The following is a 42,278-nucleotide window of genomic DNA, read 5'->3' on the forward strand; positions in this document are numbered from 1 at the left end:
CGCCGCACGCTTGGCCATCGCGGCCGAAGCCTGACCGATCAATAATGCAATCCCCGTGTCCTGCCTGGAGGAATTTAGGTGTCTACAGGTGGGGGAGTTTGAAGTGTCGTTCGGGGGGCGAACTTGCTGAATGTACGCGTCCGAGGCGAGCAACTGGCTTTCCGAAGCGTCGTCAACGACCAGGCTCTTTCTGGATCGCAGAACGTAGCGCAGCGCGAACTCCGGCAGGTAGGTCGCGGTGGGCAGCAACTCCTCCGCCTGCGTCACCACAACGCGACGGTGAGACATGTCGGCTATCGCTGCGATTGCCGCGACGCGGGGCACGCCGTCGCGCAACAGCACCAGAGTGCCTCTCCCGGCGCCGGCGTGCTCGATGGTGATGCGCATCAAGGCATCGATCAGGGCTTTCGGCTCAATTTCGATGGAGAGTGCCTGCGCTGCCTTGAGCATGGCATTCACATCGAGTTGTTCGACGGCGGAGTAAAAGGTCTCGCTGGAGGAGGCGCCCGTTCGATCCTTTCTGAGCTCGGGATGGCGCTCCTCCATGTGGCGGACCTTGCCTTCGGCACCCCAGCGGGCGTAACAGTCGCGCGCGTTCGCGAGATAGGTTGTCGCGATGGTGCTGAAACCCCGGCTCAGAAAGAACCGAGCCGCCAATTCGTTGGCCATTCCCTCGTGCTGCACGAAGCTGCTTTGGCTGGCTGCCCGGATGGAAGCCTCGTACAGACGCTCTGCATCCAGTTCGCGGCGCTCCAGGCGCGCGATTTCCGCCGCCACGAGGTCCGCGCGGCAGCCGAAATTTTCGCGGCAGGCGTTTGCCCAGGCCGCGAGGTGTCGGTGATGGGTCTTGATTACGTCGAGCGCTACACGCTTCAGGTCGGATTCGAGCGGGCCAGCCAAGGCTGCCGAGGTCAACGCGGAAAAAAAGTGATAGTCGGCGATCTCGATGAAGATTGCGCTGTATGGCAACACGGCGCTGGACTTTTCAACCGCCCGCATGGCCGCCGCATAGTCCTCAGCGAAGAAGCCCGATTGGATCTTCTGGATCCAATATCTGGCCTTTGCGACCGCTAGGCGAGGCCCAGCCTTGTCCAGATGCTCCTCGAACCAATGCACGTCTTGACCCGGTTCAGCGAAAGGAGACTCGCCAGTCTCGCGCCCGCGAAGTTCGCGCACGAGGAGCAAGTGCGCGACGAACGAATCTGCGGCCAAACCGAACTGGGCACGTCTCGCGAACGCAAGCGCGCGTTCACCTTCTTGCTGGACCTCGGCCAGAGGTTCCCCGCAGGCCAGCATATTCGAAATGAGGCTTCTTCTACTGTAGTTGGCAAACGTCAGATCGCCTGAGGCGGTCGCTTCATCCATCGCGCGGCGCAACATGGTCCGCGCCAGGGGGAAATGCCTCGTCCACTGAAGGTTGAAGGTGCCGAAGAAGGTGTGCACCCGTGCCCGGAATCGGCCCAAGCCGCGCTTTTCCACCAGATCGCACCCGAGCCGGCCGAAGCGAAGCGCGAATTCGTAGTCGCCCAGCTCGAGGCCCAGGATGACAATCAGGAGTCCGTACGCGCACGGGGATGCGTCGCAGTTCCCGTGTTGCAGGCTCAGATTCGTCATCCTCAAGAGACTGAGATGGAACAGGTTTCGGTCCGTGAAGCTCGCCGGTGCCTCGAGTTCCGACAGAACATCCATCGTCGCCAGGCAGACTGAGTCAGCCATCACGGGCAGATCGACAAGCTCCTCGACCGTCCGCCCGGCAAGGAGCGCCTGCAAGGCGGCAAGTTCCTGGGAGACGAGTTCCCGAGTCGGACGCGCTGGCCAATCTGTGCCAACGTGTCGCAGGAAATCAAGGCCGGTTTCGATGGCGCGATCGGTGCGATCCAGCGTTGTATAGAGCGGGATGCGAAGGCTGGCGATGGCCGCCTGATCGACCAGGGTTTCCGCGAGCGCCGTGAGATCGACGAGATGCCCTTCTGCGGAAAGGTGATCGCCTGATAGAAACTCGCACTCTGCGCGATTGAGTTTGAGATCGAAAGCCAGGCGGTGCTGGGTCGTCCCGGTGACCTCGGAAAGCGTGTCTATGCCATACGTAAAGTACTCCCGGGCCGCGGCGAAAGCGCTCGTTGACTTTGCGCGCTTGCCGGCTATCAAGTTGAGCGCAGCAACTTCCTCCCGCTCCCCCGGTACCTCGATCGAGGACGCGCCACGGTTGTCTGATTGACGATCTCGAAGATCTGTTCTTCCACTAGGCGGAGGCTTCTGGACTGCGAAGCCAGCGCCCTGCCGATCGCGAGATGCATCGCAGCGCGTCGATCCATGGGAATCAGCGCGTACGCGGCCTCCTGGACGCGATCGTGGGTGAACATGCACTTATCGGACTGGATGGAGATCAGGCCGGCAAGCGAGGCTTCCTCGAGCGCGATGGCGACCTCTGCGTCGTTCAGTGCGGAGCACGCCGCGAGGGCGACGGCAGTCGGTTGGGTGCCAAGGCAGGCGAGTGTCTTCAGGACATTCAAAGATGTCGGCGCAAGCCGGGTCAGTTTGTCCGCCATGAGCTCCGCCACGTTCTGGGTCAGCCCGAGCTGGCGGATCTTCTCGATCTCCCACCTCCAGCACGACGCGGCCCCATCGAAGCTCAGCAGCTGTTCGTCGGCCAGCGCCGTGAGTAGTTGGAGGACGAAGAATGGATTGCCACCGGTCCTTTCGATCAGCAACTCCGCTAGCTGGCTGATCTCGATCTGGTTGGCGCGAAGCATGTCGATCAACAGCTGCACATAGTCGTTCAATACGAGCGGTCCGAGCGTGACCTTCTGCATGCGCATCTTGAGCCTGGAAATCCGATCGAACATGAGAGCCAGGGGATGCTCGTTCGAAACCTCTGTGTCCCGGAACGCACAGACGAGCAGGAGATTGGACAGATCAGGCTCCGAGACTAGACGCTCCAGCAGCTCGAGCGTTGCTTGATCGAGCCAGTGCAGGTCGTCGAGAAACAACGCAAGCGGGCGTTCTGGCCTCGCAAACACGGTGATCATTCGTTTGAAGGCTTGGTAGAAGCGCAGTCGCGCGTCCTGAGGCTTCGCGAGCCGCGCCTTGGGCTGCTCGCCGACGACGAGCACGAGATCCGGGATGAGCTCCAGCATGAGAGAGCCGGTTGGCCCGAGCGCCTCGAGCAACGCTTGCCTCCAACGATCCAGTTCTGCGTCGGAGTCGCCAAGAATCTGGTGGACCAGGCTCGTAATCGCGTGGGCAAGGGTCGCGTAAGGTGTCTTGCGATCGAACTGGTCGAACTTGCCAGCGGCATATAGCCCCTGCGATCGTCCAATGGACTTGTGTAGTTCTGCGACGAGCGCCGATTTGCCTGTTCCAGGCGCGCCCATGACGACGAACAGCTCCGGCGTCCCGAACGTGGCCACGCGTTCGAAGGCCGCGCCCAGGCTCCGTATTTCGGCGCCACGACCGTATAGCTTGTCAGGAATGCGCAAACGGTCAGGGACGTCGCGTCCACCGATCAAGAATGGGCTAATGAACCCGCGGGTCGTCAGCGCATCCAGGCACTCTTGTAGATCGGCCTGAAGTCCTGCGGCGGTCTGATACCTTTCGGAAGGGGATTTGGCCAGCAGGCGAAGAATGATCGAATCGACCTGCGGCGGAAGATTGTTGATCAACTTGCTCGGTGCAGGCGGTGCACGAGCGGTATGGCAGTGAATCCACCCTATCGGGTCCGTGGCCGAAAAAGGAAGTATGCCGGTCAACATCTCGTACAGCGTGATCCCGACGGAGTACAGATCGCCGCGCGAATCCACGGATTGGCCGGTTCTACCCGTCTGTTCCGGCGCCATGTGCGAAAGCGTACCGACGATTGCGCCGGGCCGCAGCGCGATCGACGGCACGGAAGCGTGCATGGCCAACCCGAAGCCGGTGAGGCGAACGCTTCCGTCGCTGCAGACGAGCAGATTCTCAGGCTTGACATTCCGGTGAACCAGGCCCGCCTGATGCGCTCCATGAAGGGCCGCTGCGATTCCCGTGGCGAGGTGGAAAAAGGTGGTTATCGTCAACGGACGGACGAGAAGTCGGTCCAATACCTCACCCCCAGCATCTTCTAGCACCAGCGTCGCGCGACCATTCTGGCGCTCGAACGCCAACGGTCGCACAGCCCATGATGAATCCAGCCGGGTAGCCAGCTTGAATTCGCGCTCAAGCTGCTCGGTCGTATGCCGCTCCGGTTGCGACGACGCCGGAGTCACGGTCAACAGTTGACCGTTGCGCGGGCCATGCCCGCGGCGGAGGACGAACTCCGGACCTTCGCGCAGGGTCACGAATGAGTATTCGGACAGGATGAGGCCCCCGGGTCGCACCGTCATGTCGTTGCGGCATCAGTCTTTTCGCGATTTTCTGCTCGAATCGGCAACCTGCGCGTCCCTCGAAAGAGTGAAAGGCGCGCCGCCAACGGCACGCCCCCGGAACCCCTCCATCCGACGCCTTGACGTTGGACGCCGAAGGTTTGAGACTGCGTCTGGTTCGACATCCATTTCCATGTCTGGAGGCGCCTTGCACTCATCGACCGAGCACATGGTGATCGTCATCGATGACGACGAACGGGTGCGCGAGGCGTTGGCCGGCCTTCTGTCAGCCGCTGAACTCAACGCGACTTTTTTCTCTTCGGCGACCGAATACATCGAAGCGCCGCGACTCGCTTGCCCAGCATGCCTGGTGGTCGATGTCGGGCTGTCCGACATCAACGGGCTGGAGTTGCAGGCTCAGATCGCCGAAAAGTTCCCGCCCCCTATCGTTTTCATAACCGGACGCGGCGACGTGCCCAGTTCAGTTCGCGCCATGAAGGCCGGCGCGATCGATTTTCTGACGAAGCCGTTTAGCGAGAAGGATTTTCTTGCCGCGGTAACCGCGGCGATTGCGAAGGATCGGGAATCACGGAGGATGCGAGCGGAACGCCTTGCACTGGAAGAGAGATCAAACAGCCTTACGCCCAGGGAGCGTGAAGTCATGGCCCTCGTTGCCAGCGGGCTGTTGAACAAGCAGGCGGCAGCTTTGTTGGGAATCAGCGAAATGACTCTGCAGATTCATCGCGGAAAGGTCATGAAGAAGATGAAGGCGAACTCGCTCGCCGAATTGGTCCGCATGGCCGACACGCTGAAGATGCCGATCCATTCACCCGAAAGCTGGCCCCAGGAACGATGATGGTCGAGGCGACGAAGCCCATTGTTGCCGTGATCGACGACGACTTGCGCATTCTCGAGTCTCTCGGGGGTCTGCTGAAGGCCGCCGGACATCCGGTACGGGTCTTTCCTTCCGCCGCAGCATTCTTCGAGGACGAAAACATCGGCTCCGTGGGGTGTTTGATCTCCGATGTCGGCATGCCCGATACCGACGGATTCGAAGTTCTGCGAAAGGTGAAGGCGTGGCGCCCCGATCTACCCGTTATCCTGATCTCGGGACGCATCGAGATCGATCGCCTCCAGGGGGCGGAGGCGGGAAGCCGACGCTTCTTCATGAAGCCCTTCGACAGCCGTGAACTGCTCGCGACGGTCCAACTGGCCTTGGAAGAGTGCAAGAGCTGGCGCTGATTTCAGAGATCACTCAGGACTCGCGTCGTCGGTTCCAACGTTCGGCAGCGTGAAGCGAAAGGTGGTTTCATGCGGCCTTCCCGGGGATGCGGCAAGCCTTCCCCCGTGTGCCTCGACGATGCTTTGGCATATGGATACGGACAGATCGAAATCCATATCTCCGGCGCCCGAAGCGAAAAACGGCCCGAAGAGACGCTCCACTTTTGCCTCATCGAGCCCGGAGTCGGTGTCCTCGATGCTGACCGAGGCGACCGAGCCTTCGTCACGCGTCGTTCTCACCCGCAGGATGCGCTGGCGTCCACTCGCTTGCGGCGTGGCCTCCATTCCATTGAGTATCAGGTTGGCCACTACTTGCTGAAGCTGTATCCGGTCTCCAAGTACCCAAACGGGTTCGGCGCACAAATCCGCTTCGAGCAGCACTTTGTGTCGATGCAGATCCCCGCGAACAAGATCCAGAATGTCTCGGATCGCCTCGTTCAGGTCGATGAGCCTCATTGTGGGTGCAGGCTTTTGCATCAGACGCCGGATGCTTCGCAACACGTCCGCGGCGCGATGCGAATCTTCGACGACACGCCGCGCCGCGGACAGCGCCTGCCCGCAATCGGGCTCGTCCTTTCCCAGCCAGAGCACGCAAGCGTCGGCGTTGGTGACGATGGCAGTGAGCGGCTGATTCATCTCGTCCGCAATCGACGCGGCCAACTCGCTCATCGAAGCAAGTCGGGTCGCTCGCAGGAGGTCGGCGCGCGCGGAGCGCAGGACTTCCTCCAGTCGACGGCGCTCCGAGACGTCACGAAACACAATCACCGCGCCAGTGACAATGCCGTGGTCGTCGATGATCGGCGAGCCGCTGTCGTCGATGGGTATCTCGCGGCCGTCGCGCGTCAACAGCAGCGTATGGTTCGCCAGGCCGACGACGGCGCCCATGCGAAAGACCCTGACTGCGGGATCCTCGACAGTCAAGCGCGTGTGCTCATTCACGATGCGATAGACCCGATCCAGGCGCAAGCCCACCGCCTCGCCCAGCGGCCACCCGGTCAATGTCTCCGCCACCGGATTCATGAACGTCACGTGCGATTGGCCATCCGTGGCGATGACCGCCTCGCCGATGCTGGACAAGGTCGTGACAAACCGACGTTCGCTCGCTCGAAGCCTGCTTTCAGCTGCGTGCTTGTACAGCGCCATCTCGACGGCCGTTCGGAGTTGCAGGTCCTCGAAGGGCTTGAGCAGATAGCCGAAGGGCTCAGTAAGGCTGGCACGCTGGACCGTCCGGTCATCCGCGTAGGCCGTCAGGAAGACCACGGGCACCCGAACCTGCGCACGCATCTGTTCGGCAGCTTCCACGCCATCGATTTCGCCTTCCAAACGGATGTCCATGAGCACCAGGTCGGGTTTCGTCTCCATCGCAAGCCGCAGGACATCCTCTCCGCGACCCGTGAGGCCGACGACGGTATGCCCGATACGTACCAATTGCCCTTCGATGTCCATGGCGACGATCCGATCGTCCTCCACGATCAGTATCTTGGCGGGGGTCATGAGTGAGCCCTTTCCCCATTGGCGGCGTCGAACACGATCGCGAAGGCGGTACCGCCGTCTCGGACGACTTCCGTGCTCGCGTGAAGCTGGAGGGCGAGGTTGCCGACGAGACGCAAGCCAAGAGAATCCGGATAGTCGTCCTCGTACTCGCTTGGAAGTCCGATGCCGTTGTCCCTCACACCCAAGCGGCATGTGCCATTGGCCAGCAGCTTCAACTCGACCACGATGCGACCTGGCCGATTGAGTGGAAATGCATGCTTCAAGGCGTTGGACACGAGTTCGTTGACAATGAGACCCGCCGATATGGCCCGGTCCAGGTCCAACTGCATTTCATCGACATCGGTCACAAGTTCCACCTGCGTCCCGCTCAGAGCGTATGCGCGCCGCAAGTGATTGCAAAGAGTCTGGATGTGTTCGGTCATCGAGATTCGCGAAAAATCACCTGCGCGGTACAGGTTCTCGTGCACGAGTGCCATGGAGCGGACCCGATTCCTGCTATCGGCAAACAACTCGGCAACAGCTGCGTCTTTGATTCTTGAAGCCTGGAGGCTCAGCAGGCTGCTGATCAGCTGCAGGTTGTTCTTGACGCGGTGATGGACCTCCTTGAGGAGTGCCTCCTTTTCGTTGAGGGAGTCGCGCAGTTGCGCCTGGCTTTGCCTCGAAGCAGTGATGTCCATCAACGCACCGACGATCTCTAGACTGCCTTCGTCGCCGGTGACCAATTGAGCCACAACGTACAGATTCTTCGTCGAGCCGTTGGGCATCAGTAGGCGGTATTCGACTTCCCAGCCGCTACCGTCACGATGGCTGGCGGCCTCCTGAGCTGAGGCACGATCATCCGGATGAATCCGCTGAAGGATGGCCTCATAGGTGAGCTTTTCTGTCACATCGAACTCGAAGATCCGGAACATCTCGTCCGACCAGACGATCTCACCAGCGCGAGCATTCCAACTGAAGCTTCCCGTGCGGCTGATCCGTTGCCCCTCAGCAAGGAACGCTTCTCGCTTCTTCAGCGAATCATCGGCACGCTTTCGTTCGACTGCGATGCTTGCGAGATGGGTCAATCGTTCAATGATGCCTTCGTCCCGCGGAGTGATCCGGCGCGCCTGACGTGAGTAGACCTCCAGCGTACCCAGTGCGGCTCGATGCGAAGAAAGCAGCGGAACGGTCCAGGAGGGCCGGAGTCCGGAAAGCGAGACCCTCCGCCCTTCGTCGGTGACGTGCGGCGGCAGGCTGGGAGCAACGCGATGCAGATGCCGCGGTTCATCGGCATCCAGCAGTACTACAGTTGCATTCAGTTCGTCGGTGAGATCTTCGACGAGTCGGCATAGCGTCTCGAGGATCGCCTGAAGGGCTTGACCTGTCGCAATCATCTCAAACAGCTTCTTTTCGCCGGCCAGCAGTGTCTCTGCCCGCTTCAAGTCATCGATGTCGATATTCAAGCCATACCATCGCAACAGATTTCCCTTTTCGTCGATGACCGGCGCCGCACGAAACAGGAACCATCGGTACTCGCCATCGAAGCGTCTGAGGCGGGCTTCCGCCTCTCCGAGCATTCTTGACTCGAGGATTCGGCTCCACTGCCTGAACAGCCCTTGCTGGTCGTCTGGGTGGACCGAGGTAGCCCAGCCATACCCGTCGGCTTGCGCCATGGTCATCCCGCAGTAGCGAAGATAGGCCTGGCTGTAATAGTCGCCGGGGCCGTTCGGCAAGGCACTCCAGGCGAGCGCCGGGATGGTGTCGATCAGCGTGAGAAGTCGGCCTTCGGATCTCTGGACTTCTGACAGCGCTTCTTCCAGCGCGGCCTTGGCCTTGTACTGTTCGGTGACGTCGGTGACCGCGCCTAGAACCTCCTCTTGTCCGGTATCGTCCTTGATTGAATGGGCCAAGTTGCGAATGCGCTTGATCGACCCATCCGGCATGAGCAGTCGGTGCTCGAAATCGAAAGATGCGCCGCCTTGCGCCGCGCGCTCGAACACCTGCTTGAGCAAATCAAGATCGTCCGGGTGCACTCGCTGGAGGACCATTTCGATCGTGGGAGGAACCGAGTGGTCGTAGCCGTAGATGCGAGCAGCTTCTTTTGACCAGAAGACCCTTCCATCGAACAGGCGAAACCCGACGCTTCCGGTGTGGCTGAGTTCCTGGGCGTGCTCCATGTATGCCTTGCTGCGGCGCAACGCGTCTTCGGCACGCTTGCGGTCCTCGATGTCGGTGTTGGTTCCATACCAGTTCAAGACATTGCCGTTTGAATCCAGCAGCGGAACGGCGCGGAAAAGGAGCCATCGGTATTCGCCATCGAAACGTCGCATTCGCGCTTCGGTTTCCACGGGGCGAGGCGAGGCGAGCGTGTCGGCCCAGACACTGTAGTGTGTAGGCGCGTCGAGAGGGTGGAGGGCCGCGGCCCATCCGTCGCCCTGGGCCTGTGCCGTCGTCATTCCAGTGTAGTCCAGCCACCGCTGGCTAAAGAACTCGGCATAGCCATCCGGGCGAGTGGTCCATGCCATCGTAGGAATCGCAGCAATGATCGTGCTGAGTTGCTGTTCCGATTTCCGCACCTTGGCCAACGCCTCTTGAAGTCTCGTCTCGGTCCGTTGCTGTTCGGTGATATCCATTACGGCGCCGACGAACTCGAAGTCTTGCGATTCAAGACCGATGTTTCGCGCCATGATCTGGACGTATTTGACGGTGCCATCGGGCATCAAGAGCCGATGCTTCATATCGAGGTTTGCGCCTTCTGTCGCCGCGCGCGCCACGTGGCTTTGCACATACTCCAGGTCGTCCGGATGGCAACGCCTCAGTATCAAATCGACGGTAGGCGTGATTTCAGGCGGGTAATCCATGAGGCGGTAGCTTTCCTCGGACCATGCGATCTCCCCCGTAGAGACTTTCCATCGCAAACTGCTGGTGAGCGTAAGCCTTTGGGCCTGAGCGAGCAGCATCTCGCTGCGGCGAAGTTCTTGTTCCGCACGCTTGCGATCGAGGTTCTCCTGCTCGAGATCCGCATACAGTTTTGCGTTCTCGAGGGAGACCGCTGCCTGCGATGCCAGCAAGTCCAGAACGGCAATGCGATCGGGCGTGAAAACGCGCGGCAGCAGATTGTTCTCGATATACAGTGCTCCCGTAAGCCTCGCCTGCTTCAGAATCGGCAGGCAAAGAATCGAACGTGGCCGCGCAATCTCGATGTAGCTGTCGCCGCGGTAAGGGCCGGACGCCGTGGCGTCGTCGAGCGCCACGTGTTGTTGCGTGCGGATGACGTAGTTCAGAATGGACTCCGGAAGCTCCAACGGCGTCACCGGACCCTCGCGGAGGGTGACGATGACACGGCCAGAGACGACCGAGGCCTCCGCAACGACGCGTGCGCCTCGGTCGCCGAAGAGGATCAGTAGACCCTTCGCCGCGCCCGCGTGTTCGATCGCGATGGTCATGAGCTTCTCAACCAGTCGGTCGAGCACGATCTCATCCGATACGACGCGGGAGATCTTGACCACTGCCGCGTGGTCGAGTTGGCCCACGGAGGTTACGTTCGACGAGGGCGAGGCTTCTTCCGTATTCAGCGGCGGGCACAGCCGTTCCAATTGGCGTGCCTTACCGGCGGCTCCCCACCGCAGGTAGAGCGAATGCGCCTGCTGCAGATACGTTATTGAAATGAGGGAATAGCCGCGCGCGCCGAAGGACCGAGAGGCCATCTCGAACGCGATGGCTTCGTTCTGGACGAAGCCATTGGTTCTTGCCAGGTAAATCGCCTCCTCATAGAGCTTCTGAGCGTCCAGTTCCTTTCCCTCGATCCGAGCGATCTCGGCGCCGATGAGCGCCGCTCGATCGCCTGAGTTCTCGGGGCAACATCTTGCCCAGATCGAAATCTGCCTGTAGTGTTCATGCAGCGCGTCCAGATGATGCTGCCTGCAGTCAGCAGGCGCATTGTCAATGGCGACCGCGCTGATCAGGGCGCTATAAAAATGAAAGTCGCCCACATGCAGAATGTAGGGCGCCTCCTGAAACTTCCGGCCGGCCTTCTTCGCCGCGTCGACCCCGCCAACCCAATCACCCGCAAAGAAGCATCGCTGAAGCTTGCGCACCCAACAGATGGCGGCGGCAAAGGCCATCTCCCTGCCGCCGTCCTCCAAGTCCATCTCGAAAGAGCCGTTGGTCCGGCCGCGATCCTCGAGGAACACCTCATCCTCAGGATGCCCGCGCAGATCCTGAATCAACCGAAGTTCGCCGAATGAACAACTCATGAACAAGCCGAATCCCGCCTTTCGAGCGAGCTCGAGGCCGAGGACCCCTTCGCGATGCACTTGTTCAAGAGGAGTGCCTGCAAGCAGAAGGTGAGCCACCAGGCTGCCCGAGCAATAGATGCTGTAGGCGACGTTGCCCGTCGCCATTGCTGCATCGAACCCCCGTCGGATCATCGCGCTTCCAATGGCCATGCTCTTCGTCCACGGCACGACGAAGATGCCGAAGTTGGCGAAGGCGCCAGTCTTGAAGCGATCAAGGCCGCGCTTCTCGACGAGGTCGCAGCCGACCTCTCCGAAGCGCAGGGCTCGCTGGTAGTCCTCAAATCGGAAGCCGAGCACGATGTTGAGCGATGCAAAGGCGTATGCCGAACCGTCGCAGTGTCCATGCGTCAGACTGACGTTGACCATGCGTAGCAAAGTGATGTCGACCAAGTTTCTGTAGGACGCAACCATCGCGGTCGGCACCAATTCGACGAGGACGTCCATCGTCGCTCGCCAGTTGGCGTCGGTCATCAGCGGAAGTTCGAACAGTTCCTCGATTGGGCGATCACCGATCGATTGCCACATCTGATCGAATTCGCCCCCGATGTCCGCAGCCGTAGGGTCCGGCACCCAAGTGAGCTCCATGTGGCGCAGGTACTCCAGTCCGACTTCAACTGCGCGGTCGGGCGAGTTCATCGTCGTGAAAATCGCCATGCGCAGCCGCGTCACTGCGGCTCGGTCTACCAAGCCTTCCGCGCGCGGTGCCAATGCAGAGAGCCTGGCTTCCGCTGCGGCTGGAGATCCCGTCAGAAATTCGCATTCCGCCCGCTGAAGTTCGAGATTGAATGCGATGCGGTAGGGCTTGGCCCAAGGATTCTCGCCCAGCATCGTTCGGCCGACGTCCAGATACATCAGTGCGGAAGCGTAAGCCGTCGAGGCCTTTGCACGCCCCGCCGCGATGAGGTTCAGTTCCGCAAGGCGCTCGCGTTCCGGCTGCGCCTCAATCAACGTGACTGCGCGATTCAGTTGATTGACAACCTCAAAGATATTGTGTTCCGTGTTGGTCGACGTCAGGCCTGAGGCAAGAGCTCTGCCTGTTGACAGATGTGCCGCGGGGCGGTCTTCCTTGGGGATAAGTGCATAGGCTGCTTCTTGGACGCGGTCATGCAAGAGTGTGTAGGTTGCGTGACGGCGCAAGACCAACCCTTCACGCACGGCATCCCTCAAGGCCGCGTGTAGTTCGTCCTCTGAAAGATTCAGGATCTTCCCTAGAATGTCCGTGTCCGCGCTGTTGCCAAGGCACGCGAGGCGGCTGAGTGCGGCCTGCGTCGGCCGTGGAAAGTGGCTTAACTTGCCCACCATGAACTCGACCACATTGTCAGTAAAGTTCTGCTCCCTGATGCGGTCCATGTCCCATGTCCAGACCACCTTGCTGGCGTCGAACGCAATCAGGCCTCGGGCAGCCATCGTGCTTATGAACAACTTTGCAAAGAACGGATTGCCGCCGGTCTTCTCGGAGATCAGCTCGGCAAGCGGACGAACATCCGGTTTGCTTGTGCCCATTGCGTCGGAGATGAGGCGCCGGATGTCTTCCGGCACGAGCGTGGCCAGGGGAATACGCTCGACTTCCGCGCCAGCGCAGCGCATCGTCTCCAACGACCGTGCAAGGGGATGTTCGGGGTCGACTTCGTTGTCACGGTAGGCGGCGAGCAGCAAAAGGGGCTGGGCATCAGGTGCGATCGCCAAACGCTCAAGCAATCCGAGAGTCGCTTTGTCGAGCCACTGCAAATCGTCGAGGAACAAGACAAGCGGATGCTCTGGCCGGGCGAAGACGCTCAAAAATCGTCGCAGCACGAGATCGAATCGATTCTGCGAATCCTGTGGCGGGAGTTCCTGGACCGTCGGCTGGTCCCCGATGACATGCACGAGCTCTGGAATCAGATTCAGCATGACCCGGCCGTTCGGGCCGAGCGCTTCCAACAATGACGAACGCCACTGGGCGAGTTCGGCATCGCCTTTGGCGAGCAGCTGACCGACCAGACTCTGGAATGCCTGCGCTAGCGTCGCGAATGGGATGTCCCTCTGAAACTGGTCGAACTTTCCTGCTGCGAACAGGCCGCCCTTGGCGAAGATGGACTTGTGGAACTCGTCGACCAGGGATGACTTTCCCACGCCCGAATACCCGGAAATGACAACGAGTTCCTGTCGACCGGCAGCAGCGACCCGGTCGAAGGCTGCGAGCAATGTCGCGCTTTCCGACTGACGGCCGTAGAGCTTCTCGGGCATCAGCAACTGGTCGGCGATATCTTGGACGCCGATGGTGAAGTGGTCGATGCGCTGGTGCAGTGCCAACTCCGACAAGCAATAACGCAGGTCGCTTTCGACGCCGGCGGCGGTCTGATAGCGGTCCTCGACATTCTTCGCGAGCAACTTCAGGACAATGGCATCAACGTATCTCGAGACCGTAGGTGCTCGCTCACTTGGGGGGTGGGGTTGGCGCGCGATGTGGCAATGAACCCATTCCATGGGATCCGACGCCGTGAAGGGAAGTTGGCCCACCAGCATCTCATACAGCACGACGCCTAGAGAATAGAGATCGCAGCGGGCGTCGATGGAGCGGTTCATTCGCCCCGTCTGCTCCGGTGACATGTACTCGAAGGATCCTGCGATGACATCGGGAGCCACCGGCATCTGACGCTCGGTCGAAGCTCGGGATGCCAGACCGAACCCTGTCAGCCTGACGTGATCCGCACTGTCGACCAGTACGTTGGAGGGACTGACGTCCTTGTGGACAAGCCCGCGGTGATGAACTTCCTTCAGCGCTGCTGCCAGCCCGGCTGCGATGAACAGCGCTCGCCGCACATCGATGGAAGTTCTGAGGGTGGCCTCCAGGGTCTCGCCGCCCGTATCCTCGAGCAGCAGCATCGTCCGATTATCTTTTTTGACGAGCGCGATCGGTCGCACCGCCCAGGCGGAATCGAGCTCACTGGCGAGCGCGTATTCATTTTCGAGCTGGCGCAATTCGGAAGGAGACTGAGTCTCGGATCGGACGTCGACGACCAGCACCTTTGCAGGCCCCGCACCCTGAACCTGCCGACCCCTGAAAAGCCCCAGCTTGCGACCTTCCCGCAGGGACTCCAGACGATATCCAGAAAGATCGGTCATCCGCAGGTTCTCCTTTGACGACCCGGGGGCGATGAAATCTTCTCGATTTGATCATGACCGGCGGGCGTTGCGCAGGCAAGCTGAATGTGCTTTGAGATGGAATTCCGACGGGCGTGACCATCAATCGGCTCAAAGGAGCACTCCGCCAGTGGCCTTGCGGGCGTGGGCGCCAGCCTTGGTGGCGTCTACGCTTGATCCCGGCACATGCTCCGCGGGGCTTTCCCGACGCACAAAGGAACGATCATGCAAGCGCAACGTCAACCGGCTCTCTTCACGGCATCTTCCGCGGCGAGCGGGGTGCTCAGCGCGATGGCGTTGGCCATCGCGCTGATCCTTCCGAGCACCGGTCTCGCTCAGACCGATCAGGCTAGGTTGACCGCGGCAAGGCCGACCGTCGTTCTGGTCCATGGAGCATTTGCCGAATCGTCGAGCTGGAATGGCGTCATCTCACGGCTGTTGACCAAGGGATATCCAGTCGTGGCGGTAGCCAACCCGCTGCGTTCGGTGAAGAGTGACGCGAACTACGTCGCTGGTGTCCTCGACACGATTCCAGGGAGCGTCGTGCTGGTGGGCCACTCCTATGGCGGAAACGTGATCACCAATGCTGCGACCGGCAAAAGCAACGTGAAGGCGTTGGTTTATGTCGCAGGTCTGGCGCCGGACACGGGGGAGAGTGCGGAAACGCTGTCCGGAAAATTCCCCGGAAGCACGCTCGGCCCTACCTTGGCGCCCCCTACACCATTGAGCGATGGCGATAAGGACTTGTATATCCAGCAGTCGAAGTTCCACGACCAGTTCGCGGCCGACCTACCCGCATCGCAGGCCAGGTTGATGGCTGTAGGCCAGAGACCGGTGACCGAAGCCGCGCTCAAGGAAGGTTCGGGCGCGCCGGCCTGGAAGAACATCCCCTCGTGGTTCATTTACGGCAGTCGAGATAAGAATATCCCTCCGGCTGTGCAACCCTACATGGCGAAACGCGCCGGCGCCAAGAGAATCGTGGAGGTGCCCGGCGCCTCGCACGTCGTGATGACATCGCACCCCGATGCTGTGGTGAAGCTGATCGAAGAAGCTGCCGCTCTCGCCAGCGATTGAGGCACGCGCGGACGAAACGCCATGGGCAGGGCCTTCGCCGAGATTGCCTTCACGCCGTCCGTCAAGGCGGCGCAGCGACGATATGGGAGCCGCGGATCCAACCGCGCATATGAAGAAGCACGCGACGCACTGGACGAGATCACCGTTGCCGAGCGGGAATTGATCGAGCGGATCGATGGCTTCTATCAAGCATCGGTCACAGAATCCGGATGGCCCTACGTACAATTTCGGGGCGGCCCTCCGGGCTTCCTCAAGGTCATTGATTCGAAGACCGTAGGCTATGCCGATTTTCGCGGCAATGTGCAATACCTGAGCGTGGGCAACATTGCCGCCGACGATCGTGTGGCGCTCATCATGATCGATTATGGAAGCGGGCAGCGGCTCAAGCTGTGGGGGCGGGCAAGGGTCGTACACAAGGCGGAAGCGCCGGAGCTGCTTGCAAACCTGGTCATGCCGAACTACAGAGCGATCGTTGAACGAGCGATCGTCATCAAGATCGAGGCCCTCGATTGGAACTGTCCGCAGCACATCACGCGCAGATTCACGGAAACCGAGATCCGAAAGCAGGTTGCGCCATTGCTTGCAGAACTGGGGACGATGAGAGGCCGCACTTCGACCACGACGTTATCGAGCAAAGGAACGATCGGCAGCGGACCTGTGCCCCTTCTTGTGACTGGTGTGCGCATCCTGACCGACCGAGTGCGAGCCTACGAGCTGCGGGCGAGGCCGGGCGATGCGCTTCCTTCGATCCAGGCAGGGACGCATCTGCCGCTGCCAGTTGTCGGCCGCGATGGCGTCGAGATCTCCCATCACTATTCGATCGCGTCCGACACGGGTGATCCGACACGCTGGGAGGTAGCTGTTCGGCGTGATGACGATGGTTCAGGGGGATCCCAATTCATCCATGCCCACTACGCGGTTGGAACATTGTTGGGATGTGGACAACCGAGGAACGGATTTGCCCTGCATGACGATCGTCTGCCGTCAGTGCTCATAGGAGGTGGCATCGGCATCACGCCACTCAGGGCCATGGCGTTCACTCTCCAGCGCGAAGGTCGCGAATTCAGTATCCATTTCGCGGCCCGATCTCCGGAAGAGGCACCCTATCTTGCGGAACTGCTTCGAGAGTTTCCTGACCGGGTTCGTACCTATTGGTCGTCGCTTGGGGCGTCGGCCCGACTGGATCTCGAGTCCGTGCTGCGGCAGTCGACGCGCGACGCGATGTTTTATGTCTGTGGACCCACCCAGATGCTTGCGGAGTTTCAACTACTCGCAGAGAGCAAGGCCATCGACCATGAAAGGGTGCACTTCGAACGCTTCACCGCGCCGGCGGAAGTCATGGGCGACAAAGCCTTCGATGTTGAACTCCACCGCAGCGGCACCGTTCTGCAGGTGCCTGTCGGTAGGACCATCCTGGAGGTTCTGCTCGCAGCCGGCGAGCGTCCAAACTTCGACTGCAGGACGGGGACCTGCGGCACATGTGCTACCAGAGTATTGAGTGGCGAGCCCGATCATCGCGACCTGGTTCTTTCCAAGGCCGAACACGATCGCGATCACCTTATGTGTACCTGTGTGTCACGAAGCAAGAGCGATCGATTGCTGCTTGACTTGTAAGGGATCGGAGGTCCCCGTCGGAGCTCCGATCTGCGGGTGTCAGGCGTCGACCTGCTCAATTTGCCCCCGAACGGTCTCGAGTCGCAAGGAATGCACTGTCGGGGAAGACCCATTGTCGTCTTTGTGGACTTGCGCGAGGTCTCTTGTGTGCGGTGTCGGGCTCAGCAATCCTCGTCTTTCGGTGGCGCAGATTGCCTGTGTTCTGCTGTCGACGTTCAACTTGTCGAAGATCCCCTTCAGATGGGATTTCACGGTGCCGACCGCGATATCGAGGCGCTTGGCGATGCTCTTGTTTCCCAGTCCGTCGACCACCAGGCGGAGCACTTCCTCCTCGCGGCTGGTCAAAGGATCCGCCGACAGGCTCTCGGCCAGTCGTTGCGCTACTTGGGCACTGAGATGGCGGACACCGCCATGGACTGCCCGGACGCCGGAAGCCAACTCATCGAGTGCACACCCGAACAGGATGTACCCACGAATGCCGCACTCCGTGGCATGACGGATCTCCCATTCGCGGTCCGAGGAGGCGATGATCATGATTTTCAGGCATTGGCTACCGATGGATCGACGCGATCCCCGCTCGGCCAATCGGATACCGTTCTCGTAGTCGGCGACAACGACATCGGCGGCTCTGTACAGCCGAGCCGGAGGCAATTTGTCGTCTGCGAAAGGATCCTCGTCGATGTTGACAACCTCAAGGTCTCGGTACTTCGAGAAGGTCGCAGCAAGGCCTGCTCGCGTGAAGGGGTCGTCATGCAGCACTAGGATTCGGATGGGGTCAGCGAACGACATGATGGAACTCCAGGATAGAGGTTGGATTTGCTGCAGCTTGCTCTTGAAATCGCCTGGGGAGCGAAGACTGTGCCTCTACGTTAGGCTCTTGTCTCCGGCGGCGAAACACCGGATTGGTTCAGACGCATTCACTCGATAGATGGAACGGCTGGGCCGCTCCCTCCGTGAAACCCGTGCCAGCAGCGCCGCCGGGCGATACGGCTCGCGCGAGCCTCAGCTCAACACGTTGCAAGGAGCGCGTGGATCTGCGCCACCACGGACGCGCCGTCCCCGATCGCTGCGCCGACCCGCTTGACGGAGCCAGAGCGCACGTCGCCAATCGCAAACAATCCAGGCACGCTGGTCTCGAGTGCATGCGGCGCGCGGCCTCTACCTGCTGTCTGCCACGGTGCCGTTTGTTCGCCGGTAAGGATGAAGCCGGAATTGTCCTTTGCGACCGGACAATCGCCGATGCAGTCAACCTCAGGATCGGCGCCGATGAACAGGAAAAGGTTCCGCAAGGCCCTTGTCTCGTTCAGATTCGTTCTTGAATGGACCCAGGTGACGGATTCCAGGCCCGTGTCGGGTTGGCCGTCGAGCGACAGGATTTCGCACGAGGTCAGGAGCTCGATGTTGGAGCAGGCGGCGATGCGATCAATCAGGTACTTCGACATGGACCCTTCCAGACTCCTGGCCCGTACCAGCATCGCGATGTGCTTGACATGGGCGCTGAGGTAAACGGCGGCTTGGCCTGCAGAGTTTCCCGCGCCCGCGAGCGCCACATGTTGTTGGCCGCAGATTCGTGCTTCGATAGGGGACGCCCAATACCACACACCCCGGCCTTCGAAGTCGCAGAGGTGCGGCACCATCGGGCGACGATAGCGAGCGCCAGTCGCGAGGACAGCCGTGCGGGAACGGATGAGGCGGCCATCTGCGAGCGTCAGGGACAGAAGGTGCCCCTCGCCTGAGTTGGATTCATGAAGGCTTGCCACCCGCGCTGGAATCACTATTTCGGCGCCGAATTTCTGCGCCTGCACGAATGCACGTGAGGCGAGCGCCGCGCCCGATACGCCAGTTGGAAATCCAAGGTAGTTTTCGATTCGCGCACTCGCGCCAGCCTGGCCGCCATAGGAGCGGGAATCGACGACGATGACCCTGAGGCCTTCGGATGCGGCGTACACCGCGGTCGCCAATCCCGCCGGACCGGCGCCCACGATCGCACAGTCGTAGATTTCCTGACGCTCCAACGTATCGATCATGCCCAAGTGACGCGCCAACTCCGCTTCCGAAGGGCTGCGAAGCACCGCGCCGTCCATGCACACCACCAGAGCTTCTTGAGGCCCGATCTCGTACTGCGCGAGGAAGGGACAGGGTCGCTGCTCGATCGCAGGATCGAACTGATAGTGCGGCTGGCCGTTACGGGCCAGGAACGTCTGAAGCCGAACAACGGAGGGCGAAGTCGCACGACCGGCAATGACAACACCGCCCATGCCCGCGTCGAGCAGCGCAACACGCCGCAGGATAAGTGCTCGCATGATTCTCTCGCCCAGATCCGCTTCCTCGATGACAAGCGCTCGAAGTGAGTGAGGTTCGATGACGAAGGTTTCCACCGCCGTGTTGGCTATCGCATCGATCAGCGCCGGCTTGCCCGAGAGTTCGCTTACTTCCGCGACGAACTCGCCGACGCCCTGGCAGGCCATCAGGTGGGAGCGGCGCAAACTGTCTCGCTGCCACACGGACACGATGCCGCTCGTGATGACGACCAGGCCCGGGCCCACCATGCCTGCGACGAACAGTGCCTCACCACTCTGAAATGCCCTGGCTCTGCCGAATCGAATGAGGCGGCTTGATTCGTCGCGCGACAGGATCGGAAATACCTGGAACTGTCGCGGGCTGACCGCCGATGAAGTGAAGCTTCCTGGCATGACGAGAGACTCCTTGGCTGTGCGTCTTGATTCTGCCGAGTCTGATTTTTCGAAACTTGCAGCGACACGCCAATAGGTCGCAGCGGTAGCTCTGCCACAAGCCCTTGTGACATTCCTTGCGCAGCAAGGTATGCCCCTTCGGTATGAAGCGGTGCACGCCCTCATGCGGCATGTTGGAGCGCGTGCGGATCGATACGCTAAATGCCAGCTGGTCGTGAGTCTCGGGTGCAGTGTTGAAACTGGTGACCCGGCGGCGACGGCCGGTGCAAGCGCTGATTCATTTCATTCATCTCAAGGATTCACATGACTGCACCATCACCCTCCGAGACTTCGGCTTCCCAGATCCGCTACCTCAAGGCCAAGATTGATGGCGTAGATATCTTCTATCGAGAGGCCGGCCCGCGGGACGCGCCTGTCCTCCTGCTTTTGCACGGGTTTCCGACTTCCTCGCAGATGTTTCGCAATCTCATTCCCCTGATGTCGGAAGAGTACCGGGTGATTGCACCCGACTACCCGGGTTACGGACAGAGCGACATGCCAGACCGGAACGAGTTCTCCTACACCTTTGAGAACTACGCGAACATCGTCGACAAGTTGACACGACAGATCGGCGCTGATCGTTACGCGATCTATGTCATGGACTACGGCGCGCCAGTGGGCTTCCGCCTGGCCGTCATGAACCCGGACCGCGTCACCGCCTTCGTGGTGCAAAACGGAAACGCCTATGAAGAGGGCTTCGGACATCCGTTCTGGGACGGCATCATGGCGTACTGGAAGACGGGGGATGCGAAAGAGAGGGAGGCCATCCGCTGGTTGACCACGCTCAAGGCGACCTATTGGCAGTACACCAACGGCTACAAGGACCTGTCGTTGATCAGTCCTGACGCGTGGACCCTCGACCAAGCCTTGCTGGATCGGCCCGGCAATGCCGACATTCAACTCGACGTCTTCTACGACTACCGCACCAACGTGCCCTTGTACCCGTCATGGCACGAGTACTTCGCTGCGCACAAGCCGCCAATGCTGATCACCTGGGGGGCGAAGGACGAGATATTTCCAGCTGCGGGAGCAGCGCCCTACAAACGCCATCTGCCGGACGCTGAGATTCACATGCTCGATACGGGCCACTTCGCGCTGGAAGATCACGGAGCGCATATTGGGGCGTTGATGCGCGAGTTCCTGGGCCGGGTCGTGCCACGCTCGAAGAAGGTCGAGCCGTACTAGGCGAAGTACCGTTCTTGTCTCAGGAGAACAAGCATGGCCAACAAGATGCTTGCCGGCAAGGTAGCGCTTGTAACGGGAGCTTCTCGGGGCTTGGGAGTGGCAATCGCCCACGCCCTCGCGAGCGAGGGCGCAGATGTCGCAATCAGCTACAACGCCTCAGCCGAGAAAGCCTCGGCCGTGGTGGAGTCGCTGAAAGAGCTCGGCGTGAAGGTCGCTGCCTTTCAAGCCGACCAGGGCGACGCAAAGCAAGCGGCGCGCCTTATCTATCAGGTCTACGAACGTTTTGGGCGGCTCGACATCTTGGTCAACAACGCCGCGGTCGCCGTACAGGGAAAAACCATCGACGACCCTACGGTCGATACTGAGGCCCTCGACAGGCAGTGGGTCGTCAACGTGGGCGGCGTGATTGCCGGAATTCGGGTGGCCGCGAAACTTATGAGTGAAGGTGGACGAATCATCACCATCGGTTCAGGCGTAGGTCGGCGTGTCGGCTTTCCAGGGACCGCCGACTACGCCGGCACGAAAGCCGCCATAGTTGGCTATTCCAAGGGAGCAGCACGCGATCTCGGACCCCGTGGAATCACGGTGAATGTGGTTCAAGCCGGGATCATGGAGACGGACATGGCCAGCGGGATTGGAGACTTCCTTCCTACGCTGTTGCAATCCCATGCCATCCCTCGACTTGCACTTCTGCAAGAAGTGGCGGCAGGGGTAGTGTTCCTTGCGAGCCCACTGGCGTCGTATGTGACCGGCTCAGTCTTGGACGTAGAAGGCGGGTATGGCGCTTAGTAAAAGCGTCGTGTTGACAAGATGAGGACGCCCGAATCAATTTATCACGAGGAAATATAAATGTTCGTATCAAGCCAAGTCACAAGTGGCGCCTTGTCAAGGAGAGACGTTCTTGCGACTGGGTCATTCATGCTGGCCGCAGCGTCGATTCCGTCTGTCGCTTCGGCGGCGAAATCGACCAGGTCATCTCCTCCAAACCATTCCATCAACCATCGCGAAGGAGCGAACACCATGGGCACAGTCACAACCAAGGACGGTACCGAGATTTACTACAAGGATTGGGGTACCGGCCAGCCAATCGTATTCAGTCACGGATGGCCTCTAAGCGCAGACGCATTCGAAGACCAGATGTTCTTTCTGGCTTCTCGCGGATACAGATGCATTGCCGCCGACCGCAGAGGCCATGGCCGCTCGAGCCAACCTTGGGGCGGAAACGACCTGGATACCTATGCCGACGACTTGGCGGAGGTCGTCAAAAAGCTGGATCTCAAGAAGGCGATCCATGTCGGTCACTCGACGGGCGGCGGCGAAGTAGCGCGCTACATCGGCCGCCACGGGACGGGCCGCGTCTCGAAGGCGGTGCTGATCGGCGCCATCCCGCCGTTGATGCTGAAGACGCCGGCGAACCCGGGCGGCTTGCCGATCGAGGTCTTCGACCAGATTCGCACTGGCGTCGTGGTCGACAGGTCGCAGTTCTGGAAGGATCTCAGCCTGCCGTTCTACAGCTACAACAGGCCGGGCGCAAAGGTTTCCCAAGGCGTGCGGGATTCGTTCTGGATGCAAGGGATGATGGCGGGATTCCCTGCTTCGTACTTCTGCATCAAGGCGTTCTCCGAGACGGATCTCACCGAAGATCTGAAGAAAATCGATGTACCGACCTTGGTGCTCCATGGCGACGATGATCAGATTGTTCCGATCGCAGACTCGGCGCTGATCTCATCCAAGATCATCAAGAACGCGACGCTCAAAGTCTACGAAGGCGCCCCTCACGGCATGTGCACGACCCTGAAGGATCGCGTGAATGAGGAACTGCTCGCGTTTATCAAGAGTTGATCACCAAGGCCGACTTCGTCGAAGAGGACTTCAGAAGTCGGCCGCCTCCTCCCTCTGAAGTCTACCAATTGGAGAGCATGATGAGCAAGCTTGTCGGCAAGATCGCCCTGGTCACCGGGGGTAGCAGTGGAATCGGCTTGGCGACGGCCAGGCGCTTCGTCGAAGAAGGGGCGTTTGTCTTCGTTACCGGACGCCGCCAACCAGAGTTGGACGCGGCCGTTGAGGGCATCGGCTCGAATGTGATGGGCATCCGAGGTGACGTTTCGGACCTGGCCGATCTGGACCGAATCTACGCGACCGTTCAAAAGCGGCAAGGACGTCTCGACGTTCTGTTTGCCAATGCCGGAGGGGGCGGATTGATGCCCCTGGGACAGATAACGGAGGAACATTTCGACGAAACCTTCGACATCAATGTGCGTGGCCTCCTTTTCACCGTACAGAAGGCGCTCCCGTTGATGCCGTCGGGTTCGTCGATCATCCTCAACGCGTCGACGGCTGCAAGCCAGGGAACTCCGGCCTTCAGCGTTTACAGTGCTACGAAGGCCGCAGTCCGCAGCTTCGCACGCTGCTGGGCCCTCGACCTAAAGGAGAAAGGCATTCGCGTCAATGCCATGAGTCCCGGCGTGGTGCCAACGCCAGCCTACTACACCCTTGGCCTTACGAACGAACAAGTCCAGGGTTTCATCGATGTGCAGGTGCAGACCACTCCGTTGGGTCGCGTGGGAACGCCTGAAGAGGTCGCGAAGGCCGTCGTGTTTCTCGCCTCGGACGACAGCAGCTTCGTCAACGCGGCTGAGTTGTTTGTCGACGGCGGCATGGCGCAGGTCTAGGAGAATGTGCAACGTATCAGGGCGTCAGGACCCGCAATGGGCTGGCCAGACCCCCAAGCCACAGCGTTCAGCGCATCGTGTCGTAGTCAATGGGAACCCATGAATAGGCGCCGCCCTCCGCGCGCACGTGTCCGATGCCTGGAAAGGGCAGATGCGCGCCTGCGACGAGATATCGGCCTCTGACCGCTTCCTCGTAGGCGGGAATCCGTTGTCGGACCACTTCGCGGACATCCGAGTCGAAATCGATGGTCACCGTCGGCTCGACGAACTGTACCGAGGCCACTTCCATCAGGTCACCCCAGAAAACGAGCTTCTGTCCCTTCGACTCGATCACATACAGTGTGTGACCGGGAGTGTGCCCCGGCGCCGGCATCGCCCGAATCCCGGGCGACAGCTCGGCCGGGCCGACAAACGTCTTGAACCTCCCTGCACTGGCGTAGGGACCGATACACGCTGAAGCTCCATCGAAAAAGGCTTTCCTTTTCGCCGGTGCCGCATCGAGTGCGGTCGCGCTCAGCCAGTAGTTGGCCTCTTTTTGCTCGACCAGAAGAGTCGCGTTAGGGAATGCCATCCGTCCATCGACCACCAGTCCACCGATATGGTCGGGATGCATGTGGGTGATCAAGATCGTATCGATCTGTTCTGGCCGATAGCCAGACGCCACCAGATTCGCGATCAGATTGCCAAGCGTCGGTCCGAACCGCTTGGCCGCTCCGGTGTCGACCAGGATCAGACGCGATCCGGTATTGACGAGGTAGGCGTTCACGGAGGTTGGTACTGCCTGCGCATGAAACGAGTCTGCAAGGAGGCGGGCGGTCGTCGGGGTGGCGTTGGTGAGCAACTCGTTCGTCTGCAGATCGAAGACGCCGTCGTTGAGCGCCGTGATCTCGATGTCGCCGAGCATCATCCTGTAGAAGCCGGGCGCCTGCGATTTGGCTAGAGGCGCCGCCGCCTGCGAGGCTGCCCAGACCAGACACATCGCGACGAGGGTGACCCACGCTTGAAACGCGGATTGAAGGGACCGACCGCCGGACCGCCTTTGAGTGGGGAGGAACATACTGATCTCCGTTGTCTTGCCCTCGAATTGTTGGCTTCGAGGCATCTTGGCGCATGCCTCATAAGTGCCTGGGCCTCCGTCCCCTTAGGGATGGTCTGAAGAACAGGCGGTGGGTACAATGCGATGCGGTGGCAGGTGATCGGCGGCAAACTTCTGATTTCAAAGCTCCAATGACGGATGATTCGTTGATTTCTGTGGTCGATGACGAGGAGGCCCTTAGGCAATCCCTCGAAGGCCTGCTCAAATCGCTGGGTCACACGGTCGCAGTCTTTTCTTCGGCGGAGGATTTCCTCAGTTCCCCTGCCCGAGCGAAAACCGAGTGCTTGATTCTCGACGTGCGCATGCCGGGAATGAGCGGAACCGAACTACAGCGTGAGTTGATCGCACAGGGCCAGACTCCGCCGATTATTTTCATCACCGCTCACGGGGACGACGACGTGGTGTCGCGGGTGATGGCCAATGGCGCCATCGACTGCCTGCTCAAGCCCTTCAGCGAAGATTCCCTGATGAATGCCATCAGTGAAGCCCTTCAGCGCTAGATGGTCACCCAGCCGCGCTCGACCTGATCGGCAAAATGGTTCAAGCCGCTCATCATTCTGCTGATTGGGCAACGCCATGAGCGGTCTCCTGAATAGTGCGAGTGAAATCGCCGAACTGCGTCGGGCCAAGGCGGAACTGCAGGAGGCGCTCGCAGCAACTCGGAATTCGGAGGAACAGTATCGCACCATGCTTTCCGCGATTCCCACCCTCGTGTGGCGTACGACTGCGGAAGGTGCCGCCGAATTCTTTAGTCAGCGTTGGCTTGAATACACCGGGATGTCGTTCGAGGAAGCCCAAGGCAGCGGCTGGACCGCCGCCTTTCATCCGGACGATCTCGAGACGCTTTCCGCCCGATGGATGGAAATTGTGGCCTCGCAGAAACCGGGTGAAGTCGAGGCTCGGTTCCGGCGTCACGATGGCGAGTATCACTGGCACCTCATGCGGTCCGTTCCTCTCTTCGATGAGCACGGAAGGCTCGTGAACTGGTGCGGAACGAATACCGACATCGATGACTTCAAGCGCGCTGAATCCTTCCTCGCCGGAGAGAAGAAGCTATTCGAGATGAGTGCCACGGGTCACTCGCTTCAGGCGATCCTGGAGGCTGTTTGCGAAACTGCAGAAGAGCTGGCGGAGGATTCGCTGGCGGTGATTCAATTGCTGGATGACGAGGGGAAGTGCTTACGACTGGGTGCGGCCCGCAGCCTTCCCGACTTCTATAGGAGAACGATTGACAGCGAATTGATCGGACCCTGCTCCGGGTCTTCCGGCACCGCCGCGTTCCGGGCAGAAAGAGTTCTTGTCTCGGATATTGCAACCGATCCGCTCTGGACAGATTTGAAAGATTTGGCGTTAGAGCATGGCTTGCGTGCCTGCTTCTCGACTCCAATGATGTCCCCCGACGGTTCGGTGATTGGAACGTTTGCTATCTACTCTCGACAGGCACGCGAAATTACTTCACGGGAGATTCGAATTGCGGACCAGTTCACCCATCTGGCCGCCATCCTGATCGGGCGGAAGCGTGCGGACGATGAATTGCGGGCGAGCGAGGCCCTTCTTGCAGAAGGACAGCGAATAAGCCAGACCGGGACCTGGGTGTGGCAAGTTTCGACCGGCAGGATCGTCTGGTCGGAGGAGCACTGCCGCATCTTTGGTTTCAGTGGCGATCTGTTGAATGTCACATTGGCACTGTTCTTGGAGACCGTGCATCCGACCGATGTCGCAAGGGTTCAGGCGGTGCTCGATGACGCGGTGCGCCGCGCGTGCGAGTTCAGCATCGAGTATCGGATCAATTTGTCCGATGGATCGATGAAGCACATCCACAGCAGGGCGCGACCCGTTATCGGAGAGCGTGGGCAAGTTGAGCAGTTCATCGGGACGGCCATGGATATCAGCTACCGATACGAGGCCAAGATTGCTTTGGAGAACGCGCTGGCGCAAGCCGTGGCCTCCGAGGATCAACTGCGGACGCTCATCGACAATCTGCCGGGGCTCGCATGGACCGCTGGTCCCAACGGGGAGGCTGAGTTCCTGAGCCAGGGCTGGCTCAATTACACGGGCATGACATTGGAAGAAGCGCGAGGACCTGGTTGGGCCAACGTCATTCATCCCGACGATGTCGGCCTGATGGTGGAGAGGTGGCAGAGAATCATCGCGACCAAAAAGGCGGGCGAGCAGGAAGCCCGTCTCCGGCGCTTCGACGGCACCTATCGCTGGTTTTCGTTCCGTGGGGCGCCGCTTCTTGACCAGTGGGGCCATATCGTCAAGTGGTATGGGGTCAACATCGATGTCGAGGACCAGAAGCGTTCCGACGAAGAGATGCGCAGGCTGGTTTCTCTTATCGAGAACAGCACTGACTGCATCGGCTACGCTTGGTCGCCACAGGAAATCGCCTATATGAACGCAGCCTGGCGCACGCTGGCTGGATTGGATGTCGATGCGGATCTGGCCCAATATCAGATGGCAGACCTTCTCCCGGCTTCAGACTACCGTCGGTTTCTGGACGAGATCATGCCGATCCTCACGCGAGATGGACATTGGGAAGGTGAGCAGACGCTGCACAACATCAAGACGAAGATCGCGACGCCGGTACATCAGACCATCTTCTTCATTTCAGAGTCCGGCCCGGATCGCCGGATCGGCATCGCGACCATCTGTCGGGACATCACCGAACGCAAGCGCTCCGAGCAGGAGTTGCGAAGGAGCGAGGCGGATCTGCGGAAAGTCCAGTCCGAACTCGCCCACATCACGCGGGTGACCACGATGGGGGAATTGGCTGCGTCAATCGCCCATGAAGTCAACCAACCTATTGCGGCCGTGGTGATCAACGGCAATGCATGCCTGCGCTGGTTGGCCCGTGAGACAACGGATTCAAACAACATTGCTGAAGCCCGTGAAACGATTCAACGCATCATTCGTGATGGCACGCATGCGGGCGACGTGATTGCCCGGATTCGTGCGCTGTTCAAGAAATCGGAAGGCTCGAAGGCACCTCTGGATCTCAATGAGGTCATCCGTGAAGTCATTGCCCTTGCGCGGAGCGAGATGGACAAGCGGCGGGCCGTCCTCCGGCTCGAACTGACGTCCGATCTGCCGCGCGCCTTGGGAGACCGGGTACAACTTCAGCAAGTGATGCTCAATCTTATGCTCAACGGGGTAGAGGCAATGAGCGGGATCGACGATTGGCCGCGCGAGTTGGTGATCGGGACGCGCAATCTGAGTGCGGGGCAGGTGTTGGTGACCGTTCGAGACTCGGGCACAGGACTTGAATCCGGGAATGTCGAACAGCTGTTTTCTGCCTTCTTTACGACCAAACCCGGCGGGCTCGGGATGGGGCTTTCCATCAGTCGTTCCATCGTGGAAGACCATAGCGGTCGTCTTTGGGCTACGGCCAATGACGGTCCAGGCGCGACTTTTCAGTTTAGCCTTCCCGCGGAGTCCTGACGAAGTTCGGCAGTTGTCCGGCGTCTCGTCCCTGTGAGATATATGCCGGCGGGAATGGCCGAGGCATGAAGGTCGATCCCACAACGTGGAGCGGAGAATGTTCGATGTGCAAGGTATTGCGTATTCGCTCTGTCAATGTCGCTCGGCATGGCGAGAGGGCTCGCCTAGCGTCGTTGGGTCGTGCGCTGCGGTCTGAGGGCGCGTCTTGACTGCGAGGCACAGCAATGCAGTGACAAGAGACAGGGCGATCTGGCACGCATACGAGCGGCTGAAATCACCTCGAGTCGCGTCGGTTCCTCCTGCCATCAGGACGATGATGGCGACTCCAAGTACGGAACCAATCTGTCGGATCGCCTGATTGACGGCGCTACCCACGGCATACTGTTTTGTCGGAAGTCGGTTCACCGCTGCAGCCGAGAGGGATGGCAGGACCATGCCAACGCCGATTCCGTTCAAGACGACACCCGGAAGCCATTGGGTCAGGTACGCAGGGTCGTTTCCAGGAACCAACAGGAACCACAGGCTGCCTGTCGCGTGGGTCAGTGCGCCACCCACCAGGAACGGCCGATGCCCAATTCGTGCCGCGATCCTTCCTGTCACGATCGCGACCGGAATCACGAGCATGGGACCCGGCGTGACAGCCAGGCCCGCCAGCGTCAGGCTGTAGTGCCAGACCCCTGTCAGGAAGAGAAAGTATCCGAAGAACATCATCGAGAATGCCGCGCCGAAGGTGAGCGAAGCGAGGTTCACGAAGGAATAAGTTCGATTGTTGAAGAGTCCCAAGTCCACAAGGGGCGCGTTCGTGGTGCGAGCACGAACGATGAAGGCGATCAGCGAAGTGAAGCTGATCGCCATGACAAGCCCAATTTCGAATCTGCTCCAATGGGGTGCGTCCGATTGAACGATTCCCAGCGCCATCGCGCTGACGGCCACAACCAGAAGCAGCATGCCGGGCACGTCGATGCCATGGACACCTGGATTTTCCGCGTCCTTGTCGAGAAGCATGACGCCCCACCAAAGCGACAGTGCGCCAAGCGGCAGGTTCAGGTAGAAGGCCCATGGCCATCCGACGGTATCGACGACGAACGATCCGAGACTGGGGCCGACCGCCGCGGCAAGGCCTCCCACCGCACCCCACAGGCTCACCGCAACCGATCGCTTGTCCTGTGGAAATGCCCCGAGAATGAGTGAAAGCGAGGCGGGCGTGAGCATAGCTGCGCCGATCGCCTGCATGACACGCGCGGCGATCAGCCAACCCGACGCAGGCGCCAGACCGCAGGCGCCTGACGCTGCGAGAAAGACGGCAACGCCAATCAGGAACATTCGCTTGCTCCCGTGTGCGTCGGCCAAACCTCCTGCGGGAATCAGCATGCCGGCATAGACCACGGTGTACGCATTGAGAACCCATGAAAGGTCCGCTGGCGAGGTCTCGGGAAAAGTTCCCCGCATGGCTTGGAACGCCGCGAACAGCATCGTTGTGTCTATCCCGACCAGGAAGACGGCGACACTGGCGATCCAGAAAGTAGGCCAGGGTGATGCTGCCTGCGCGCGCGGTTCTCCATTGCGAGTCAGCGGAAGTTCTTCCAAGGGCTTGGTTCTCATGGCGACATACCGCACCCGATGTCCGTACTCTTTACCGGGCAGCAAGAACGGGTCAGACGTCCATGTACACAAGCTGGATGAAGAAGGCAGGGCTGATCAGGAAATCGCCGTATTTCGCGTCGAAGGGTGCAGTGGGCTTCGCAGCGACCGTTTGGGCGAGCGTCTTTCCCTGCTTCTTCAGCTTTGCGACATTACCTCGGATGGCAACCAACATGTTGCGAAACTCTATGAAGCCCGCCTGATCACTCACGTCGCCGTGCCCGGGAATGATGATCGTCCGAGGCGTGGTCGCCTTGATGATCGCGTCGGCCCAGCGGATGAGCCCGTCGATACTGCCGCCCGCACCGTTGTCGAGAAATGGATAATGGCCGTTCCACCAGATGTCCCCGACGTGCAGGATGTCCGCATTCTTGAAGTAGACCGAGATGTCTGTATCCGTGTGCCCGTTGCCATAATTCTTCATGACGATGGTTTCACCGTCGAAGTCCAGAGTCTTGTCTTTCTGGACCAACACCGTTGGAAGCGCTCCAGCCGGACTCGGTGGAAAAAAGAAACCCCATTCGATCACGCGCGTGCCTGAAGTCAGCCGCTTCAACGTGTTCTCATGCGCTACGATAGTGGCACCCTTCTCGTGCAACCACGCGTTGCTGTCGGTGTGATCCCAGTGGTAGTGGGTATTGATAAGGTACTTGAGCGGCACGGTGCCTGTACTGTCAATGGCCGCCTCGAGCTTCTTTCTCGAAACGGCAATGCCTCCGTCCACCATCAGTTTCCCGGAGGGGCCCGTGTAGACAGCGATGTTGCCGCCGGACCCAGTCAGAACGCTCACGTTTCCGCGCAGCTTTTGCACGGAGATGTCCGCTGAGGCAGCGCCCTCGTTGATGAGGAGCACGGGGGAGACGACCTCTGCGGCCGCGAGGAATGGCGTTGCTGATGCGATGACAATCGTTGCGGAGGCGAGGGCACTCCGAAGTGCCGGTACGGTGCAATTGAAAATCATGACGGTCCTCTTTGCTGGATGGGGATTGCGCGCGGCTGAACCCTTCGATTCGTCGTCGCGGTGCTCGCCGTTGACTACCGTCCCTTCACCTGCGGCCGATTCCGCTCGAAGTGATCGCCAGGACAGGGCCTCTTGCTGCACGCATCGAGTATTCGTGCCGTGCAGGTCCGGCACATCTCTCTAAGGTCGGGTGGCGGCGTGACTTCTTTGCATGCCGACATCGGTCATATGTGCCGTCGCGAAGCCGATCGACCGGGAGGGCATCGGACCTCTGGGTGATGCGCGGGTGGTCCCTCGGCGGGTAGCACCATCATCGAAGGATGCCCCATAATGACCGCGGCGGAGCGAGTTCACGATAAAGCAGGAACTCAATGGAATGAGAATTCGCACAGGTGTAAGTCGAAGGCGATGCCTTGCATTGCTGATTTCCTGCTGCAAGGAGCCCAATGCCATGACACTCGATGGACGCGATCCGGACTTGATCGAACAGGTGTGCGAGTTAAGCGTCGATCAGGCGGTTGCGCGATTGACGGAAGCGATCGTCGCCGCAGGCTTGCAGGTTTTCGCGACGATCGATCATGGCCGCAACGCCCATGAGGCCGGGCTCTCCATGCCTCCTGCCGTTCTGCTGATCTACGGCAACGCAAAAGGCGGCACGCCAATCATGCTGACGACGCCTGTTGCGGCCCTGGATCTTCCGCTTCGGGTGCTGATTCGCGAAGGGAGCGAAGGAACCGCAGTCGTCGCCTTTCGCAACATCGGCCCCGTCCTGCGTCAGGTCGGCGTGCCTGAAGTCCTTGCGGCGCGGTTGGCGCCCGCCCAGCGTTTGCTGATCGACGCGATCCGAACCTAGTCCTTCTTCTCAGTAGGAACGGCCGCCGTGCCTCGAAGGGGCAGGTAGAGGGTATTGCCTTTGCGGCTAGTCGTAGTCCCTCCAGCAGGAGGTGCGCAAGCGCGAGTCCTGGCGCACCCTTGGCGCTCGGTCAATCAACCTTCTGAAGGCGCCCTATGACAAAAATACTCGTTCTCTATCACAGCCTCTATGGTCATGTCGAACGCATGGCGCTCGCTGAAGCGGAAGGCGCGGGTGACGTGGCAGGTAGTGAAGTGATGGTCAAGCCCGTACCGGAGTTGATGTCCGATGAGGCGGTGCGGGCGGCCGGTGGCAAAACCGGCCAGCAGGCCCCAATTGCATCGCCTGAAGAACTTGGCACCTATGACGCCATCATTTTCGGAACACCGACGCGGTACGGCAACATGAGCGGGCAGATGCGTAACTTCCTCGATCAGACGGGGAGCCTGTGGATGAGCGGAGCACTCGTTGGAAAGGTGGGCAGCGTGTTCACTTCCAGTGCGACGCAGCATGGGGGCCAGGAGAGCACGATCCTCACATTCCATCCCACGCTCCTGCACCTTGGAATGGTGGTGGTGGGGCTGCCCTACGCCGAGCAGAGGCAGATGGGCCTCGATGAGATCAAAGGGGGCAGCCCCTACGGGGCTTCCACGATCGCAGGTGCACAGGGTGAGCGCAATCCGAGCGAGCAGGAACTTGGCATGGCGCGCTTTCAGGGCAAGCACGTCGCGCAGATCGCGTCCAGGCTAAAAGGTTAGTGGACCGTCTTTCGAGCAATAGACGAATGGCAGACATGTCGAACCTTTTGATCGCCTTGGCGCTGGGGCTCGGTATTGGCGCCGGATGCCGTTGGCTTGATCTTCCATTGCCGGCACCTCCCAAGATCGTCGGCGCGCTGCTCGTGGTTGCGATGACGCTCGGATTCATACTGGCCGGCCATGTGATGGGGCACTTGACATGACAGTGCCCTCTGCACAGCGCTTCAAGATCGTACTGGGCCTGATCTTGGGATTGGCGATCGGAGCGATCTGCCGAGTCGCCAACATCCCTTCGCCCGCCCCATCAGTGATGACCGGGGCACTCCTGGTGGTGGCGATGACCCTGGGTTACGCGGGCTGTGATCGGTGGCTATGCCGGGATCCGGCTCGACAGCGAGGCAATTGCGGCGGTCCTGATGGCTCTGTCAGGGGAGATTGACCGCGGTCGATGAAGCCCTAACCCCTGTATGCCTCTTTTCGAAAGCGCACTGACGCTGCTGGCAATCTCGATTCTGCTGCTCTTCGCCGCGAGGAGATTGGGCGTTCCCTATCCCGCTGTGCTCGCGCTGGCGGGCGCCTGCGCGGCTGCGTTGCCGTGGGCGCGGCCGGTCGGCATCGAGCCGCGTCTCGCGCTTGCGTTGTTCGTTGCGCCCGCCGTGATGGACTCGGCGTTCGACATGCCCCCCCGGGTACTGTTGCGCCATTGGCTGCCGCTGGTATCCCTTGCTGTGCTGCTCGTGCTGGCAACTACAGCATCAGTGGCGTGGGTCGCATGGGCACAAGCTGGACTACCCGTCGCAGCCGCGGTCGCGCTTGGTGCGATCGTGGCGCCGCCCGACACCGCGGCGGCGGCGGCGGTGCTGGACCAATTTAAACTGCCTCGGAGAACAGTGGCAGTTCTCCAAGGGGAAAGTTTGCTCAACGATGCCGTCGTGCTACTGATCTTCGGCGCGGCGATCCGCGCCGCATCCGAAACGGCGGGAAGTTGGTTCGTGGCTTTGCCTCCGCTCCTTGTCGCCGTGCCGGGCGGCGGCCTGTTGGGACTCATGGTCGGGGCCTTGTACGTCTTTCTGGTAGAAAGGTTCGCCGGCACCCTGTCGTCCATCGTCGTTCAAGTGGTCGCAACCTATGGCACATGGGTCATCGCAGAACAGTTCCACCTATCGTCCATCATCGCGGTGGCGACCCTGGCAATGGTCGTCGCGCACTTTTCGCCTTCGCGCACCAGCGCCAAGGATCGCGTCAGTGCTAACGCGGTATGGGCGACGCTTGTGTTCGTGCTGAACGTGCTGGCGTTCCTCCTTGTAGGCTTGCAGGCACGGGTCATCGTCGCCGGTCTCGAGGAAGGTGACCTCTGGTACGCGGTTCGGTTTGCATTGAGCATTCTGGCTGTCGTGGTCGTTGTTCGAATCGCGTGGGTCCTGGGCTACGTGGCTGTTGTTCAACGATTGGGTCGTCCAGTCGGGTCCAAGACGTTGGGTACGGGCGTACCGAGCATCAAGCTCGGCGTGTTGGTCTCCTGGTGCGGCATGCGCGGGCTTGTGACGCTTGCCACGGCGCTGGCGCTGCCGCCCCGCTTTCCTGGTCGTGACTTGATCGTCCTCACTGCGTTTGTTGTGGTCTTCGGCACCCTGGTGCTGCAGGGGTTCACGATCCGTCCGTTGATCGCAGTGCTAGGCATCGAGCCTGATTGCTCGCTGTATGCGGAAATGTCCAGGGTGCGCACTGCTATGCTGGACGCCGCGTTGCAAGCGTTGACCGAGGCCCGCGGAGATGCGCCTGAAGCGGTGCGCGCCGAGTACATGGCCGCGCGGGTCGCCGCGGCGGACCCGCTGCGGCCGCTATCGCCAACAATCTACGACGAACTTCACCTGGAGGCGGTTGCATGTCAACGACAGGTGCTCGATAGGTGGCGTCGCTCTGAATGTATCGATGATGATGCGTTCCACTGCCTGGAGGAAGAACTGGATCGGGCAGAGTTGCATGCAAGGAAGCGAGATCGGATTCGGCTTCAGAAGGCGTGAAAGCGGCGGGCGTGAAGGAGGGCGGTGGCAAGCAACCCGATCTCCCCTTGGGTATTGCCGGGGCCGATTGGCCCGGTCGACTTCAGAAGTCTGTGGACTGCGGCGCGGGCGGGAGGGGCGCCCCGCCAGGGCCGGACCCAACTGTGGTCGGAGCCCAAGCGGTTTGCCCCACGCCCGGGTTTGCTCCTGTCACACACACCGTCCGTGAATACAGCGCGAAGACGCGATTGCTGTGCTGCCGTGAACGCCTAAGGCGATTCACTTTGTAATTTCCGCCGGTTGTTGCCAAGGCTCATCGACTCAGCTTCTCATCAAATTGCACTCGGATAATCCGCATATCCACGAGGGCCACCCTGATAGTACGTATCCGGGTCGCCCGACGACAGCTCGATGCCTCGCTGGAAGCGTTCCACAAGGTCGGGGTTCGCGATGTAAGGAGCACCAAATGAAACAAGATCGGCAGCGCCAGAACTGAGAACAGCCTGCGCAGATTCCTCCGTCAAACCACCGTTAGCGATGATCAGGCCATCGTAGAACTTTCGGAAGTACTGAACGGTTCCACCTTCGAGCGCTTCAATTGGTGTGCCGGTCAAGTCACCAGGGGGATGGTAGAACTGCAGGTATGCGATCTTCAGCTTCGAGACCTGTGAAACCAGGTATTCGTATGTCGGCAGTGTCTGCTCTGTCGGCTGAAACTTGCCGACGCGAAACGCGGGGCTGAGCTTGATGCCGATCCGACCGGGTCGCCATTCGGAGATCATTGCTTCGAGAACATCGAGCGCAAACCGAGCCCGATTTTCGTTACTGCCGCCGTAGCGATCTTCACGCAAGTTGAAGCCGTTATGCAGAAACTCCGGAAGCAGATAGGTGGCGATTCCGTGCAACTCGACTCCGTCGAAGCCTGCTTCCCGCGCGAGCCGTGTACCACGCGCGTAATCGCTGATCGTGCGTGCGATGTCGCCGAGAGTCATCGCCTTCGGCGTTGGCGATGTCTTGAAACCAGTGGGCGTGTACACCTCCTGTTCGAGGCCGACTGCCGACGGGGCAAGAGGCAACTGGCCACCGAGAAGATCCGGATGCGAGGCCGCGCCAAGGTGGCCGAGCTGCACGAAGATCCGGCCGCCAGCGTCATGGACGGCATCTGTCACGCGCTTCCAACCTTCGGCCTGCCTTTCGTTGAATAAGCCAGGTACGTGTATCGCACCGATTGCCTCAGCACTCGGCCAGGTGCCTTCGGTCATGATCAGTCCCGCCGACGCCCGTTGGCGGTAGTAATCAGCCTGCAGAGGAATCGGAACCAGTTCCGGATTTTCCGTCCGGGCTCGCGACATCGACGCCATGACAATGCGGTTCGGCAAATCGATCTCGCCAAGCTTGATCGGCTGAAAAAGAATATCCTGGGATGAATTCATTTGCTACTCCAAATTAGAAATTGAGAAGGACGTTGCCAGTCTTTCCAGGCACTGATACTGCGTCGATTGCAGCATCGAGATCGCCCAGATCGAACTCTTGGTAGCCGTCAAAAAGTTGCGGATTAGTCCGGGCGATTTGGATTGCCGCCGCCATGTCTTCGCTTCTCACTTGCGGCGTCGTGTCTCCGTACCAGGTACCGATCGTGACGCCCACGAGTTTTAACGACTTCGACACGAATAAAGGCAGACTTGCCATTGCGCCTGCTAACGCGCCATAGAAGATGACTGTTCCGCCAATACCCAGCAGTTCAGCCACTTCGCCGAGCAGCGCGCCCCCAACGCCATCGAATGCAATCTGAAGATCACCGTCCGAAACGCTGCGGACGGCGTGCTGCCAGTCGCGCGAAGACGTGTCGATGATGTGTCCGCCCGGCGACGTCGCAACCAGTCGCTCGGCGCTTTGTCGTGAGCGGACCAGACGGATCGGCGTTTGGCCATCGGCTACTGCGAATGCGGCGATGAGTTTTGCGACCGCCGACGCCGCACCGGTAAGCAGGATGTGGTTCGACGCTGCCGGAAGTGCCCGCAGACCAGCCCGGAGGACGTGCCGCGCCGCGATCGTATTGATCAGTATCTGCGTGGCCACGCTGTCTGACAGATCATCGGGTACGGCGAGAAGACTCCCGGCTGGCACCGTCGCACGGCTTTGCCATGCTCCCGGGGCGAAGAAGGCGACGCGCGTGCCAAAAGCCATTCCGGTGCCATCGAGTGCATGCGGCGCAGCGTCCTCGATCACCCCAACGGCTTCAAGTCCCGGTACGCGACCAGCCGGAATCGCGGGAGCGTTCCGCGAATATCTCCCTTCGATGATTTGCAGATCACCAGGGTGAATGATGCTGCGAGATACGCGGACGCGCACCTCACCTGCGGAGAGCGAAGGAACGGCAACATCATCCTCGACCTGAAGCACCGCGTGCGGATCACCGAAGCCGTACTGAACGATACGTCGCGAAAGATTCGTTGAACTAGCCATCATGCGTTCCCTCCCGTTCGCCGTTGAACGCCGGAAAGGAGCGCGGCGCCGGCCACGGCAGAAAGAAGTCGTGGCCGGCGATCAACATCGTGTTGAGCGCTTTGACTACCCGCGCTCCAGGCGCGAGTGTGGCAACCAATTCACTGGAGCTGCCGCCCTGAAAATCGGCGAGCCCGTCCGCCGGGTTACCAGTGCGGAAGCCATTGGTTGGATCGATCAGAATCTGCCCCCGCCACGGCGGCAGTTCGCGCAGGACCGTTTCAACCCGAAGCCAGGGAAGAGCAAGCAGAACAACCGGATGATTCACGGCATCTTGAAGCGTCCCCGCGCTTGCCAATGGTCCAAACTCTCTCGTAAGGGATGCGAGGCTGTCCGGCCCCTGACTATTGCTGAAGAGCACGTTGTGCCCGGCATCTACAGCTTTGCGGGCAAATGACTGTGCCACCTGGCCGGCACCGATAAGACCTATATGCATGTCACGTCCTGAAAAGCACTAGATCGCGTCTTGGCCACTTCCGCGGCCAATGCCTGCGCGAATGCGAGACCAATGCCGGTTGTGCGCTTAGTCAATTCAATCTTGCATTCAAGCTTCGTTGTCAAGTGTGACTCCAGTTGTTCTCGGCCTTTACTTTCCGCTTGTCGGCGCCGTCCTCCAAACCCCTCTGGGCCGGCCGACACGTCCCTCTCTAGGGGCACGGGCGAAAGACTGCCCACATGATCGCGGCCTCCCGTGCGCCCTCGCCAGACATGATTGGCATCATCGATTTATCAACTTCTCGCTATGCGTGTCTTTTCTCGACCGGCCGAAGCCGGCACGGCAGAGCCGCACAACACTGCTCCAACGGCCACTTCTAAACAGTCCAGATCACGAGGAGGGAACAAGCGGTCGGATCGGCGCCGTCTTTAGAGAAGATGCAACGCAGTCTCCGTTTGTCTCCGTTCTTCTCCGTTCGTCTCCGTTCAGGGATACTTCGCGAGTGCGTGGCGGTCATGGACCGTGATGCACCCTCGTTGTACAAGGCCTGCAGCCTCCAACTCGGTCAAGGCCACGTTCACGCGTTGTCTCGAAACCCCGACCAGCAAGCCACGCTCCTCCTGATTGACCCGTAGAGTTGAATCGGTGTTCGAGTAAAGCACTGGATGAAAGAGACTGGCTATTCCTCTAGCCACTCGGGAGGTTGGTTCGAGCAAAAGCTCGTATTTCATCATCGCGATGAACTGGGCCAAGCCTATCGTTCAAGTGCGAGAACATGAAGTGATTGAATGGAATGCTGCATTCCAACAACCAAGAGAATGTGCTCCGTGGCAAGTGCACGGTCACCGTCGGCCGTGCCGCCATGATCTCGTACTTCCGATGCTCTCGCTTTAACAGAGGCCATTCGCCGATCCACCCGCCCGTAGCAACGCCCCGTGAACATGACAAGTTGTCCGTCTGCGGTTGTGTCCTGCACGCGGAGAGACCCTTCCAACACGCCTCTAGCGCGAGCCAGTTGCAGAGATGGCTTGATTCGCCAACCTGTCCTTAGCGATCTGCAACGCAGCTTCCTGCGTCGTCATCTTCGACAGGGCCGCCAGATCGAGGACGAACTGAACGTTCTTCGAGATGCTGTCACGCACGTGCTCCCCAGCCATCTCTTCCGGGCGATGATGGAACTCGATGCCCGACGCGTACATCAATCCCCCTGCATTCGCGATGAAGTCCGGCACGAACACGATGCCTCGCTCGGTCAATCCGTACGCCACGGTGTCGGTAGCCAACAAGTTGTTGGCTGCGCCGCAGATGATCCTGCAAGAAAGCGAACCGATGTTGTCCAGGGTCAGCAGCCCACCGAGCGCGCAGGGCACGAGCACATCACACCTTGCGTGAAGGGCCTGGTCCGGACCGAGCCATTCAGCCTTCAGCGTCGCCGCGATGGTTCTCTTGGACTCGTCGATATCGGAGAGGATGAGATGAGCACCTTCCCGCGCCAGAGTTTCGGCCAGGAGAGTGCCGATACCGCCCAGGCCGATGATGCAGAAAGTCAGTCCTGCGACGGAGTCCATGCGTAAGCTGTGCTTTATGGCCGCGCGAATGGCGCTCTCGACTCCGATAAAGGTGCCGAAGGTGGTTCCACCTGCGCCGCCGGCTGCTTTGGACCGGCCGCCGACGAATGGCGTTCTCCGATAAATGACGTCGATGTCGTTGGGACCGGTGCCGACATCGGGCGCTACAACGTAGGCGCCGTCGAGCTGGTGCACCTGGTCGGCAACGTCAAGGAGCACCGCTTCCCTGAAGTCGTCGGTCATGGTCAGGTCCATGGGCAGCGGTACGACAGCCTTTCCGCCCCCGCTGCCGTTGTTTACGGCGGCGGCCTTCATGGTCATCGCATGCGACAGCCGAAGACAGTCCGCAATGCCATCACTGGCCTGGTCGTATGGCTTGATCCGCAAGCCACCAATCGCTGGGCCCAGCCGGGTGGAATGGACGGCGATCATGACGGGAAGGCCTGAGCGTCGCCCGGCCTGGATCTGGAAATGTTCGTGGTCTGTGGGAATGAAAAGGTCGCTCATGGTCGAAAGGGACGAGATTGCCGGCAGATGCCGCCGGCCTTGGTGCGGCACGACCGAAAAACGGTCGCCTCGTCAGTCTCGCGACCTTTTGGAAACGCGGATAGAACGTTTTTGTTCTAGCGAACGTTTCCTTAGCTCGCCCGGCGTGATCCCGAGGCAATGCTTCAAGTGCCGCCCCAAGTGGCTCTGATCGGAGAATCCGGTAGCATCTGCCGCCTCGGCGATTGAAACTCCACGAGCAATCATGGCCTTCGCATGCTTGATGCGGAGAACCAGTTGATATCGATGCGGCGACAAACCGTACGTGCTGGAGAACTGGCGACAGAAGTAAGCGGGCGACATATCCGCTTCCTTGGCCAAGCGGCTGACGCTCACAGACTCTGCCCAATGCTCGATCAGCAGTGAGAATGCCCGGTTCATCGCCGGGCTTCCTGAGGCACGCGCGATCGGGCGGGGATGTTGGGACGCAAACTGTGGGAGGATGCCCGCGACCAATGCGTGCCAATCGGATTCGATCTGCAGGTCCTCCGGCTTCCCGTCGATCGAGGTTTGGACGAACGTCCTCATCAGCGCTGACAGGCGAGGAGCCGCAACCGCCTTTATTCCGACATCGAAACGACCTAGGCCAAAGTCCTGCGCACAGTCCTGAACCAGAGCGTCGGGTACATAGAACATCACATACTCGCAATCGTCAGCTCCCACGACGCGACCTGCATGTACCTCTCCCGGAGGGATGACCGAAATCTCTCCAGCGCGCACCAGATGTTGCGTGCCAACATGGGCGGACAGATCCTGCACGCCGCCCCTGACGGCACCAAAACCCCAGGTGTCGTGCGTGTGCGAGCCAAAGCGGTGCCTCCTGAAGCGCGCGCTCAGGACTTCGACCCCAGGAATGAGCCCCAGTTCGGCGAACGCTGCTTGATCGCTGTTGCGAGCGGGGGTAGAAGAGGGGGCGGAAGTCATCGGGCGAGCTCTGGCCTGACCATTTTTGCACCTTCTTGCCAACCGGCTCGCCGCAAAGTGGCAAGTCACCGAAACGGTGGGGTAATTGGCGCTTCTGTGCTCGCCGGGGACGCGTTTTCAATCCGCCCGTGGGAAGTCCAAGGTCGTATCGTTTGCCCGGTTCAGCATGTTGGTGAACAGGATCGCGCTGACCGCTGCGATCGTTTCCACAATCTGGCGATCGCTGTAGCCTGCACTGCGAACAGCATCGACCGCGTCGGCAGGCAGTGTGCCGCTGGTCTTCGCCATGCGCAGAGAGAATCGGACCAGAGCGTCGATCTTCGGGTCCTCGGCGTAGCTACCCGAACGCAGCGCCTTCATCTGCGCGCCGGTGAATCCAGCCGCCTTACCGGTGAGCGTGTGGGCGGCCACGCAATAGTCGCAGCCGGAGTCCTCGCTGATGGCCAGATTGATCGCCTCCAACTCCTGCTTGCTGAGGGCTGTCTTCGATTGCAGCAGTTCGTTGGTCTTCAGAGCTTGGGCCAGAAGGGCGGGTGAATTGCTCCCGAGCGTCGCAAAGGCGTTCGGTACCTTGCCGATGGCTTTCTTGATGGCTGCAAACATCTCGGCTAGTTCTCCGGTTGCATCGTTGACGTTCATCGTGTGAAGACGGCTCATGTTGCTACTCCTTGGAATGGGTGCTGTGGGATGGTGTGACAGGCCTATTTGGGGGGCGTGCCAATTGTGATGACGCGTCTTTCGACCGACATCGCGCTTGCGGCCGGCCATGGCGTGCCTCCTCTGGTAGGAGGCACGCGTAAAAGCAGTCACGAGACTGCGATCGCGACCGGTTCCGAGAGTTCGTGGCCAACCATGACCCGCGCATAGAAGTAGTTCAGTCTTGCGCGCTCGCTGAGCGCGTCCAGATTCACATGTCCTCGGGCATCGCAGGGAAAGACATAGCCGCGGCCGGCATTGAAGAGATTGACGAAGCGCAGTTCGTAGCAGGAACCGCACGCGCATGGATGGGATGAATCGTCCATTCGTACCTCCAGGGGTAGGGCAAGGCATTCCGCTGAGCTAACAATAGTCCGCGTCTCGCGAGATGTGCAGAGCCTGAAGCTCGATCTCGAGCTGACCCCTGTGGCCGATCGGAACTCCTCGATGATCGGCGAACTGGCGCTTTGGCCCTTAAGAGGGCCTGACACCACGCTCATGGGAATACGGCCGCACCGCCTTTTTGACGGATGCGCGGCACTCTTTGGTGCGGCATCCTTTTCGAACATGAAGAAGACCATGACCTCATCCTCAAGCTTCCATGCGCCCATGGCGGCTGTGGCGCGCTTTCGCCGTCGATCGTCCGCCGCAGCAGCTCACCGTCATCGAATTTCGTCGTCATACATTGGCCGACTTCAATGGCTCTTCAGCGGCGTTCGGCCGATCGTCACGGGGAAGGAATCACGATGAATGACATTGCATCAGGGATATCCGCGGCGTATGAAGCGAGAGGCGCGCACGGGCGAGCGGTTGGCGTCTTGCGGTCCGCAACGCGCGCAATGGCTAGGTTCCGCGAAGCGCCGGAAAGCTCTTCCGAACGAATGCGAAATGCGTTCAGCACGACCGGCGGAATAGTGAGTTCGGACGCTCTGAGCATTCTTCTGTGCGTATTTCGGCGAACGTGACCGATGATTTCGGGAACGTGACCGATGTCGGTCGGATGCTGGGTTGCGCGGAAGAGATTGTAGGGATGAGGTTGATTTGAAGGGCTGAAGTACCTC

Annotated in this window: 32 protein-coding genes and 2 pseudogenes; 15 read left to right on the forward strand and 19 right to left on the reverse strand. The window is 60.2% G+C overall.

Going from position 1 to position 42,278, the window contains the following annotated elements:
- Both ACSFBL_RS33155 and ACSFBL_RS33160 read right to left on the reverse strand, forming a co-directional pair.
- Nucleotides 1-2,148 (reverse strand): annotated as a pseudogene (locus tag ACSFBL_RS33155) (hypothetical protein); the annotation flags it as partial.
- A complete protein-coding gene (locus ACSFBL_RS33160) occupies nt 2,145-4,313 on the reverse strand; it encodes an ATP-binding protein (protein ID WP_435520063.1) in 2,169 nt (722 codons plus the stop codon). The pseudogene ACSFBL_RS33155 and the gene ACSFBL_RS33160, both read right to left, overlap by 4 nt.
- Nucleotides 4,314-4,566: 253 nt before the next feature.
- Between ACSFBL_RS33160 and ACSFBL_RS33165 the strand changes: the two genes are divergently transcribed.
- Both ACSFBL_RS33165 and ACSFBL_RS33170 read left to right on the forward strand, forming a co-directional pair.
- Nucleotides 4,567-5,193 carry a response regulator transcription factor gene (locus ACSFBL_RS33165; RefSeq protein WP_435520064.1) on the forward strand — a complete coding sequence of 209 codons (627 nt, stop codon included), beginning with the start codon at nt 4,567-4,569 and terminating at the stop codon, nt 5,191-5,193.
- Entirely contained in the window at nt 5,193-5,579 is a 387-nt protein-coding gene (locus tag ACSFBL_RS33170) for a response regulator transcription factor (RefSeq protein ID WP_435520065.1), read from the forward strand. Before ACSFBL_RS33165 ends, ACSFBL_RS33170 begins: the two co-directional genes overlap by 1 nt.
- A 9-nt stretch (nt 5,580-5,588) precedes the next feature.
- Here the strand turns inward: ACSFBL_RS33170 and ACSFBL_RS33175 are convergent, their stop codons facing one another.
- Nucleotides 5,589-7,112 carry an ATP-binding response regulator gene (locus ACSFBL_RS33175; RefSeq protein ID WP_435520066.1) on the reverse strand — a complete coding sequence of 508 codons (1,524 nt, stop codon included), beginning with the start codon at nt 7,110-7,112 and terminating at the stop codon, nt 5,589-5,591.
- Nucleotides 7,109-14,494, reverse strand: a complete 7,386-nt coding sequence (locus ACSFBL_RS33180; protein WP_435520067.1) for a PAS domain-containing protein — start codon at nt 14,492-14,494, stop codon at nt 7,109-7,111. The genes ACSFBL_RS33175 and ACSFBL_RS33180 overlap by 4 nt, the downstream gene beginning before the upstream one ends.
- A 243-nt stretch (nt 14,495-14,737) precedes the next feature.
- On the opposite strand from ACSFBL_RS33180, the gene ACSFBL_RS33185 reads away from it, so the two are divergent.
- Nucleotides 14,738-15,586: an alpha/beta fold hydrolase gene (locus tag ACSFBL_RS33185; protein WP_435520068.1), complete on the forward strand. Its 849-nt coding sequence runs from the start codon at nt 14,738-14,740 to the stop codon at nt 15,584-15,586.
- A 21-nt stretch (nt 15,587-15,607) separates the two neighbouring features.
- Nucleotides 15,608-17,200: a 2Fe-2S iron-sulfur cluster-binding protein gene (locus tag ACSFBL_RS33190; protein WP_435520069.1), complete on the forward strand. Its 1,593-nt coding sequence runs from the start codon at nt 15,608-15,610 to the stop codon at nt 17,198-17,200.
- A gap of 39 nt (nt 17,201-17,239) precedes the next feature.
- On the opposite strand, the gene ACSFBL_RS33195 is transcribed toward ACSFBL_RS33190, so the two are convergent.
- On the reverse strand, nt 17,240-17,989 hold the full coding sequence (locus ACSFBL_RS33195) for a response regulator transcription factor (RefSeq protein ID WP_435520070.1): 750 nt from the start codon (nt 17,987-17,989) through the stop codon (nt 17,240-17,242).
- A 218-nt stretch (nt 17,990-18,207) separates the two neighbouring features.
- Complete coding sequence (locus ACSFBL_RS33200; protein ID WP_435520071.1) at nt 18,208-19,893, reverse strand: FAD-dependent oxidoreductase; 1,686 nt, start codon at nt 19,891-19,893, stop codon at nt 18,208-18,210.
- A gap of 303 nt (nt 19,894-20,196) precedes the next feature.
- Between ACSFBL_RS33200 and ACSFBL_RS33205 the strand changes: the two genes are divergently transcribed.
- The 4 genes from ACSFBL_RS33205 to ACSFBL_RS33220 all read left to right on the forward strand — a co-directional run bounded on the left by ACSFBL_RS33205 (nt 20,197) and on the right by ACSFBL_RS33220 (nt 23,789).
- The gene (locus ACSFBL_RS33205) at nt 20,197-21,117 is read left to right on the forward strand and encodes an alpha/beta fold hydrolase (RefSeq protein WP_435520072.1); all 921 of its coding nucleotides are present in this window, start codon (nt 20,197-20,199) and stop codon (nt 21,115-21,117) included.
- A gap of 33 nt (nt 21,118-21,150) precedes the next feature.
- Nucleotides 21,151-21,906 (forward strand): SDR family NAD(P)-dependent oxidoreductase, encoded by a 756-nt coding sequence (locus tag ACSFBL_RS33210; RefSeq protein WP_435520073.1) that lies wholly within the window; start codon nt 21,151-21,153, stop codon nt 21,904-21,906.
- Between the two features lie 231 nt (nt 21,907-22,137).
- The gene (locus tag ACSFBL_RS33215) at nt 22,138-22,959 is read left to right on the forward strand and encodes an alpha/beta fold hydrolase (protein ID WP_435520074.1); all 822 of its coding nucleotides are present in this window, start codon (nt 22,138-22,140) and stop codon (nt 22,957-22,959) included.
- Between the two features lie 77 nt (nt 22,960-23,036).
- Nucleotides 23,037-23,789 (forward strand): SDR family NAD(P)-dependent oxidoreductase, encoded by a 753-nt coding sequence (locus tag ACSFBL_RS33220; RefSeq protein ID WP_435520093.1) that lies wholly within the window; start codon nt 23,037-23,039, stop codon nt 23,787-23,789.
- A gap of 67 nt (nt 23,790-23,856) precedes the next feature.
- On the opposite strand, the gene ACSFBL_RS33225 is transcribed toward ACSFBL_RS33220, so the two are convergent.
- On the reverse strand, nt 23,857-24,846 hold the full coding sequence (locus ACSFBL_RS33225) for an MBL fold metallo-hydrolase (RefSeq protein WP_435520075.1): 990 nt from the start codon (nt 24,844-24,846) through the stop codon (nt 23,857-23,859).
- Nucleotides 24,847-25,016: 170 nt separating this feature from the next.
- Here ACSFBL_RS33225 and ACSFBL_RS33230 point away from each other — a divergent pair, with 170 nt between their 5' ends.
- Together ACSFBL_RS33230 and ACSFBL_RS33235 are read left to right on the forward strand one after the other, a co-directional pair.
- Nucleotides 25,017-25,385, forward strand: a complete 369-nt coding sequence (locus ACSFBL_RS33230) for a response regulator transcription factor (protein ID WP_435520076.1) — start codon at nt 25,017-25,019, stop codon at nt 25,383-25,385.
- 76 nt (nt 25,386-25,461) lie between these two features.
- A complete protein-coding gene (locus ACSFBL_RS33235) occupies nt 25,462-28,326 on the forward strand; it encodes a PAS domain-containing protein (RefSeq protein ID WP_435520077.1) in 2,865 nt (954 codons plus the stop codon).
- 132 nt (nt 28,327-28,458) lie between these two features.
- Here the strand turns inward: ACSFBL_RS33235 and ACSFBL_RS33240 are convergent, their stop codons facing one another.
- Together ACSFBL_RS33240 and ACSFBL_RS33245 are read right to left on the reverse strand one after the other, a co-directional pair.
- Nucleotides 28,459-29,928, reverse strand: a complete 1,470-nt coding sequence (locus ACSFBL_RS33240) for an MFS transporter (protein ID WP_435520078.1) — start codon at nt 29,926-29,928, stop codon at nt 28,459-28,461.
- 52 nt (nt 29,929-29,980) lie between these two features.
- Nucleotides 29,981-31,102 carry an MBL fold metallo-hydrolase gene (locus tag ACSFBL_RS33245; RefSeq protein WP_435520079.1) on the reverse strand — a complete coding sequence of 374 codons (1,122 nt, stop codon included), beginning with the start codon at nt 31,100-31,102 and terminating at the stop codon, nt 29,981-29,983.
- Nucleotides 31,103-31,379: 277 nt separating this feature from the next.
- On the opposite strand from ACSFBL_RS33245, the gene ACSFBL_RS33250 reads away from it, so the two are divergent.
- The 5 genes from ACSFBL_RS33250 to ACSFBL_RS33270 all read left to right on the forward strand — a co-directional run bounded on the left by ACSFBL_RS33250 (nt 31,380) and on the right by ACSFBL_RS33270 (nt 34,563).
- Entirely contained in the window at nt 31,380-31,781 is a 402-nt protein-coding gene (locus ACSFBL_RS33250) for a DUF302 domain-containing protein (protein WP_435520080.1), read from the forward strand.
- Nucleotides 31,782-31,936: 155 nt separating this feature from the next.
- On the forward strand, nt 31,937-32,539 hold the full coding sequence (wrbA, locus tag ACSFBL_RS33255; RefSeq protein ID WP_435520081.1) for an NAD(P)H:quinone oxidoreductase: 603 nt from the start codon (nt 31,937-31,939) through the stop codon (nt 32,537-32,539).
- Nucleotides 32,540-32,574: 35 nt separating this feature from the next.
- On the forward strand, nt 32,575-32,742 hold the full coding sequence (locus ACSFBL_RS33260) for a DUF1427 family protein (protein ID WP_435520082.1): 168 nt from the start codon (nt 32,575-32,577) through the stop codon (nt 32,740-32,742).
- Nucleotides 32,739-32,978: a DUF1427 family protein gene (locus tag ACSFBL_RS33265; protein ID WP_435520083.1), complete on the forward strand. Its 240-nt coding sequence runs from the start codon at nt 32,739-32,741 to the stop codon at nt 32,976-32,978. The genes ACSFBL_RS33260 and ACSFBL_RS33265 overlap by 4 nt, the downstream gene beginning before the upstream one ends.
- A gap of 28 nt (nt 32,979-33,006) precedes the next feature.
- Nucleotides 33,007-34,563, forward strand: coding sequence for a cation:proton antiporter (locus tag ACSFBL_RS33270; RefSeq protein WP_435520084.1), 1,557 nt, complete (start codon nt 33,007-33,009; stop codon nt 34,561-34,563).
- Here the strand turns inward: ACSFBL_RS33270 and ACSFBL_RS33275 are convergent.
- The 10 genes and pseudogenes from ACSFBL_RS33275 to ACSFBL_RS33320 form a co-directional block, all read right to left on the reverse strand.
- Nucleotides 34,551-34,796, reverse strand: a pseudogene (locus ACSFBL_RS33275) (hypothetical protein); the annotation flags it as partial. The gene ACSFBL_RS33270 and the pseudogene ACSFBL_RS33275 overlap by 13 nt on opposite strands.
- A 78-nt stretch (nt 34,797-34,874) precedes the next feature.
- Complete coding sequence (locus tag ACSFBL_RS33280) at nt 34,875-35,975, reverse strand: alkene reductase (protein WP_435520085.1); 1,101 nt, start codon at nt 35,973-35,975, stop codon at nt 34,875-34,877.
- Nucleotides 35,976-35,988: 13 nt separating this feature from the next.
- Nucleotides 35,989-37,008, reverse strand: a complete 1,020-nt coding sequence (locus tag ACSFBL_RS33285; protein WP_435520086.1) for an alcohol dehydrogenase catalytic domain-containing protein — start codon at nt 37,006-37,008, stop codon at nt 35,989-35,991.
- Entirely contained in the window at nt 37,001-37,483 is a 483-nt protein-coding gene (locus ACSFBL_RS33290) for an NADPH-dependent F420 reductase (RefSeq protein ID WP_435520087.1), read from the reverse strand. The genes ACSFBL_RS33285 and ACSFBL_RS33290 overlap by 8 nt, the downstream gene beginning before the upstream one ends.
- A gap of 485 nt (nt 37,484-37,968) precedes the next feature.
- Nucleotides 37,969-38,217: a helix-turn-helix domain-containing protein gene (locus tag ACSFBL_RS33295; protein ID WP_435520094.1), complete on the reverse strand. Its 249-nt coding sequence runs from the start codon at nt 38,215-38,217 to the stop codon at nt 37,969-37,971.
- Between the two features lie 267 nt (nt 38,218-38,484).
- A complete protein-coding gene (locus ACSFBL_RS33300; RefSeq protein ID WP_435520088.1) occupies nt 38,485-39,558 on the reverse strand; it encodes a Glu/Leu/Phe/Val dehydrogenase dimerization domain-containing protein in 1,074 nt (357 codons plus the stop codon).
- Between the two features lie 72 nt (nt 39,559-39,630).
- Complete coding sequence (locus tag ACSFBL_RS33305; protein ID WP_435520089.1) at nt 39,631-40,521, reverse strand: helix-turn-helix domain-containing protein; 891 nt, start codon at nt 40,519-40,521, stop codon at nt 39,631-39,633.
- A 117-nt stretch (nt 40,522-40,638) separates the two neighbouring features.
- Complete coding sequence (locus ACSFBL_RS33310; protein ID WP_435520090.1) at nt 40,639-41,178, reverse strand: carboxymuconolactone decarboxylase family protein; 540 nt, start codon at nt 41,176-41,178, stop codon at nt 40,639-40,641.
- Between the two features lie 149 nt (nt 41,179-41,327).
- Nucleotides 41,328-41,543: a hypothetical protein gene (locus ACSFBL_RS33315; protein ID WP_435520091.1), complete on the reverse strand. Its 216-nt coding sequence runs from the start codon at nt 41,541-41,543 to the stop codon at nt 41,328-41,330.
- 401 nt (nt 41,544-41,944) lie between these two features.
- On the reverse strand, nt 41,945-42,278 hold a 334-nt coding region (locus tag ACSFBL_RS33320; RefSeq protein WP_435520092.1), incomplete at its 5' end, for a hypothetical protein.

The sequence above is a fragment of the Variovorax glacialis genome, from assembly GCF_051216375.1.
Classification (GTDB): domain Bacteria; phylum Pseudomonadota; class Gammaproteobacteria; order Burkholderiales; family Burkholderiaceae_C; genus Variovorax.

Coding starts and splice junctions, on each gene's coding strand:
- ACSFBL_RS33165 (WP_435520064.1), top strand. CDS start 4,567: ATGGTGATCGTCATCGATGACGACGAACGGGTGCGCGAGGCGTTGGCC.
- ACSFBL_RS33170 (WP_435520065.1), top strand. CDS start 5,193: ATGGTCGAGGCGACGAAGCCCATTGTTGCCGTGATCGACGACGACTTG.
- ACSFBL_RS33175 (WP_435520066.1), bottom strand. CDS start 7,112: ATGACCCCCGCCAAGATACTGATCGTGGAGGACGATCGGATCGTCGCC.
- ACSFBL_RS33180 (WP_435520067.1), bottom strand. CDS start 14,494: ATGACCGATCTTTCTGGATATCGTCTGGAGTCCCTGCGGGAAGGTCGC.
- ACSFBL_RS33185 (WP_435520068.1), top strand. CDS start 14,738: ATGCAAGCGCAACGTCAACCGGCTCTCTTCACGGCATCTTCCGCGGCG.
- ACSFBL_RS33190 (WP_435520069.1), top strand. CDS start 15,608: ATGGGCAGGGCCTTCGCCGAGATTGCCTTCACGCCGTCCGTCAAGGCG.
- ACSFBL_RS33195 (WP_435520070.1), bottom strand. CDS start 17,989: ATGTCGTTCGCTGACCCCATCCGAATCCTAGTGCTGCATGACGACCCC.
- ACSFBL_RS33200 (WP_435520071.1), bottom strand. CDS start 19,893: ATGCCAGGAAGCTTCACTTCATCGGCGGTCAGCCCGCGACAGTTCCAG.
- ACSFBL_RS33205 (WP_435520072.1), top strand. CDS start 20,197: ATGACTGCACCATCACCCTCCGAGACTTCGGCTTCCCAGATCCGCTAC.
- ACSFBL_RS33210 (WP_435520073.1), top strand. CDS start 21,151: ATGGCCAACAAGATGCTTGCCGGCAAGGTAGCGCTTGTAACGGGAGCT.
- ACSFBL_RS33215 (WP_435520074.1), top strand. CDS start 22,138: ATGGGCACAGTCACAACCAAGGACGGTACCGAGATTTACTACAAGGAT.
- ACSFBL_RS33220 (WP_435520093.1), top strand. CDS start 23,037: ATGATGAGCAAGCTTGTCGGCAAGATCGCCCTGGTCACCGGGGGTAGC.
- ACSFBL_RS33225 (WP_435520075.1), bottom strand. CDS start 24,846: ATGTTCCTCCCCACTCAAAGGCGGTCCGGCGGTCGGTCCCTTCAATCC.
- ACSFBL_RS33230 (WP_435520076.1), top strand. CDS start 25,017: ATGACGGATGATTCGTTGATTTCTGTGGTCGATGACGAGGAGGCCCTT.
- ACSFBL_RS33235 (WP_435520077.1), top strand. CDS start 25,462: ATGAGCGGTCTCCTGAATAGTGCGAGTGAAATCGCCGAACTGCGTCGG.
- ACSFBL_RS33240 (WP_435520078.1), bottom strand. CDS start 29,928: ATGAGAACCAAGCCCTTGGAAGAACTTCCGCTGACTCGCAATGGAGAA.
- ACSFBL_RS33250 (WP_435520080.1), top strand. CDS start 31,380: ATGACACTCGATGGACGCGATCCGGACTTGATCGAACAGGTGTGCGAG.
- wrbA (WP_435520081.1), top strand. CDS start 31,937: ATGACAAAAATACTCGTTCTCTATCACAGCCTCTATGGTCATGTCGAA.
- ACSFBL_RS33260 (WP_435520082.1), top strand. CDS start 32,575: ATGTCGAACCTTTTGATCGCCTTGGCGCTGGGGCTCGGTATTGGCGCC.
- ACSFBL_RS33265 (WP_435520083.1), top strand. CDS start 32,739: ATGACAGTGCCCTCTGCACAGCGCTTCAAGATCGTACTGGGCCTGATC.
- ACSFBL_RS33270 (WP_435520084.1), top strand. CDS start 33,007: ATGCCTCTTTTCGAAAGCGCACTGACGCTGCTGGCAATCTCGATTCTG.
- ACSFBL_RS33280 (WP_435520085.1), bottom strand. CDS start 35,975: ATGAATTCATCCCAGGATATTCTTTTTCAGCCGATCAAGCTTGGCGAG.
- ACSFBL_RS33285 (WP_435520086.1), bottom strand. CDS start 37,008: ATGGCTAGTTCAACGAATCTTTCGCGACGTATCGTTCAGTACGGCTTC.
- ACSFBL_RS33290 (WP_435520087.1), bottom strand. CDS start 37,483: ATGCATATAGGTCTTATCGGTGCCGGCCAGGTGGCACAGTCATTTGCC.
- ACSFBL_RS33295 (WP_435520094.1), bottom strand. CDS start 38,217: ATGATGAAATACGAGCTTTTGCTCGAACCAACCTCCCGAGTGGCTAGA.
- ACSFBL_RS33300 (WP_435520088.1), bottom strand. CDS start 39,558: ATGAGCGACCTTTTCATTCCCACAGACCACGAACATTTCCAGATCCAG.
- ACSFBL_RS33305 (WP_435520089.1), bottom strand. CDS start 40,521: ATGACTTCCGCCCCCTCTTCTACCCCCGCTCGCAACAGCGATCAAGCA.
- ACSFBL_RS33310 (WP_435520090.1), bottom strand. CDS start 41,178: ATGAGCCGTCTTCACACGATGAACGTCAACGATGCAACCGGAGAACTA.
- ACSFBL_RS33315 (WP_435520091.1), bottom strand. CDS start 41,543: ATGGACGATTCATCCCATCCATGCGCGTGCGGTTCCTGCTACGAACTG.